This window comes from Pedobacter sp. BG31, from assembly GCF_042464845.1.
Taxonomy (GTDB): Bacteria; Bacteroidota; Bacteroidia; order Sphingobacteriales; family Sphingobacteriaceae; genus Pedobacter; species Pedobacter suwonensis.
The window spans coordinates 230686-288356 of sequence record NZ_JBHNZK010000005.1 but is presented as its reverse complement, the minus strand read 5'-3'; the positions used below and the strand labels follow the sequence as shown (position 1 = coordinate 288356).

Annotated in this window: 45 protein-coding genes and 1 tRNA gene; 25 read left to right on the top strand and 21 right to left on the bottom strand. The window is 38.5% G+C overall.

What is annotated here, in order from left to right:
* The first annotated feature begins 242 nt into the window (after window positions 1-242).
* Together ACFE6N_RS09240 and ACFE6N_RS09235 are read left to right on the top strand one after the other, a co-directional pair.
* Window positions 243-959, top strand: a complete 717-nt coding sequence (locus tag ACFE6N_RS09240; RefSeq protein ID WP_378935789.1) for a hypothetical protein — start codon at window positions 243-245, stop codon at window positions 957-959.
* A gap of 6 nt (window positions 960-965) precedes the next feature.
* Entirely contained in the window at window positions 966-1676 is a 711-nt protein-coding gene (locus tag ACFE6N_RS09235; protein ID WP_090984251.1) for a hypothetical protein, read from the top strand.
* Between the two features lie 536 nt (window positions 1677-2212).
* Here ACFE6N_RS09235 and rnc read toward each other — a convergent pair.
* From rnc to ACFE6N_RS09220, 3 genes are all read right to left on the bottom strand, one after another.
* Complete coding sequence (rnc, locus tag ACFE6N_RS09230) at window positions 2213-2941, bottom strand: ribonuclease III (protein WP_090984249.1); 729 nt, start codon at window positions 2939-2941, stop codon at window positions 2213-2215.
* Between the two features lie 94 nt (window positions 2942-3035).
* Complete coding sequence (gene fabF / locus ACFE6N_RS09225; RefSeq protein WP_378935786.1) at window positions 3036-4289, bottom strand: beta-ketoacyl-ACP synthase II; 1254 nt, start codon at window positions 4287-4289, stop codon at window positions 3036-3038.
* Window positions 4290-4310: 21 nt separating this feature from the next.
* Window positions 4311-4547, bottom strand: a complete 237-nt coding sequence (locus ACFE6N_RS09220) for an acyl carrier protein (RefSeq protein ID WP_008508386.1) — start codon at window positions 4545-4547, stop codon at window positions 4311-4313.
* Between the two features lie 158 nt (window positions 4548-4705).
* Here ACFE6N_RS09220 and ACFE6N_RS09215 point away from each other — a divergent pair, with 158 nt between their 5' ends.
* The 3 genes from ACFE6N_RS09215 (at window position 4706) to ACFE6N_RS09205 (ending at window position 7189) form a co-directional block, all read left to right on the top strand.
* On the top strand, window positions 4706-5125 hold the full coding sequence (locus ACFE6N_RS09215) for an IPExxxVDY family protein (RefSeq protein ID WP_090984244.1): 420 nt from the start codon (window positions 4706-4708) through the stop codon (window positions 5123-5125).
* A gap of 150 nt (window positions 5126-5275) precedes the next feature.
* Entirely contained in the window at window positions 5276-6706 is a 1431-nt protein-coding gene (pyk, locus tag ACFE6N_RS09210) for a pyruvate kinase (RefSeq protein WP_090984242.1), read from the top strand.
* A 396-nt stretch (window positions 6707-7102) separates the two neighbouring features.
* Window positions 7103-7189 (top strand) — tRNA-Ser (locus tag ACFE6N_RS09205).
* A 46-nt stretch (window positions 7190-7235) separates the two neighbouring features.
* Here ACFE6N_RS09205 and ACFE6N_RS09200 read toward each other — a convergent pair.
* On the bottom strand, window positions 7236-8369 hold the full coding sequence (locus ACFE6N_RS09200; protein ID WP_378935783.1) for an FAD-dependent oxidoreductase: 1134 nt from the start codon (window positions 8367-8369) through the stop codon (window positions 7236-7238).
* Between the two features lie 84 nt (window positions 8370-8453).
* Between ACFE6N_RS09200 and ACFE6N_RS09195 the strand changes: the two genes are divergently transcribed.
* Window positions 8454-9416, top strand: a complete 963-nt coding sequence (locus ACFE6N_RS09195; RefSeq protein WP_378935781.1) for a helix-turn-helix transcriptional regulator — start codon at window positions 8454-8456, stop codon at window positions 9414-9416.
* Between the two features lie 80 nt (window positions 9417-9496).
* Here ACFE6N_RS09195 and ACFE6N_RS09190 read toward each other — a convergent pair whose 3' ends face one another.
* Together ACFE6N_RS09190 and ACFE6N_RS09185 are read right to left on the bottom strand one after the other, a co-directional pair.
* Window positions 9497-10384 (bottom strand): helix-turn-helix domain-containing protein, encoded by an 888-nt coding sequence (locus tag ACFE6N_RS09190; RefSeq protein ID WP_378935779.1) that lies wholly within the window; start codon window positions 10382-10384, stop codon window positions 9497-9499.
* 8 nt (window positions 10385-10392) lie between these two features.
* The gene (locus ACFE6N_RS09185) at window positions 10393-11397 is read right to left on the bottom strand and encodes an aldo/keto reductase (protein ID WP_378935777.1); all 1005 of its coding nucleotides are present in this window, start codon (window positions 11395-11397) and stop codon (window positions 10393-10395) included.
* A gap of 221 nt (window positions 11398-11618) precedes the next feature.
* Between ACFE6N_RS09185 and ACFE6N_RS09180 the strand changes: the two genes are divergently transcribed.
* Window positions 11619-13754, top strand: coding sequence for a DPP IV N-terminal domain-containing protein (locus ACFE6N_RS09180; RefSeq protein ID WP_378935775.1), 2136 nt, complete (start codon window positions 11619-11621; stop codon window positions 13752-13754).
* Between the two features lie 55 nt (window positions 13755-13809).
* Here ACFE6N_RS09180 and ACFE6N_RS09175 read toward each other — a convergent pair whose 3' ends face one another.
* Window positions 13810-14799: a LacI family DNA-binding transcriptional regulator gene (locus tag ACFE6N_RS09175; RefSeq protein ID WP_378935773.1), complete on the bottom strand. Its 990-nt coding sequence runs from the start codon at window positions 14797-14799 to the stop codon at window positions 13810-13812.
* A 263-nt stretch (window positions 14800-15062) separates the two neighbouring features.
* Here ACFE6N_RS09175 and ACFE6N_RS09170 point away from each other — a divergent pair, with 263 nt between their 5' ends.
* The 6 genes from ACFE6N_RS09170 (at window position 15063) to ACFE6N_RS09145 (ending at window position 24927) form a co-directional block, all read left to right on the top strand.
* The gene (locus ACFE6N_RS09170) at window positions 15063-16826 is read left to right on the top strand and encodes an alpha-glucosidase (RefSeq protein ID WP_378935771.1); all 1764 of its coding nucleotides are present in this window, start codon (window positions 15063-15065) and stop codon (window positions 16824-16826) included.
* Between the two features lies 1 nt (window position 16827).
* The gene (locus ACFE6N_RS09165) at window positions 16828-18183 is read left to right on the top strand and encodes an MFS transporter (RefSeq protein ID WP_378935769.1); all 1356 of its coding nucleotides are present in this window, start codon (window positions 16828-16830) and stop codon (window positions 18181-18183) included.
* Complete coding sequence (locus ACFE6N_RS09160) at window positions 18176-19375, top strand: glycoside hydrolase 100 family protein (protein ID WP_378935767.1); 1200 nt, start codon at window positions 18176-18178, stop codon at window positions 19373-19375. The genes ACFE6N_RS09165 and ACFE6N_RS09160 overlap by 8 nt, the downstream gene beginning before the upstream one ends.
* Window positions 19372-20265, top strand: coding sequence for a carbohydrate kinase family protein (locus ACFE6N_RS09155; protein WP_378935765.1), 894 nt, complete (start codon window positions 19372-19374; stop codon window positions 20263-20265). The genes ACFE6N_RS09160 and ACFE6N_RS09155 overlap by 4 nt, the downstream gene beginning before the upstream one ends.
* Window positions 20266-20370: 105 nt before the next feature.
* Window positions 20371-23403, top strand: coding sequence for a SusC/RagA family TonB-linked outer membrane protein (locus ACFE6N_RS09150; RefSeq protein ID WP_378935763.1), 3033 nt, complete (start codon window positions 20371-20373; stop codon window positions 23401-23403).
* Between the two features lie 15 nt (window positions 23404-23418).
* Entirely contained in the window at window positions 23419-24927 is a 1509-nt protein-coding gene (locus ACFE6N_RS09145; RefSeq protein WP_378935761.1) for a RagB/SusD family nutrient uptake outer membrane protein, read from the top strand.
* A gap of 110 nt (window positions 24928-25037) precedes the next feature.
* Here ACFE6N_RS09145 and treF read toward each other — a convergent pair whose 3' ends face one another.
* Window positions 25038-26612, bottom strand: a complete 1575-nt coding sequence (gene treF / locus ACFE6N_RS09140; RefSeq protein ID WP_378935759.1) for an alpha,alpha-trehalase TreF — start codon at window positions 26610-26612, stop codon at window positions 25038-25040.
* 115 nt (window positions 26613-26727) lie between these two features.
* Between treF and ACFE6N_RS09135 the strand changes: the two genes are divergently transcribed.
* Window positions 26728-27399: an epimerase gene (locus tag ACFE6N_RS09135; RefSeq protein ID WP_378935757.1), complete on the top strand. Its 672-nt coding sequence runs from the start codon at window positions 26728-26730 to the stop codon at window positions 27397-27399.
* A 79-nt stretch (window positions 27400-27478) separates the two neighbouring features.
* Here the strand turns inward: ACFE6N_RS09135 and ACFE6N_RS09130 are convergent, their stop codons facing one another.
* From ACFE6N_RS09130 to ACFE6N_RS09120, 3 genes are all read right to left on the bottom strand, one after another.
* A complete protein-coding gene (locus tag ACFE6N_RS09130) occupies window positions 27479-28240 on the bottom strand; it encodes a M57 family metalloprotease (protein WP_378935755.1) in 762 nt (253 codons plus the stop codon).
* 735 nt (window positions 28241-28975) lie between these two features.
* The gene (locus ACFE6N_RS09125; protein ID WP_090498180.1) at window positions 28976-29155 is read right to left on the bottom strand and encodes a hypothetical protein; all 180 of its coding nucleotides are present in this window, start codon (window positions 29153-29155) and stop codon (window positions 28976-28978) included.
* A 201-nt stretch (window positions 29156-29356) separates the two neighbouring features.
* Window positions 29357-30058 carry an SAM-dependent methyltransferase gene (locus ACFE6N_RS09120; RefSeq protein WP_378935815.1) on the bottom strand — a complete coding sequence of 234 codons (702 nt, stop codon included), beginning with the start codon at window positions 30056-30058 and terminating at the stop codon, window positions 29357-29359.
* A 278-nt stretch (window positions 30059-30336) separates the two neighbouring features.
* On the opposite strand from ACFE6N_RS09120, the gene ACFE6N_RS09115 reads away from it, so the two are divergent.
* Window positions 30337-31932 carry a DUF6600 domain-containing protein gene (locus ACFE6N_RS09115; RefSeq protein WP_378935753.1) on the top strand — a complete coding sequence of 532 codons (1596 nt, stop codon included), beginning with the start codon at window positions 30337-30339 and terminating at the stop codon, window positions 31930-31932.
* Between the two features lie 258 nt (window positions 31933-32190).
* On the opposite strand, the gene ACFE6N_RS09110 is transcribed toward ACFE6N_RS09115, so the two are convergent.
* On the bottom strand, window positions 32191-32820 hold the full coding sequence (locus tag ACFE6N_RS09110; protein WP_378935751.1) for an HAD family hydrolase: 630 nt from the start codon (window positions 32818-32820) through the stop codon (window positions 32191-32193).
* A gap of 79 nt (window positions 32821-32899) precedes the next feature.
* On the opposite strand from ACFE6N_RS09110, the gene ACFE6N_RS09105 reads away from it, so the two are divergent.
* The 3 genes from ACFE6N_RS09105 (at window position 32900) to ACFE6N_RS09095 (ending at window position 35760) form a co-directional block, all read left to right on the top strand.
* Window positions 32900-33127 (top strand): YtxH domain-containing protein, encoded by a 228-nt coding sequence (locus ACFE6N_RS09105; RefSeq protein ID WP_090986335.1) that lies wholly within the window; start codon window positions 32900-32902, stop codon window positions 33125-33127.
* Between the two features lie 64 nt (window positions 33128-33191).
* Window positions 33192-34592, top strand: a complete 1401-nt coding sequence (locus tag ACFE6N_RS09100) for an MBL fold metallo-hydrolase RNA specificity domain-containing protein (protein ID WP_378935749.1) — start codon at window positions 33192-33194, stop codon at window positions 34590-34592.
* Between the two features lie 481 nt (window positions 34593-35073).
* A complete protein-coding gene (locus ACFE6N_RS09095) occupies window positions 35074-35760 on the top strand; it encodes a class I SAM-dependent methyltransferase (RefSeq protein ID WP_378935747.1) in 687 nt (228 codons plus the stop codon).
* A 94-nt stretch (window positions 35761-35854) separates the two neighbouring features.
* On the opposite strand, the gene ACFE6N_RS09090 is transcribed toward ACFE6N_RS09095, so the two are convergent.
* From ACFE6N_RS09090 to ACFE6N_RS09060, 7 genes are all read right to left on the bottom strand, one after another.
* The gene (locus ACFE6N_RS09090) at window positions 35855-38629 is read right to left on the bottom strand and encodes an outer membrane beta-barrel protein (RefSeq protein ID WP_378935745.1); all 2775 of its coding nucleotides are present in this window, start codon (window positions 38627-38629) and stop codon (window positions 35855-35857) included.
* Between the two features lie 275 nt (window positions 38630-38904).
* On the bottom strand, window positions 38905-39978 hold the full coding sequence (locus ACFE6N_RS09085) for a DUF5694 domain-containing protein (protein WP_378935743.1): 1074 nt from the start codon (window positions 39976-39978) through the stop codon (window positions 38905-38907).
* 174 nt (window positions 39979-40152) lie between these two features.
* Window positions 40153-41292 carry a M28 family metallopeptidase gene (locus ACFE6N_RS09080; protein ID WP_378935741.1) on the bottom strand — a complete coding sequence of 380 codons (1140 nt, stop codon included), beginning with the start codon at window positions 41290-41292 and terminating at the stop codon, window positions 40153-40155.
* A 212-nt stretch (window positions 41293-41504) separates the two neighbouring features.
* The gene (locus tag ACFE6N_RS09075) at window positions 41505-41678 is read right to left on the bottom strand and encodes a PepSY domain-containing protein (RefSeq protein ID WP_378935739.1); all 174 of its coding nucleotides are present in this window, start codon (window positions 41676-41678) and stop codon (window positions 41505-41507) included.
* Complete coding sequence (locus ACFE6N_RS09070; RefSeq protein ID WP_378935737.1) at window positions 41675-42721, bottom strand: PepSY-associated TM helix domain-containing protein; 1047 nt, start codon at window positions 42719-42721, stop codon at window positions 41675-41677. The genes ACFE6N_RS09075 and ACFE6N_RS09070 overlap by 4 nt, the downstream gene beginning before the upstream one ends.
* A 73-nt stretch (window positions 42722-42794) precedes the next feature.
* Window positions 42795-43505, bottom strand: a complete 711-nt coding sequence (locus ACFE6N_RS09065; protein WP_378935735.1) for a DUF4198 domain-containing protein — start codon at window positions 43503-43505, stop codon at window positions 42795-42797.
* A 60-nt stretch (window positions 43506-43565) separates the two neighbouring features.
* Window positions 43566-46007, bottom strand: coding sequence for a TonB-dependent receptor domain-containing protein (locus ACFE6N_RS09060; protein ID WP_378935733.1), 2442 nt, complete (start codon window positions 46005-46007; stop codon window positions 43566-43568).
* 344 nt (window positions 46008-46351) lie between these two features.
* Here ACFE6N_RS09060 and ACFE6N_RS09055 point away from each other — a divergent pair, with 344 nt between their 5' ends.
* The 3 genes from ACFE6N_RS09055 (at window position 46352) to ACFE6N_RS09045 (ending at window position 49045) form a co-directional block, all read left to right on the top strand.
* On the top strand, window positions 46352-46819 hold the full coding sequence (locus tag ACFE6N_RS09055) for a hypothetical protein (RefSeq protein WP_378935731.1): 468 nt from the start codon (window positions 46352-46354) through the stop codon (window positions 46817-46819).
* A 536-nt stretch (window positions 46820-47355) separates the two neighbouring features.
* Complete coding sequence (locus tag ACFE6N_RS09050; protein ID WP_378935729.1) at window positions 47356-48588, top strand: DUF4221 family protein; 1233 nt, start codon at window positions 47356-47358, stop codon at window positions 48586-48588.
* Entirely contained in the window at window positions 48575-49045 is a 471-nt protein-coding gene (locus ACFE6N_RS09045; protein WP_378935727.1) for a hypothetical protein, read from the top strand. Before ACFE6N_RS09050 ends, ACFE6N_RS09045 begins: the two co-directional genes overlap by 14 nt.
* A 279-nt stretch (window positions 49046-49324) precedes the next feature.
* Here the strand turns inward: ACFE6N_RS09045 and ACFE6N_RS09040 are convergent, their stop codons facing one another.
* Window positions 49325-49627 (bottom strand): carboxypeptidase-like regulatory domain-containing protein, encoded by a 303-nt coding sequence (locus tag ACFE6N_RS09040; RefSeq protein ID WP_378935725.1) that lies wholly within the window; start codon window positions 49625-49627, stop codon window positions 49325-49327.
* Window positions 49628-50087: 460 nt separating this feature from the next.
* Between ACFE6N_RS09040 and ACFE6N_RS09035 the strand changes: the two genes are divergently transcribed.
* The 4 genes from ACFE6N_RS09035 to ACFE6N_RS09020 are packed head-to-tail and all read left to right on the top strand — an operon-like array spanning window position 50088 to window position 56510.
* Window positions 50088-53267: a SusC/RagA family TonB-linked outer membrane protein gene (locus ACFE6N_RS09035; protein ID WP_378935723.1), complete on the top strand. Its 3180-nt coding sequence runs from the start codon at window positions 50088-50090 to the stop codon at window positions 53265-53267.
* Window positions 53268-53279: 12 nt separating this feature from the next.
* Window positions 53280-54797, top strand: a complete 1518-nt coding sequence (locus ACFE6N_RS09030) for a RagB/SusD family nutrient uptake outer membrane protein (RefSeq protein WP_378935721.1) — start codon at window positions 53280-53282, stop codon at window positions 54795-54797.
* Between the two features lie 25 nt (window positions 54798-54822).
* Window positions 54823-55509, top strand: coding sequence for a hypothetical protein (locus ACFE6N_RS09025; RefSeq protein ID WP_090986369.1), 687 nt, complete (start codon window positions 54823-54825; stop codon window positions 55507-55509).
* Between the two features lie 17 nt (window positions 55510-55526).
* On the top strand, window positions 55527-56510 hold the full coding sequence (locus ACFE6N_RS09020) for a DUF5007 domain-containing protein (protein WP_378935719.1): 984 nt from the start codon (window positions 55527-55529) through the stop codon (window positions 56508-56510).
* Between the two features lie 170 nt (window positions 56511-56680).
* Here ACFE6N_RS09020 and ACFE6N_RS09015 read toward each other — a convergent pair whose 3' ends face one another.
* Complete coding sequence (locus tag ACFE6N_RS09015; RefSeq protein ID WP_378935717.1) at window positions 56681-57382, bottom strand: DUF4397 domain-containing protein; 702 nt, start codon at window positions 57380-57382, stop codon at window positions 56681-56683.
* Window positions 57383-57671: the final 289 nt, after the last annotated feature.

Genomic DNA, 57671 nt, shown 5'->3' with positions numbered 1-57671 from the left:
TTTCATTTCATAAAAATGCCATTAGTTTTTTCATAGGATTAACGTTTATTTAACAGTTTGCATGCTTAACAAATCTTATTTTTACAACTTGTTGTAAATAGGATGGCTTTCAAACTTTTTTTATAAAGCTTATGATTTTCTGACCAAGGTGTAGAATGATGCGTAAAAAAACAAAAGCTAATCACTGTTGATATAGAACCTAAGCCACGCTATCTGATCATTTAATTTGCCAGTTTTAAACAATGAAGCATTTGAAGATTATTCTTTTATTCATCATTTTAATAAAAGGTATAAAACTCAACGCCCAGGATTTTTTGCTAAAAGGAGTGGTGATTGAAAAAGGTTCTAATGTGCGTGTTGCTTTAGCAGCGATAACCAATATCCGAAGTAAAATGGGTGCAAGCAGCAACGATATCGGCATGTTCCAGTTAAATGCCAGAGTCGGTGATACGCTTTTTATCCGGAAAAAAAACTTAAACGATCAAAAAGTAGTTGTTAAAACAGCTGATGACCTGGTTGTTTTTTTGGTAAGGGGCAGCACTATGCTGGCAGAAGTGACGGTTAAAGGGCAGACCAAAAAGCAGGAAATGGAAGAAATTAAGCGGGATTTGAAACATAACGGCTCTTTCTTTGCTGGTAAACCACCATTAATTTTATTAAATCCGCTTGGTGGCAGCCCGATAACATTTTTTTATGAGCTTTTTGGGAAAACACCGGCAAGAGCACGTAAATTTAACCGTTATTATAAAAAGGAGTTAAGTTTGATCGAAGTAGACAAGTTTTTTAATAAAAACCTGGTTGCGGACAATACAACATTAACAGGGAAAGACCTCGACAAATTTCTGCTCGATTATTACCCAACACGCAGCATGACCATTAATTGGAGCAATTATGATGCGGTTAAATACATTAAAGAGTCGGCTAAGAAATACACCGATACTTTAAAGCACACAAATTAGCATAACATGAGAAACGTTAAATCTGCCTTTATAATCTTTGTTTTTACCTTAATCGGCTTTGTGGCAAAAGCGCAAGACTTTATTGTGAGAGGTGTGGTCATCGAAAAAGGCTCAAATGTTAGAATTGCATTATCGGAGATTACGAATTTGCGTACCGGTATCGGTGTTGGCAGTAATGATATTGGGATGTTTCAGCTGAAAGCCAGAATTGGTGATACACTTTTGGTAACTAAAAGGGACTTAATTGATCAGCGTGTAGCGGTAAGCAGTGAAAAGGATCTGGTCGTTTATCTGGTTAGAGGAAGTACCACATTGGCCGATGTAACCATTCGGGGCAATACAAAACAGCAAGACCTGAATGAGATTAAGCAGGAGTTTAAGAATAAGGGTGTATACAATGGCGGTAAAACTACGTTCCTGTCGGCTATATTTAGTCCTTTAAATGCACTTTATAACCTCTTTGGAACTGACCCTAAAAATGCCCGGAGATTTAGCCGGTATGCGGATAATGAGATTAAACAATCGCAGATTGATGTATACTTTAATCAAAGCATCATTAAAAATAATACTGAATTAAGAGGCGATACCTTAGAAAGATACATGCTCAATTGTCGTCCTGAATTTAATAAAGCGCAGTACTGGAACAGTTACGATTACATCAAGTATATTAAAGAATCTTCGAAAAAATTTACAGATACGCTTGGGAAGGGGAAGTAGTTTAGTCCTTAGTCAGGAGTCCGTTAAGCAGTTTGCAGTTAGCGGTTTGCAGTTACTCATGATCTAATCTGAGGTTTGGATTCAGTTAACAAAGTTTCAACAATTAAACCGATTAAGCAGTTTGCGGTTTGCAGTTACTCATGATCTGATCTGAGGTTTGGACTTCAGTTAACCAGTTTCAACAATTAACCGATTAAGCAGTTTCCAGTTAGCAGTTTGCAGTTACTCATGATCTGATCTGAGGTTTGGATTCACTTAACCAGTTTCAACAATTAACCGATTAAGCAGTATTCAGTTTCCAGTTAGCGGTTTGCAGTTACTCATGATCTGATCTGAGGTTTGGATTTCAGTTAACCAGTTTCAACAACTAACCAATTAAACAGTATGCAGTTTGAAGTTAGCGGTTTGCAGCTAGTCATAAACTAGTCTGAGGTTTGGATTTCAGTTAACCAGTTTCAACAATTAACCGATTAAACAGTATACAGTTAGCGGTTTGCCTTTACTAATGAACAAATGACCAGTGAACGAATGAACCATTAAATACTAAGCATCTCGCAAGCTTTTTCTGCAGCAAGTTTTTCCGCATTTTTTTTGTTATAATCTCTGCCGGTACCTACTTTTTCGCCTTCTACCACTGCACTGATGGTAAATAATTTAGTGCTTTCGCCTTCACCGTTTTCAGCCAGTTCGAACAATACATCCTTACCATGGCGCTGGCACCACTCAATTAACTTACTTTTAAAATTGGTTTCCGTGAGTTCAAGGGTGTGGATATCGATATGGGGTTTTACAATTCTCCGCAATAAAAACTCTTTGGTAAAATTGTAGCCTTTATCCATATAAATGGCGCCAACAATAGCTTCAAAAGCGTCGCCCAACATTGAGTTGTGTTTTGTCTGTATACTAACGGAACGCTGATCAAACTGGATAAGCTTATCAAAACCAATTTTTTTTGCCAGTTGGTTTAAATTAGCCCGGTTTACGATTTTTGAACGCATCTCGGTTAAAAAACCTTCTTCTTTGTAGGGATAGTGTTTGAAAAGCAGCTCTGCAATTACTGAACCTAAAACAGCATCGCCTAGAAATTCTAAGCGTTCATTGCTGCTCCTGCTTCCATTTTTTAGGATTTTTGCTGCAGAACGATGTCTGAACGCCATTTTATAAAGCGTAACATTACCCGGAACAAAGCCTAAAATATTTTTCAGCTTTTTTACAAACTCCTTTTCAGGAGAAAGATAGAGTTTATATAATTTTAATATCGGCATTAAATAAATAACACAATTAACGGCTAATTAGCATATTTAACTAAGTTATCTATTTTTAATTAGCATACAAAATTATATACCAGCGCAGTTTTAATTAATCTTCGTATTTTTTGAAAATTACAGAAGCATTGTGGCCACCAAAGCCGAATGTATTACTTAAAGCAGCTCTAACAGTACGTTTCTGTGCTTTGTTGAAAGTAAAATTCAGTTTAGGATCAAATGCAGGATCATCTGTAAAATGATTGATTGTTGGAGGAACAACATCATTTTTAACAGCAAGGATTGCCGCTATGGCCTCAACAGCTCCGGCTGCACCCAAAAGGTGGCCAGTCATCGATTTGGTTGAGCTGATATTTAAACGGTAAGCATCTTCACCAAACAATGTACCAATAGCTTTGGTTTCGCTAATGTCACCCAGTGGTGTAGAAGTACCGTGTACATTGATATAATCTATATCAGCAGTTGTTAAACCAGCGTCTTTCAGTGCATTGCTCATTACCATTCTTGCGCCTAAACCTTCGGGATGTGGCGCTGTGATGTGATTGGCATCTGCACTCATTCCACCGCCCACAAGTTCTGCATAAATTTTTGCACCTCTTGCTTTAGCGTGTTCTAGCTCTTCTAAGATAATGGTTCCTGCACCTTCACCCGCTACGAAGCCATCACGGTCTTTATCAAAAGGGCGTGATGCTGTTGAAGGATCTTCATTACGTGTTGATAATGCATGCATGGCATTAAAGCCACCCATGCCCGCTTCATTGATGATTGCTTCTGAACCACCACTGATAATGACATCAGCCATACCCAAACGGATATAGTTAAATGCATCAATCATGGCATTTGTTGAAGAAGCACATGCTGAAACAGTTGCAAAATTTGGCCCACGCAGGCCATATTTTATCGAAATATGGCCTGGAGCAATATCTACGATCATTTTAGGGATAAAGAATGGATTGTACCTTGGGGTACCATCTCCCTTGGCGAAATTTGAAATTTCATCCAGGAAAGTTTTCAATCCACCTATGCCTGCACCCCAGATTACGCCGATCCGGTTGGTATCTAATTTTTCAAAATCAAAACCACCATCTTTTACAGCCTCATCTGTTGCTACAAGAGCATATTGTACAAACGGATCTAGCTTGCGGGCTTCTTTTTTCTCCAAAAAGTCTTCAGGATTAAAATTTTTAACCTCGCATGCGAATTTGGTTTTGAATTTTTCAGTATCAAAACCTTTAATAGGAGCAGCGCCACTCACCCCGTTAGTCAACCCTTCCCAAAAATCGGGAACATTATTGCCTATAGGAGTGAGCGCACCCAACCCTGTTACTACTACTCTTTTTAATTCCATTTATACTGAAAAAGCGTAATTCTATTTAACGTTTTTTTCCAAATAAGCAATTGCCTGGCCAACTGTACCGATGGTTTCAGCCTGATCATCAGGAATAGCTACATTGAATTCTTTTTCAAATTCCATAATCAATTCTACGGTATCTAAAGAATCTGCACCTAAATCGTTGGTGAATGAAGCCTCTGGCGTAACTTCGCTTTCGTCAACACCTAGTTTTTCTACGATAATAGCCTTAACTCTTGAAGCAATATCAGACATAATTTTATAATTTAATGGTTAAATAATTCTGTGCAAAGAAAAATAAATTCTTACAATTTTCAAATGTTTTTATTTCGATACGTAATTTTGGTACCTCAATAACACAGCGAATATAGAATTAGTTTTTTAATTTCGTTCTGTAAATAATTTATTTCGCTTTGAATAAGACTTACCTAAAACTTACCTTAGACCTTGATTTTACACTAATTGCGATCACAGCACCCCTAAAAGACTATGTGCTTTGCCACAAAATTAATACCCGGTTAAATACCCAGTTTGAAAAAATAGAAGACCACGAAATATTTTTTAATATCGATGAACCCGCCTGGTCTTTTTCTAAGTATTACTTTTTTGTAGAGCAGGGTGAAGTAGAATACTATTTAATCTGCAATAAAAGCAGCGATGGCTTTCTGATTCCGGAGATGAGCAAGGTAGATTTTTTTATCATTATTAAAGAATTTATTGATAAGGAAGATTTGGATTATTTAATTAATGGATTGAATAAACTTCCTGATATACAGGTAGCTGCAAAGATAGATCCGACGAAATTAAAGAGTCGTGAAAATTTGGTAATATAAAAATTATACACATGGTGTATTAAATACACTATATTTGGCAGTTACAAACAAAGAACTAAAAAACAAAATATATAAAATTTAATGCAGTTTGATTATTTTAGATAATAATTAGTGCTTTCTTTAAACTGCATTCCTAAAATCAATTAATAAATGAAACCTTTTCATTCGAGAACTAAAATTGTTGCCACGCTTGGGCCTGCATCAGCAAAACCAGATGTATTATATAGTATGTTTAACGCGGGTTTAGATGTTTGCCGTCTAAATTTTTCACACGGATCACAGGCAGATCACCAGGCGGTTTTGGATACCATCCGCGATTTGAATAAAAAATACGAATATAATGTAGGTATTCTTGCTGATTTACAGGGGCCTAAAATCCGTATTGGTTTAGTAAAAGAAGGCGGAATTAACCTGATCAATGGAACTACTACCGTAATTACAACGAACGAGTGCATCGGTAACGAAGAACGCATTTACATTACCTACCAAAACTTCCCTCAGGATGTTCAGGCTGGCGAAATTATACTTCTGGATGATGGAAAGCTTCAGATGAAAGTGATTTCTACCAATTTAAAAGATGAAGTAGTTTGTGAAGTTGTTCATGGTGGAATTTTAACTTCCAGAAAAGGTGTTAACCTGCCAAATACTAAAGTTTCTATTCCTTCTTTAACTCCTGAAGACCGTGAAAACTTAGAATTTGTTCTAGAAAACGATGTAGAATGGATCGGTTTATCTTTCGTGCGTAAGGCAGAAGACATTATCGAACTTAAAAAGATTATTGCTGAGCGTGGTAAAACTGCCCGCGTAATTGCTAAAATAGAAAAACCAGAGGCTATTGCCAATATTGATGAAATCATTGCGGTAACTGATGGTATTATGGTTGCCCGTGGCGATTTGGGTGTTGAATGCCCAATGGAAGAAGTTCCGTTGTTACAGAAAATGATTGTTGCGAAATGTAGGGCAGCTTCTAAACCGGTAATTGTAGCTACCCAGATGCTGGAAAGTATGATCACAACCCCACGTCCAACACGTGCAGAGGTAAATGACGTAGCTAACTCTGTTTTGGATGGTGCTGATGCGGTAATGTTAAGTGGTGAAACTTCAGTTGGAGAATTTCCGCTGATTGTGATCGAAACCATGCAAAAAATTATCCAGAACATTGAAGAGAACAATTATCCTTTCCATCCTGATAAGTTTTTAAAACCAAAATCACCTTCTTTCTTAAGCGACGCGATTTGTGATTCGGCTTGTTTCTTAGCGAAACAGACCAATGCAGTAGGTATTGTATCGATGACTTTAAGTGGTTATACTGCTTTCGAAATTTCAAGCCACCGTCCGGAAGCCCTAACTTTTATTTTTACCAGCAACAGGGCATTATTAAATGCGGTAAGTTTGCTTTGGGGGGTAAGAGGTTTCTATTATGATAATTGGGAAAGTACTGATAATACCATTATTGAAGTAAACGAATTCTTGAAAAGTAAAAAATTGGTTAAACAAGGTGATATCATCATCAATACCGCCGCTATTCCAATTGAAGCAAAAGGCAAAACCAATATGTTAAAAATTACCGTTATAGATTAATTCTATATAATTTGTTACAAGGCGCTTCATTTTAAGTGAGGCGCTTTTTTTATGCCTGACCTTTTAAACATCAGGCTAATTGCTTTTGCTTATCTAAAGATATAATACGGATTTAAATTAAATTTTGGTCGGGTAAGATTGTCATAAGTCCGACGAAACCCCGGCTTAAGTCCGGTAAAAGTCCGTTTAAGGACACTAGTTGTCTTCTTTGCGAACCGTCGTTTCGACCGCAGTGGAGAAAATATTTGTAATGTGTTTTATACGACTTCAGCTTAAAAAAAAACAAGCGGTTAAGCGGGATATAACTTAACAAAAGAATAAATTGATCAGACCGAATTTCTTGTCATTAATTTTTATGGAGATATGAATAAAAAAATTACTTTTGCAGTCCAATACGGAGAGGTGTCTGAGTGGTCGAAAGAGCAAGCCTGGAAAGTTTGTATACTGGCAACGGTATCGAGGGTTCGAATCCCTCTCTCTCCGCTGAAAGGGGTGATTTTTTAAATCCCCCCTTTTTACCTTAATCACCTTAACGGATAAACTTTTCGAAAGTGAAATCTGGCTGATGCATTTCTATTTCGTTCCTTACTGATGCAAGTTGTGCTTCGTTGGCATAAATAAACATTTGTTTTTCATAATCATTAATAGCATCTGCTAAGTTTTTAAATTTTCCTTCAGTTAAGTTATCCGCTAAAATTAATGCATCCATTAGCCCGGTATTTACACCTTCGCCTGCAAAAGGCGGCATTAAATGCGCAGCATCTCCGATAAGCGTAATCGGCAAAGGGCGGTCTTTTTTCCAGGGTTTATCCAATGATAATATTCTTGTCGGCAAGCCCCAGAAAGAGGAGGTTGAGCGGAATAATTGTTTGTAATGTTCATTCCAGTCCATAAACCTCTCTAAAAGAAATGTTCGGATACTATCCTGATCCTGAAAGTTTAAACCATTATAATCATCACTCCAATTTTCAGGCTTTTTAAAAATCACACCATAGGTTAACGCACTCTTATTATCGGGGTTTGTTACCAATAAATTTCCTTTGTAGGCAGCCATTAACCGGTTACCATTACAGAGTCGGAAAAATTCAGGACAATTTATTTCAGGTTGAGCTACATCGCCTTGTATGATAAAAGTTCCGGTGTTTTCAGCGACTGTATCCGTAACATATTTCCTTATCTTAGACATTCCGCCATTGGCCACGATAACAAAATCAGCAATTGCTAATGTTTCGTTTTCAAATCGCAAATGCCATTTCTCCTCACATACCTCGAGTTTCTTGCATCTGCTGTCCCAGATCACCGTACCCTCTTTCAACGTGTTTAGCAGTACTTTTCTAAGGTCATTTCTGTTTATTTCAGGATTATCGTATTGATTTTCCGTTGTAACTTGTTTGGCCAATAATATTTTTCCTTTTTGGTCTGTGATCGTCATCCCCATAGGCTTTGCTATGGCGTAATAACTTTCCAGTAAACCAGCTTTGTTCATCACTTTCTGCCCTGAATCTTTGTGTAAATCGAGCGTACCGCCCCAGATTCTGGCTTGTGGATCTTTATCCCTTTCGTAAACGCTTACATCTATGCCTTTTTGCTGTAATAATATCGCCATGGTCAGGCCAACCGGCCCTGCACCGATAATAGCCACTTTTTTTTCTTTTAGTATCATTGCCTTTAATTGATACACAAAATTATTAGTCGATTTAAGTATAAAATAGCTATATTAGACCTAAAAACAGTCGTAAAAGACTTTATGGAAATTGAAGATCAGACGGTTCCGCATGTGCTAAAAAGATTAGCCCGCCTATTGGAAACAAAATTAAAAAATACGAGATTAGAGATTCCACCGCAGTTTGGAAGTGGATACTGTATCGGATTTGTTTTTAATGAACACATCCGTATGCTTATTAGTAACTATGAGCTCAATAAAGATGTAATTGTTCAAAATCCTGATATCAATCTTGCCAAGAAGACGATATTTTTCAAGTTTCAAAATATATTCTCCAGAGCAGAAACGTCACCGCCCCTCAGGCATACAATACCTTCGGTATTAATAGGAACCAGTCGGATCAATACAGATGATGTGATTGCGATCCATTCCAATACTGCTACCATTACTATAGAAGTTGATGTTGATTATCTGAACAGTTTGTTTACTGCCTCACAAGAATCATCGGTTTTGAAAGGCCTTTTGCAGAATGAACGTCCTCTTCTGTTTGAACAGATTATGTGGCCTTCTTTACAAAAAAATGTTGATGAAATCTTGTCTGAACCGGCAAATGAAATCTTTAAATTTTTCTTTTTAAGGGTAAAGGCCGAAGAACTGATTTGCAGGTTATTGATGGAACTGGAAAATCGAGGTGAAAAACAATTACTTGCCTTAAACATTCATGATTTACAAGCCATTTACCGCGTAAAACAGCAGATGCTTGAACATTTAGAAACGCCGCCAATGATTAAAGACCTCGCATTTGTTGCTCATATGAGTCCAACTAAACTGAAACGTTTATTCAGGCAGATTTTTGGCGACAGCATTTTCAATTATTATCAGAGATTTAGAATGCAGGAAGCCGCCTTTTTGCTAAGAATGGAGAAGCTATCTGTTTCAGCTGCTGGTTACCGGATGGGTTTCACAAACCTCAGCCATTTTTCAAGAATATTTAAAGCGCACATCGGCATGAACCCGAAACACTACGCATTAAAGGGTTCAAACTAAATGCATGCAACATATCATCTTCCGTTATGCTAATAAAATCTAACAGTCAGACAGGATAAAATTCTGTTTTTCGCCTCTGGTCAGTTAAAAGCCTGACGAAATTCCAGCGGAGACAGATTTGTCTTTCTTTTGAAAAGTGTGCTGAAGGATTGTGCATGCTCAAAGCCGAGGGCGTAAGCGATTTCGCTGACTGAAAGATTAGTGGTAGAAAGTTGTTCTTTCGCTTTCGCAATCAGTTTTTCGTGAATGTGTTGCTGTGTGTTCTGTCCGGTATGAATCCGAAGCAGATCGCTCAGGTAGTTCGGCGACAGGTTCATCTGTGTTGCAATATGGTGTACCTTGAGTAAAGTGTTTATATCGCTGTTAAAATAGTCGTCTATCAACTGCTCAAACCTGGTTAGAAGTGCAAAGTTATTGTTTTTGCGGGTCAAAAACTGCCGCTCATAAAAACGGTTGGAATATTTTAAGAGGCTTTCAACCTGTGTCAGGATGATCTCCTGGGTATGTTTATCGATATGCCGGCACTCCTTATCAATTTTATGGAGAATTGTGATCAGGTCATCTTCTTCCTCTGCCGATAAATGTAGTGCCTCGTTAACCGCGTAATCGAAAAAACCATATTGATGAATGCTATTCGCAAGAGGATGCTGTAACAGAAAGTCCGGATGGAAGATCAGGAGGTAACCACACCCACATTCCATACTTTGCAGGTCTAGTTGTTGCACCTGGTTGGGCGCGGTAAAACTCAATACGCCTTTATCATAATCATAATGCTGTTGCCCGTACCTGATTTTATCCTTAGCTTCGCGTTTAAGCGCTACGCAATAAAAGCGGTTAACGAAACCTTTCCAGATTTCATCTTCCAAAAAAACGCTATGTGCCAGGTTAATTACGCTCACCAGCGGATGGTGGGGTTCTGGCAACGACAGTAAGCGGTGAAATTCTGATATGGAGTTAATAGCATTCATAACCAAAATTAATCAATTAAGCCCATACTAAACTCATCATATGGCGCACCGGTATCAGTACCTAATGGTACGATGCTTTCCAGTTGTGAAAGATCCGATTCGGTCAACTCAATGTTGGTTGCTGCTAGGTTTTGTTCCAAATACTTTCTGCGTTTCGTTCCAGGAATAGGTAAAATTCCCTTGCTCATAATCCAGGCTAAAGCCAGCTGCGAAGATGTGACGTTTTTTGTTTCAGCCATAGCTTCGATTGCTTCAACCAATTCGATATTCTTGTTGAACATTTCGCCCTGGAAACGTGGAATCGCTCTTCTAAAATCGTTTTCCGGCAGGTCGCTGATGCTTTTGATCTGGCCGGATAAAAAACCACGGCCCAGTGGTGAGTAAGCGACGAAGCCTATACCCAGTTCATTTAACGTGGTTAAAACCCCGCGCTCTTCTACTGTTCGTTCAAATAAAGAATATTCGCTTTGCACGGCGGTAACCGGATGTACGGCATGCGCCCGCTTAACGGTTTCAGACGATACTTCTGACAAGCCGATATAGCCTATCTTACCTTCCTTAACCAGTTCGGCCATGGCTTCAACTGTTTCCTCGATCGGCGTATTTTTATCCAGGCGGTGCAGGTAATACAGATCGATGTAATCGGTATCAAGGTTTTTTAACGAACGCTCCAAAGATTTCTTTACATAATCCTTTTTGCCATTAATGGCCCAGGTTACTTTATTGTTATCGTCAATTTCCCAGCCAAACTTGGTGGCCAGAACATATTGATCTCGTTTCCCGCTGATGGCCTTGGCGATAAGCTGTTCGTTTTTCAGCGGGCCGTACAGATCGGCGGTGTCCAAAAAATTACCGCCCAATTCGCGTGAACGGTGAATCGTTGCAATGGCTTCATGCTCGTCCGCAGGGCCATACATGTGTCCTGCTTCAAAGCCTGTCATACCCATACAGCCAAGCCCAATCATTGGTACAACCAAACCCTGGTTGCCCAACGCCATTTGTTTTATTTCCATAATTCAAAGATCAGCAAGCCAAATTGAGCTGATGTATGCAAATCCCCGAAGTTTGTAAGCAAATCAAGGAATGATCTCTTTATCAAATAAAAGCTTGTTTGGTTTTTAAGGATGGCGCTTGCCCTTCTTGATACCATGCCGGAAGTAAAGCTTATTTTGTATCATGATTAATACCAATCGTTTGCCAAAACAGTCTTATTTTTATCGCAAGATTAACTAACATGATGAATAAATATTGGTTTACTGTAACAGCTTGTACACTGGCTTTTACAGCAAATGCCCAACAGAAAGCTTTAACCGTTAAAGATTACGAAAGGGCTGAAAGTTTGATGAGTTACAATACCGCAAAATACATCGATCATGCCACTGTGCAACCAAACTGGCTTGAGGGAGATAAATTTTGGTACAGCACTAAAGTAAATGGTAATGAACAGGCTTTTTTAGTAGATCCGGTAAAGAAAACAAAAACTTTAACTACCGATTATAAAGGTAGTGCAATGCCATCACGTCGAGGGCTTAGCTGGAGCGAGGTATTATCTCCTGACGGGAAAAAGGCAATATCGATTAAAGATTATAACCTTTTTGTTAAAGATATAGCCACCGGAAAATTAACCCAGTTAACTACTGACGGCATTAAGGATTACGGATATGCTACAGATAATGCAGGTTGGAAGCATAGTGATGCGCCAATTCTGCGCTGGTCACCTGATTCGAAAAAAATTGCCACTTTTCAGCAAGATCAGCGGAATTCGAAAGATATGTACCTGGTAACAACCAATGTTGGAGCACCAACATTAAAAGCCTGGAAATATCCTTTGCCTGGCGATAAACAAATTGCAACGATCAGGAGGGTGATCATTGATGTAGAAAATCCAAAAGTAGTTTCACTTAATATTCCTGCCGATCCACATCGGGCCACCTTAAGCGATGATATTTCGAGCAGTGGCACTTTTGATGATATTGATTGGAAAGCGGATGGTACGGAAGTGGCATTTGTATCTACTTCGCGCGATCATAAAAATGAAAAATTCCGCATTGCCAACACCGCAACCGGCGCCGTTCGCGAAGTTTTCGAAGAAACTGTTAAAACGCAATACGAATCCGGGCAGGGTACCATTAACTGGCGTTATCTTCCTGCATCAAAAGAAATTATCTGGTATTCGGAAAGAGATAACTGGGGACACCTTTATTTATATGATTCTGGTAATGGAAAATTAAAGAATCAGATTACCAAAGGCGATTTCGTGGTTACACGTTTAGTTAAGGTTGATGAAAAGACGCGTACACTTTATTTCTTTGCCAATGGTCGCGAAAAAGTTAATCCTTATTTCAGTTACCTGTATAAAATTGGTTTCGATGGTAAAAATTTGACGCTTTTGACGCCAGAAGTTGGCAATCACCAGGTTGTATTTTCGCCATCTTTCGCATATTTTGTTGATAGCTACTCGCAACCTGATGTTCCTGCAGTTACTGTTTTAAGAAATATCAGTGGTAAACTGATCAGTACTTTAGAAAAAACAGATGTTTCCAGGTTAACTGCTACAGGCTGGAAAGCACCGGCTCCGGTTTCGGTGAAAGCCAAAGATGGCAAAACTGATATTTATGGTCTGGTTTTTACACCAACAAAAATGGATGCGAATCAAAAATACCCGGTTATCGATTATATTTATCCGGGGCCTCAGGGCGGTAGCGTAGGCAGTTGGGCCTTCGTTGCTTCGCGTGGGGATCACCAGGCTTTGGCCGAGCTGGGCTTTATTGTGGTGGTTATGGAAGGAACCAGTAATCCTGGCCGTTCTAAAAGTTTCCATGATATGAGTTATGGCAATATGGCCGAGAATACCTTGCCAGATCAGATTGCAGCCATCAGGCAACTATCTGTAAAATATCCCATCGATACCAACAGGGTAGGCATCTGGGGGCATTCAGGCGGAGGTTTTGCAACTGCTGCTGCGATGTTCCGTTACCCTGATTTTTTCAAGGTAGGCATTTCCGAATCAGGTAATCATGATAATAGAAACTACGAGGACGATTGGGGCGAGCGCTATAATGGTTTGGTAGAAAATTCGGATTATGAAGCACAGGCCAACCAGAATTATGCTAAAAACCTAAAAGGAAAATTAATGTTAGTGCATGGTATGATGGATGATAATGTGCCGCCTTATAATACACTTTTAGTTGTTGAGGCATTGGAAAAGGCCAATAAATCTTTCGACCTGGTTATTTTTCCAAACAGTGCGCATGGTTACGGTGCCTACTCGCCGTATATGATGCGCCGCCGCTGGGATTATTTTGTTCAACATCTTCTAGGAGCAGAGCCGCCGAAAGATTACCAAATGAAAGGCCCTTCGGCAAGATAATTTTTTTAGCGGCTGTGTTGTTTTATTAAGGAACACAGCCGCTGATTTTATGGGGTTATATAGATCCGCCTTCGATTAATATAGATTCATCAATAATGGTTTGTGCAAAAGAACTTCCGGCAATACATCTCATCATTCTGCCAAAGGCCAGTTTGCCCAGTTTAAAACCGCTGGTTTCGGCATAGGTAATTTCAGGATAAAAAAGTGAGGGGATCATTCCATCACTGATGCTGATTACCCCAAGGTCGGCCGGCACTTTTAGGCCCATCCGCTGGATGGCTTTCATTGCTCCCACCAAAATCTCATCGCTCATACAAAAAACAGCAAAACGTTTTTTTTTAAACCCAGGAATCATTGATAGGGCAATTTGCTCTGCTTCTTCCGAATTGTTGGCGTGTACAGCCTTAAATTCTGCGTAACCTGAAACAATTTCGGTAAATTTTTGCAGCCTTACCTGCGTAATCGACATATTTTCATCACCAAAAATAGCCAGGACATTTGTAATCCCCTTTTTTAAAATTTCATTCGCCGCAATGGTTGCCGCATGTGCATCTCCAACGCAGATTTTGTTACAGGATTCGTATTTTGGTACCTTGTCAAAAAAAACAACCGGAATCCCCTGCAAATCCAATTTAAGGAAAGGTTCTATTTCTTTTGTTCCGGAAGTTATGGCAATAAATATTCCCGAAACCCTTTTGTGTCTGCAGCTTTTTAAGATCTCCTGTTCAATCACCGGGTCGTTAGCCGAACGGTAGATAATTACGGTATAACCATCAATGCGTGCATCTTCTTCAATTGCACTGATAAACGAATGGTAAAAAAAGTTTGATAAACTTGGTACAACCACGGCAAACTCCCTGCTGCTATGTGTACGCAGGTTAACCGCATAGGGATTGGGATCGTACTCCAGCAATGCGGCTAACTCATTTATCTTCTTTTTGGTTTCCTCTGAAATGTCTGGATGGTTTTTCAGTGCCCTCGAAACTGTTGATATACTTACGTTTAGCCTTTCTGCAATTTTTTTTAAAGTTGCGTTCGGTTTCATGGTTTAATATTTGGTTACCCAAATATAAGTTTTCCACAACAAACATTTTCGCAAATGTTTCCGCAAACGTTTGCGGCCATAATTTGCTGGTTTGTATGGTTTTAAATCTTTTATAAACCTATCTTCATATCATTAAACAGATGAAGCATGTAGGACTAGATGTTCGGCATTGCCAATTCGCAATTACATTAACCAAATACTAAACTAAAGCACAACATATAGTAGCCCGCTCATTTGGGACTGGCATGTTGTTATCGAAAAATATGAGATCCCTGAAACCATTTATCATTTTAAGTCTGCTTTTCTATTTCAGTACCGGCCACACGCAGCCTGTTTCTAATCATAATGTATACAGCGAAACAAACAGGCCGGCCTGGTGGAAGGAGGCCGTAGTGTATCAGATTTATCCACGTAGTTTTAAAGATAGCGACGGAGATGGTGTAGGCGATTTACGTGGGATTATTTCAAAACTGGATTATTTAAAAAGCCTCGGGATTGATGTGGTATGGCTTAACCCGATATTTGCTTCGCCAAATGATGATAATGGCTATGATATTAGTGATTACCGTAGTATCATGAAAGAATTTGGCACTATGCAGGATTTTGATGAACTGCTTAGTGGCCTTCATAAAAGAAAGATCAGGCTGGTGCTTGATATGGTGTTAAACCATAGTAGTGATGAACATGAATGGTTTAAACAGGCCAGGTCGTCGCGTAATAGTCCTTACCGTAATTATTATCACTGGTGGCCCGCAGAAAAAGGAAAACCCACACCCCGTTACAGCTTTTTTGATGTAAACAATGATGCCTGGAAATACGAGCCTTTAACCAAATCTTATTATCTCCACTATTTTTCGCAAAAACAGCCCGATTTAAATTGGGAAAATGAAAAACTGCGCCGCGAAGTATATGGTATAATGAAGTTTTGGCTTGATAAAGGGATTGATGGCTTAAGGATGGATGCTTTCCAATATGTTTCGAAAGATACCACCTGGAAAAAATATCCTGAAGGCTACGAAAGAAACATCATCAAATATTATGGAATGGGTCCACACCTCCATCAATATTTAAAGGAAATGAACCGCACCGTTTTAAGTAAGTACAACATTATGACGGTTGCAGAAGGTGCAGGGAGTACTTTAGCCGATGCACATTCGCTGGTTGACGCAGACCGGCAGGAGTTAAATATGGCCTACCATTTTGAGATCATGGATATCGGGAACGATCCCAAAGGTTATAAACTGCCGGATCTGAAAAAGGCATTTACCAAATGGGACCATTCGTTTGCGAATAAAGGCTGGCTCGCCATATTTCTGGGCAACCACGATGTTCCCCGCATGGTGAGCAAATACGGGAATGACAGCAAAGCATTTAAAACGGCATCTTCTAAACTATTAACCACACTGATTATGACCATGCGTGGAACGCCCTATTATTTTAATGGAGATGAATTGGGGATGACCAACATCAGGTTTGACAAGATTGAAGATTACCGCGATATCGCAACCATAAACGCTTACAAAAATGCAAAGGCCAAAAATGAGGATCTGCAGGCTTTTATGGATAAACAGAAATTCATTTCGAGGGATAATACACGCACCCCGTTTCAATGGGATAGAACAATAAATGCAGGTTTTACCACCGGAACACCATGGATTAAAGTAAACCAAAATTATAACGAAGCAAATGTAGCTGATGAGGAAAAAAATCCGGCAAGTGAGCTCGCTTATTTTAAAAAGATCCTGGCCTTGCGTAAAGCATCCCCGGTATTGGTTTATGGCAGTTACCAGGTTTCCGATCTCGAAAATCCCAGTATCTACTGTTATACACGCAGCTTGGCTAAGGAAAAAGTTTTGGTTGTGTTAAATTTTTCTAACCACGAAGTTACTTACCAGCTGGATAAAGGTATCAATGCACTTTCTGCAAAACAGCTCATCAACAACTACAGCGGAACAGTGGGCATTGCAAACAATAAATTAAATCTGAAGCCTTGGCAGGCTATTGTTTATCAACTTAAAAGGGCCTGATATGATAATTGCACAAGCAGAAGAACACAAGGGTATTTCATCGGCAGTGAAACTGAATTTCAGTTCAATCATTGCCATGAACCTGGGTTTTTTCGGTATACAGTATAGTTTTGGTCTGCAACAAACCAACATGACTCCAATTTATTCCTATCTGGGAGCAAATGCAGATCAGATTCCATTGCTAAACCTCGCAGGGCCAATGACCGGACTGATTATCCAGCCGATAGTAGGTGCCATGAGCGATAAAACGACCAGTAAATTTGGACGGCGAAGACCATATTTTTTAATCGGGGCCATTATATGCAGCATTTGTTTATTTGCCATGCCCTACAGCAGTTCGATTTGGATGGCTGCAGGAATTTTATGGATACTGGATGCAGGCAACAACATTACCATGGAGCCCTACCGCGCCTTTGTTAGCGATAAACTCCCGTCAGAGCAGCACGCCCTCGGTTTTTTAACACAAAGTTTTTTTACCGGTCTGGGTATTACACTTGCCAATCTTACTCCGGGTATTTTAATTGCTGCAGGTTTAATCGGCATACACGCTCGCAGTGGCAACAATATTCCGTATACCACTTACGCGGCATTTTTTATCGGTGGGCTGGTATCCGTCGGCTCTATCATGTACAGCTGTTTTACCACAAAGGAAACCCCGTTAAGCCCTGAAGAAATTAAAAAGGTTAAAGCAATGCCGGGGGGTGTTATCAATATTTTTAAAGATATTATCGAGGCCTTTAAGGTAATGCCTGCAACAATGAAAAAACTTGGTCTGGTTTACCTTTTTAACTGGTACGGCATGTTTGTTTACTGGCAGTTTGTGACCCTTTGTTTGGCAAAAACCATTTACAATACCAGTAATGCAGCAGCTGATGGTTTTGCTTCGGCGCAGCTTTTAACCGGGACCGTAAATGGCGGCTATAATGTGGTTACCTTCATCGTGGCTTTTCCACTTGCTTATTTCGCCAGGAAAATAACAGCAAAGAAAGTTCACCTCATCAGTTTATTAACAGGAGGTGTTTGTTTGGCTTGTTTGCCGCTAATCCACACTAAAGCTTTGTTGTTTATACCCATTATTGGTTTGGGCATTGCCTGGGCGAGCATGATGGGTACTCCTTATGCCATGCTTGCCGGTAGTATACCGAAAGCGAAAACCGGTATTTTTATGGGTATCCTCAACATGTTTATTGTGCTGCCCATGCTTTTAGAAACCATCACTTTTAAATATGTATACCGGTATTTTTTAGGGCATAAGCCCGAAAACGCTATCGTGTTTGCCGGCGGATTGCTTGTAGTAGCAGGCATAATGGTTTCACTGATCAGCAAGCGTGATATAGGAGGTAAGACCAATGGTTAATCAAAAAGGATATGAGCTAGCACTGAAACTGATGGCCCGGGCGTCAACACCTTCTGGTTTTGTGGCTGCAGTAGAGGAACATGACAATTATAAACGGGTGTGGACAAGGGATGGAGTAATTACAAGCATAGCGGCCTTGCTAAGTGGTAAAGAAGCACTTATAGGTACTGCCAAAGCAACTATTGAAACCATTTTTAACCACCAGCACGAAAGCGGTTTTATGCCCTCCAACGTTTCGCCCACCGATGGATCGGTAAGTTTTGGAGGCACCTCAGGCCGGGCCGATAACCCATCTTGGGCAGTAATTGGTTTATCGGCCTATACTGTTTTAACAGGCGACAATTCGCTCTGGGAAAAATATGTATATCAAATCGGGCGATGCTTTAGCGTAATGGATGCCTGGGAGTTTAACGGTAAACATTTAATTTATGTTCCGCAGAGCGGAGATTGGGCAGATGAATATATTCAGCATGGATATGTTCTTTTCGATCAGCTTTTGCGGCTTTGGGCATTAAGACTGGCATCAACCTTATCAGAGAATAAGGATTGGAGCGAAAAAGCGCTGAACATCAGCCATGCGATACAATTAAATTATTGGAAATGTGAATCGCAAAAGCAGCTTTATTCGCCTCATCTTATCCATCAGTTAGCGGCAGTTTCTCCGCATTTTTGGTTAATGGGCTTTAATCCGGCCAGGGTTTATCATTATTTTGATCTACAGGCCAATACGTTTTGTCTACTGCTCGGTGTAGGCAACAGAGAACAAACCAGCAATACCATAGCCTACGTAAAAACGCTGTACAACAATAACCAGGATTTAATTCCTTCTTTTCATCCAACAATTGAATATAGTGACGCAGATATGCAGGAGCTGAAACATAACTATGCCTACTCGTTCCGCAACAAACCCGGTTATTTTCATAACGGCGGCCTATGGCCAGTTTGGAACGGCTGGCTTGCTGCTTCATTAAACCATCACCAGGAGTATGAAATGGCACTTAAAATTACTGCTGATATCCATCGGGCCAACAGCAGCGGCGATTTATTTAACGAGTGCCTTAACGGTACCAATCAATCGCCCTGTGGCATTCCTAATTGTACATGGAGTGCTGCGGGAGCTGTAATTGCCGAGCAAGCGATTAAAAATGATGCATTTACCAAACTCTTTTCATTTAAATTTTCAGGCCTGTGAAAAATATAGCAAATGTTTTAGTAGTAGGAGAGCTCCTTGCTGATATCATATCAGAGGGCAATATAGAATCTCTTGCATCGCCATCACGTTTTTTGGTCAGCCAGGGCGGAAGCTCAGCCAACCTATGTGCCAATTTAAAATGGCTGGGTGTTGATGCTGAACTTATTGCTACGGTAGGTAACGATAATCTGGGTACTTATCTTATTCGTGAATTAAAATCTGTTGGGATAGCCGATACCTATATAAGCCGCACCTCTGATGAAAAAACCAGTATTGTATTGGTGGGTAAAAACCCTGGAACGCCCGATTTTATCGCTTACCGAAGCGCCGATATGATCATTAAAAGGATGGATGAAAACATCATTGCGGCCTGCGGCATCCTGCATACTACTGCTTTCGCATTGAGCAAAGAACCGGCACGGAGCAATATTCTGCATGCTTTCGAAAAGGCCTATCAACTAGGTAAATATTTATCGGTTGACTGGAATTATGCACCATCCATATGGAATGGAGATGATGGACAAGATATATTCAGCATGCTAAGCAAGCTGAATATACTGCTAAAAATAAGTACCGATGATCTGGAACGTTTTACTGGTCGGCAACTGGATATGGAACAGTCCATGCAATGGTTAAATCATTTCAATGCAAAAGTGATATGTCTTACCTGCGGTAAAGATGGTGTTTGGTTTAAGGCACAAAACCATCAATGGCAATATAAACCGGCACTCCGGGTTGAATCGGTAATTGGCGTAACCGGTGCCGGAGATGCCTTTTGGGCTGGTTTCCTTACTTATTTTATACAGGGTAAATCCATTGAGGAAAGTATGGACAATGCATTATTAATTGCCAGGCAAAAAATAGAAAAACCCCATCCGCTTTATAAATAATCAACTAAACCAAATTAAAACAGAAATGATAAAATATATACCACCCTGATCTTAAAAGTTTACCCATTAAATGCACCTATTTTCTAACCAATTATTAAATCCATTATGAACATGACTTTACCAGGCAATTGGTCTGTTTTATCCCTAAAACAGAAATTGTATTCATTAAAGAAATTTATAGGCTTAAATCTCCTGATGCTCATGTTAAGCACAGCAGCTTTTGCCCAGATTACAGTAAAAGGTATAATATATGATAGTGATAAAACGCCGTTAGCGGGCGCAACTATACAGGTAACCGGGACTAATACCAGAACTCAAAGCGATGTGGAGGGAAAATATCAGATCACCGCTCCCACCGGAACATCCCGGTTAACCGTAAGTTTTGTTGGCTATGAATCACAAACGGTAAATATCAATAATCAAACCCTGCTCAACATCACCTTAAGTTCGCTGAATAATTTAGAGGCAGTTGTGGTTGTTGGCTATGCATCAGTAAGAAAAAACGATTTAACAGGAGCCGCAACAACAGTATCTGCAAAAGATTTTAACAAAGGCCCGTTAAATGCACCCGATCAGCTGATACAGGGTAAGGTTGCTGGCGTGCAGATGATCAACAATAGCGGACAGCCTGGTGGTGCATCTACCGTGCGCATCAGGGGTAACTCTGCCATTACCGGAACCGGACAGCCCCTTTATGTGGTAGATGGGGTAGCACTTGATGGACGTTCGGCACGACCATCAACCAGTGCCGGTATCGGAACTGCGCCCGATGGTAACCCTTTAAATTTTATCAACCCGGCTGATATCGAATCGATGGAAATATTAAAAGATGCATCGGCTACCGCAATTTATGGCTCGCGTGCTGCTTATGGTGTGGTTTTAATTACCACAAAAAGAGGGAAATCCGGAGAAACTAAAATTGATGTCAGTGCCTCGGCAGGGATCAGTAATATTGCCAGAAAAGTTGATGTATTAACGGGTGATGAGTATCGTGCGGCATTATCGAAATACAACCTCAGTACCGGTAATTTTGGCACCAGTGTTGATGCATTGGACGCCATTACCCGGACTGCCTATAACCAAAATTATTCAGTTGGCATCAGCGGTGGAACCAATGGCAACACCTTCCGTGCGTCTCTGGGTTATCAGGATCAACAGGGGATTATCAAAACAACCGATTTTAAAAAATACAGTGCCGGATTTAATGGTAATTTTAAGTTCCTGGAGAGCAAAAAGCTGGGTCTGGATGTGAACATGATCAGCAATCAATACCTTGAAAGTGTAGCGCCGATTACTACCGATGCAGGTTTTACAGGGAGTTTAATTTCGCAGGCATTGTCCTGGAACCCTACCCAATCTTTTTACAACCCTGATGGAAGTTTATTTATAGATTATGGTTCTACCACGATTAATCCTCTGGCTGCATTAGCCGCAAATAGCGATAAATCGAAAGTTTCTACCATTTTGGGAAGTGTATCTCCATACTATAAAATCACACCCTGGTTGGAATACCGGATGCTGGCCAGTGTAAATTACAGTACGGGTATAAGAAGAGCGTCTACCAGGAGCACTTTAAACCTGCAGGGTATACAGCCATCAGGAACTTTCCTTGGCGGTTATGCAAGCTACTCCAACAATGAGTTGATTACACAGCAATTCACCAATACCTTAAACTTTAATAAGGAAATTGTCAGCAAGCTAAATGTAAATGTAGTACTGGGATATGAATACTCAAATTTTATCAATAAAAGCGCGGTTAATACGGCAACTGGATTTGGTGATCTTCCTCTTGACTATACTGATGCATTTGAAGCTACCTTAAAGTCGAACAGAACATTTGTAACGAGCTACGATCCAACAACAGAATTGCAATCATATTTCGCCAGAGGTATTTTTAACTATGATAATAAATACATATTAACAGCAACAATTAGATCTGATGGTTCGACAAAGTTTGGTGCAAATAATAAATATGGGTATTTTCCTTCATTTGCAATAGCCTGGAACATTAAAGAGGAAAGTTTTTTTACGGATGTGAAATGGGTGGATTTATTAAAAATCAGAGTGGGTTATGGTAAAACCGGTAATCAGGATTTTCCTTCAGGCGCTTCCCAACAGCGTTTTGCGTATAGAACACCTAGTAAGGCGGGCGATCCCATACCCCAGGTAGGTATCAATAATCAAAACGATAATCTAAAATGGCAGGAAGATAAACAAACTAACGTTGGTGTGGATTTTGGACTATTTGGAAATAAAATAACGGGAAATATCGATTATTTCAATAAAACAACAAAGGATCTGCTATATCCACAAACAGCGTTTGCTCCTGCAGAGCAGGGAAATGTAATTACTTGGAAAAATTTGAATGGTGAAATTGTCAACAAAGGTCTGGAGTTGAATCTGAATGCCAATATTATCGAAAAGGATAATGTTTCATGGTCCTTGGGTGGTAATGTAACTTATATCAAAAACATAGTTAAAAATTTAAATGATTTAATAAAAACTGGTTCATTAAGCGGGCAGGGGTTAAGCGATGTAACTACTGAAGTTATTCAAAATGGCTTACCGTTGTTTGCTATGGTAACCAGACAATACAACGGCTTAAGTGCTAATGGCTTCTCTCTATATGCAGATGATGGATTTACAAAATATTATGTTGGTAACCCGAATCCAAAATTTATTATGGGTCTAAGTACAAACATTAGGTATAAAAAAATATCTTTTACTGCAAATTTTAATGGTGCATTCGGGCAAAGTATTTATAATAATACCGCAAATTCTGTATTAGCAATTTCAAACTTGGGAAATAGAAATGTCTCATCAGGGTTATTAAATTCAGAAATTCAGGAATCACTAGCTAATCCAATTGCAGCATCATCAAGGTATATAGAAAAAGGCGACTACCTAAAATTGGCTAATGCTACAATTAATTATAATATCGGCAACATTGGTAAAGCAATCAAATCGCTAAACGTTTATATTAACGGGCAAAATCTCTTCGTCATTACCAAATACACAGGCTTTGATCCAGAAGTCAATGTAAATAAAAGCGTTAATGGTGTTCCTTCAGCGGGTATAGATTACACAGCTTATCCAACAGCAAGGACGTTCAATTTTGGTGTTAATTTTTCTCTATAACTTAATTTTTTCAATATGAAAAATAAATGTATTTTATGCTTGGGAGTAATAGCGATTACTTTTTCAGCCTGTACTAAACTTGATGAAGATCTGCACGGTCAAATAAATTCGGGAACACTTTCTCAGGGAAATGTACCAGGGTTAATTTCTGCGGCTTATATTGCTATGCGAGGTCCATATCAAGCGCCATGGAATTGGTCTGCATTACAGGAAGTCACTTCAGATGAGGCAATTGTACCTACCAGAGCTGGTGATTGGGATGATAATGGAGCATGGAGAGCGCTTCATTTACACAAATGGGCTGCAGACGATGGAAGAATATCCGGTGTTTTTAGGGATTTAAATAGTATCAGTTATGCGGCTACAACTGTTTTAAGATTTAGTCCTACTGCAGCACAAGCTGCGGAAGCCCGTTTCCTTAGGGCTTTTGCCCAATTCTCTATTTTAGATGGCTGGGGACAAGTTCCTTACCGTGATACAGGAGAAGGTGTAACGCTTCCTTCGAAGGTTAGAAATGCGGCTGATGAGATTACTTATTTAATTACCGAATTAAATGCTATTATTCCTGATTTACCAAATGGGCCTGCAACTGTTGCTAATAAAGACGCCGCTAAAACACTTTTAATGAAACTTTACCTTAATAAAGGTGCTTTCGTAAATCGTGCTACGCCAACTTTCGATGCTGCAGATATGGCTAAGGTAATCGCTTTAGCTGATGAGATTTCAGCCAGTGGATACGTATTATCAGCAAACTATTTCGATAACTTTGCACCGACGAATAATGTTTTGTCTAAAGAAAATATTTTTACTGCTGAAAATACTGCAGGAAATGATGGTAGCGATATAGATGGCCAATGGAAATGTACTTTACATTATAACCAAAATCCTAATGGCTATAATGGCTTCTCGTCACTATCCAATTTCTATAATAAGTTTGAGGCAGGCGATAAAAGAAGGGGTGGTAGTTACGCCGGACAGACAAATATTTCTGGCATAAGGGTCGGTTTTCTTATCGGTCAGCAGTTTGATCAAAATGGAGCTGCTTTGAAAGATAGAAAAGGTAATCCTTTAGCTTTTACACCGGAAGTATCAATTATTGAACGTGATCCAAACCATCTAGAAGTTGCAGGCATTAGGGTAATTAAATACCCGATTGACTATGCCAACGCTGGATCCAGAAAACCTGATAACGACTGGGTTTATTTCCGTTACGCTGATGTACTGTTGATGAAAGCCGAAGCCCAGTTAAGAACGTCGCAACCAGCCGCTGCTTTAACCATTGTAAATTCGATCAGGACGGTAAGGGGGGCTTCAATTTTACCAAGCCTCACATTGGATATCCTGCTGGATGAACGCGGTCGTGAGCTATACTGGGAAAGTTTTAGAAGACAAGATTTAATCCGTTTCGGGAAATTTCTCACAGCGTGGCAGGAAAAACCTGCAAGCGAAGCTAAATATCTGCTTTTTCCTATTCCAGATAACCAATTGGGTAACCCCAATCTGATACAAAATCCTGGTTATTAAAATTTGATATTCGCGAACAGAGGCTGCAACCAAAACATATTTACCTAATATGTTTCGGGTTCGGCCTCTGTTTTTTGTTTTAGGACTACAAGGAAAATATATAGTATAAATTATTTTTTCATCAGCTTTAAGAGTACACCGTTCGTCCAGCCAAACCCATCCTGGAGAGGATATTCCCCGCCACCACCTTTGCTGTTCGGATGTACCACATTATATTTCTCCATCAATTTCCCGCTTTCCTTAAATACCGAAATATTAAGGTTGATCCATCTGTTACTAATCGTATCGGCCAGTTTATTGTACCCATAATTGCGCAATCCCACAATGCTGATATATTGAAGTGGCGCCCAGGCATTTGGCGCGTCCCATTGCTCTTTTGTAGTGGCTAATGTTGTAATTAACCCTCCTGTTTTAAGAAAGTTTCTTTCCAGTTTTTCTTTCACGGCTTTGGCCTGTACCGGTGTAGCCAGTTTAAAATATAGGGGAAATGCTCCGGCAAGTGTAATTTGGCTGGAAAATGACCGGTTTTTCCAGTTATAATCAGTAAAAAATCCTTGTTTTTTATTCCAGAAATATTTTAGGATAGCTTTTTTCCGCAGCGCAGCTTTTTGGAGAAATGCAATAGCTTTTGTTTTGTTGCCTGCTTCGTTGTTGGCGGTAGCGATGGCCATTTCGAGATTATATAATAAAGTATTTAAATCTACCGGGAGTAAATCGGTAGTGATAATCTGGTTATAACTTTTACCATCGGCAAACCACCTGCTGCTAAAATCCCAACCCGATTCTGCGGCAGCCCGTACATTTCTGAGAAAAGTGGAAGGAGCCTGTTTCGTTAATTTAGCGGCTTCAAAATCTTCTCGGTATGATTCTTCCCGTGGCTGATCGCCTGCATCATAATATCGGTTTAAAACTGAACCGTCAGGAAGCTTTACCACATGGTTTGCGGCTTTGCCATTACTTAACTGACTGGCTCCTTTCATCCAAAACTGATATTCTTTTTCCAGCGCATCTTTATAATCTGCCAGTTTAATATCCTTATTGTGCGCTGCAAGCAATTGAACCATAGCTGCAAAAAATGGTGGCTGCGAACGTGTGAGGTAATAAGTACGGTTTCCGTTAGGGATAAAGCCATATTTCTCAATGAGATAAGCGAAATTATCAACCATCTCTTTTATGATTTTTGTTTTACCTGCCTTTTGTAATCCAAGTATGGTAAAGTAGGAATCCCAATAATAAATTTCCCTGAACCTACCCCCAGGAACGATGTAGGGTTTTGGTAATGGCAGAAGTGACGTCTGGTAAGTGGAAGCGGTATCAGGCGCTCTTTTTAAAACCGTCCACAAAGTATCCAGATGCTTTTCTATACCCGCACTGATATCAGATTGGTAAGCCGCATGCTGACTTTCCGGAATATTAAAATATTCATTTACAAAAGCTTTCAGGTCAAAACTTTGCTTGTTTTTTAAAGCGTTATAGGCCTTCATGATTTCTGAAGGACTCTTCTTTGGAATGGCGTCTGCAAAAGATTTACTATCGGGATAAATTCTCGCCATTTGAACTCTCTCAAATAAATCAGGATAGGTTTGCCTTGGACTTAATTCGTTTTGTGCAAATAACCAGCTGGAAATAAATAATAAGCAGGCTGACAACATCATTTTAATGATTGGCAAATTTTGACTCCTCATATTAGGGTAATTAATTATCATTTTTCTATATTAATAAAGCAAAAACAAAGCTAACAGCTTCATTTGGCAAACAAAGATTCGCTGATCTTCGTTTTGATTATTAAATAACTTTTCAATGGGAAAAACAAGAAATGAGCATAATGTTATCATTACCGGCGCCACCGGAATGGTTGGGGAAGGTGTATTGATGCAATGCTTAAGCAGTGCTGAAATTGATCATATCCTGGTAATTAACCGTAAGCCTTGTGGTTACGTACATCCAAAATTGAAGGAGATTATTCATGCTGATTTTTTTGGCTTCTCAGCGATCGAACATCAGTTGTCTGGCTATAACGCCTGTTTCTTCTGTTTAGGCATTTCATCGGTAGGTGTTGACGGGGAAACCTATTATAAAATGACCTACACGCTTACCATGCATGTAGCACAAACATTGAGTAGGCTTAACAGTGGTATGACTTTTTGTTACGTTTCTGGTGGAGGCACCAATGAGAATGGCCGTTTAAGGTGGGCTCAGGTAAAAGGCAAAACAGAAAGTGATTTAACAAAATTACCTTTCGAACAGGTTTTTAATTTTCGTCCGGGTTTTATCAAGCCTTTAGCAGGGCAAAAGTATGCACATCAATTCTATAAATACATCAACTGGTTGTTTCCAATTGGCAGGACCATTTATCCAAGTGGTTTTTGCACGATGGCTGAGCTTGGCCAGGCGATGATTAATACCTTGAGCCATCATGACCAGAGACGGATTTTAGAAGGTAAGGATATTATTGCTTTAGCTAAAGAATAAGCTCAGGTACTGCTTAGGTACCCGAGCTCATCTTCAACTGGTTAAGGATTTAGTTTAGGTTAATTGATTGTTTTGGGTTTTAATATAATACTGCAGTTGCGTCTTTATCTTTTTGAGATAATACGGTTGCACCCGAACCACATTGGCCACCATTCATTAGCGATAAGGCGTCTGTTCCGGTTACGCCAGGTACATTCGTTGCACTTGATTCACCGATCGCAGCCCAGTTGGTGTGTCTGAATGAGATGCAGTGACCAAACTCATGGCAAATTGTTCTGGCACGTTGTGCAAAAGAATTACCTGCAATATAATTTTTATTGATTTTAACCAAAGCGCCTGCACTTCCGCCCGAAGGGAACTGTCCCTGGCCGCAAACGCCATTTCCCAAATTTTCATCCTTGATCAGGATGTCGTAAGGGGCGGTGGTTACAATACTGAAGCGTAAAGTAGAATTTGGAACAGCATTCCATTGGGCAATGGCGCTGTTGATCTCACTGCTCATTGATGTCATGGATGCATCTACAAAAATCCGGATGTTTAGTTTTTTCGTTGCGTTTACAATACTTCCGGTGTAGTACTGTTCTGTTTTTGGTGCCGAATTATTAACCGGGATTTCCATATTTTTAGGAAATATAATATCTTCCTCAACGATATATTCATTGCCATTATCAACAATGCTCGACTCGGGAAAGCCCAGATTTTTAATGTGCTGTAAAACCTTATCGGCATTTTTTACCGTTTCCTGTGGTTCTGGGCTTACTGTTTCCTGGTTTTTTTTACATGCAGCAATGGTTACTGCAACTATCGCTAATAAAGCGATTTTTTTTAGGTTTTTTTTCATTGGATAAGAGGTTAGTTGGTCCTTAATAGCTGATGAAACAAATGTAACAGAACATGTTACATGAATTTTGGCGTTGGGCGGAATTTTACACGAAAACTTAATTAGTATTGTTTGTAATATTTATAACTCATTGTTATGTATAAAAAAATTACACAAAAGCCATATTTACTAGTAATTTTTCATTAAGGATGGATTGTTCAGAACTTCTATAGTTCATGTATCAAGAGGATTTCCAGATAAATTGGGAATGACGGATGTATCAAAATATAATTTGCTTAGTGAGCTGGCATAAATCTCCGAATACAGCCGCTATTACACCTGTAAAACAGAATGGCTAATCAATAAATGCTCAGCTTTCTGCTTTGCTCCAGTTGCCATGCGGAACCGATCTTGGGGGTATAAGCAAGTAATTCATTAGGTAATAATTGGGTTCAGGTTGTCTGGTTAACATTTGACCGCATGACACAGCAAAAAAATGGATGTTGGATGGGGTTTAAGGCAGATCCGAATTTCGGAAATGCAGAAGCTTGAATATGTTTTGAAGCCCTGTTGAAATGGCTGGAAAACTTAGCCGATCACATTACTACGGTCACTGATCATTTTGCCTTGCCTGAACTTCCGTCAGTAAAAGAGCAATATGTTATTGATACAAATGGCTATTATTCTGTACATCCCCCGATTAGGGATTTGTGGTAATGAAAAAGGTGATGATCCGGAAGAATCAACACCTTTTTATTATTTTTTGTTATCGTACTTCCGCTGGTTATCTTTGTTCGATGTCTGATCGGAACGTTGGCCACCTCCGTTGGTAATGCCTTGTATCTTTTTATCCGTTTTAACATCGTGGTTAGCGCGGTCAGCTATTGAATTGCCTTGAACTGTTGGATTATTTTTCGGTGTGCTTGTATTTTTCATAACTCTGAGATTTAGTGAATAATATTGCAAAGCGTTACCTTAACAACCAATGTTAGGCTCGATATGTTTTGATTTTTTGAAATCGCCCGGCATTTCGAGCAAAGTTCAAGTAGCAAATAGCCCAAAGGCTTACGGGAGCTAAATCTACTCTAAAAAGATCTCTCCGTTTCGCTGCGCTACAGTCGAGATGACGATTTTATCTTAGTATAACAAAAATATAGTCGGCTTTTTATGTAAATCTATTTCCTCTTTGCGCCAGTTGTAAACACTTTGTGTTTTAATAAATTCATCGGCCGCGGTAAGGTTGCTGGCGACACAAATCTGAGTATTGGGTTTGCAGCTTTTCAATACTTCTTCAAAAAGCTGGTTATTGCGGAAAGGTGTTTCAATAAATATCTGGGTTTGTTTATAACGGCTGGCCGATAAATCCAGATCTTTAATGCGCTTCGTACGTTGTTCTTTATCAATAGGCAGATAGCCCCAAAAGACGAAACTTTGGCCGTTAAAGCCAGAGGCCATTAAAGCCAGTAAAATGGAGCTTGGCCCTACCAGTGGCACTACTTTAATCCCGCGTTTGTGTGCTTCGGCAACAATATCAGCCCCAGGATCGGCAATACCCGGGCAACCCGCTTCGCTCATTAAACCAACGTCTTTGCCGGCGGTAAGCTCCCCAAAAAACTGTCCCAGATCTGTCCGGTTATGTTTGCCATAATCGTGTACGATTAAATCTTTCTGTGGTATTTTTAAACCTGCCTCTTTTAAAAAACTGCGTGCTGTTTTGCTATTCTCTACGATATAGGTATCAATCTGATTAATCGTATCGACCAAATAAGGAGTAAAAGTTTTATGTGCTACCTCCTCGGCCAGTGGTACGGGAATAAGGTATAAAGTGCCTTTTTGCATATCACAAAAATACATACAATAAATAGGATTTAAGTTCTAAAACTTATGGAAATGGCAGTATAATCTCTTTCATGTACAGAGGTGTAGCAAATTTTATTTTTAACTGACTTCTTTTCTACACAATTAAACTTGGTGTAAAACGTTAAATATTAGTTAAATATGCCTTGTAATGCAATATTAAAAGGAAAATGTAAAAACTATGCTTGCATATTAAACCTTCAGCATTTTTGGTTCTCTAATTGATACACACACATTAGGTTATTAAAATAAACACACAAATGAAAACACTGAAATCTACGGCACTTGTGCTGGGGCTATTTTCGCTCCTTGCCGGAACCACAACCCTTGTCAGGGCACAAGACTACCAAAATGATTACCAGTCTGATGGTTACAGTACCGGCAACATTTCTTTACAGACTTTTTACGATGAACTTTCGCCTTACGGCACCTGGATTCAGGATCCACAATACGGTTATGTTTGGCGACCAGATGTAGATCAAAGTGAATTCCGCCCATATTATACCAATGGACGTTGGGCCATGACTGAATATGGTAATACCTGGGTTTCCAATTACGATTGGGGCTGGGCACCTTTCCACTACGGCCGTTGGGTAATTAACAGTTACCGGCAATGGATTTGGTTGCCTGACACTAATTGGGGACCAGCCTGGGTAGATTGGAGAAGCGGAGATGGCTATTACGGATGGGCACCCATGGCGCCAAGCATCAGTATTAATTTAAGTTTTGGCCGCCGTTATGTAGTGCCTTCTTTCTGCTGGAACTTCATTCCTCAACGTAATATTTATATCAATTCTTTTCCAAGATATGATTATGGACGTAATAACGTATATATCCGTAATACTACCATTATCAATAATACTTATGTGTATAACAGAAGAACTTATTATGGAGGTCCAAGGGTTGAAGATATCAGGCGCGCAACCAACAGGGATGTAACGGTATATCGTTATGCTGAAAGTTCGAGACCAGGTGCGAGCCGCATTGGCGGTAGGGAGGTGGCAATTTACCGGCCAAGACCTGAACGTAATGCAGTGGTAGACAACCGTAATGCCGCGCCACGTAGATTTGAGCAAGGCAATGCTGGCATTAGCCGAGGCGGAAGAAATGAAGGATACACTAACCGCGATCAAAGAGGTAATACTCCAGGCGCTGGCGATAACCGCTTTGGATCGAGAGATAGCCGAAATGTAGGCCGGGATAACAATAATCAGCCAAATAACAGGGGAGAAGTTTATAACCGGGATGCAAACGGACGTATTAGTCGCGGTGGTGCCAATGGGATTGATAATGGCAACAGACAGGATAATGCAAATCGTATTCAGGATCAGCAACGTGGGGATCAGATCAGGCAACAACGTAATCAAGACCGAATGGGCATAGATCAACAACGTGGTCAACGTGACATGCAGCCACAGCGAGGTCAGGATGATCAACGTGCTCAGATGGATCAACAAAGGGTGCAACGTAATGAGCAAATGCAACAGCAACGTGCGCAACAAGCTCAGCAACAGCAGCAAGAAAGGGCGCAACGCGATGCACAGGTGCAACAACAGCGTAATGAGCAAATGCAACAGCAACGTGCACAACAAGCACAGCAACAGCAGCAAGAAAGGGCACAACGCGATGCGCAGATGCAACAACAGCGTAATGAGCAGATGCAACAGCAACGTGCGCAACAAGCCCAGCAACAGCAACAGGAAAGGGCCCAGCGTGATGCGCAAATGCAGCAACAGCGTAATCAGCAAATGCAACAAAGACAGGAACAAAGAAGGATGGAAGCCCCACAACAGCGCGGTGGCGGAGGTGAAAGAAGTGGCGAAGGTGGAAGACCGTCAAGAGGTGGCAGAGGATAAAATGAAGAGTCCCGATGAAAATCGGGACTTTTTATTTATAAAGGTCTATTGCCATAATGGCAATGTGGTCGCACTGCTTTGAATATTCAGTGTCGGAAACGCAGGTGCAGTACTGCTCTGGAAACAGCAGTCCCGTTATCCGCTATAGCTCCGATGAATTCCGAATGTAAATCGGGACGGAGGCTGCTGCTACTACCGGGTGTAGAAACAAAGAGTATGCAGATAAACATACAGCCCAAAATTGCATCATCCAATAAGTTAGTCAGACTGCCCTGCTACCGCATGAAGACTACTCAAATCAGTTCCTTTGAAAGTGCTTTCAGCATTAGGGTGCAGGTTTTCAGGATCTAGCAAAAAAGTAGTTATCCCCAGTTCCAGGCCAAATTTAATTTCCGATTCTGCATCATCGCCAATAATCAGAATATCGTCTTTGTTAAGTTGATGCTGATCGATTAACATTTCAAATCTTTCTTTCTTATTGGTGCTAGAAACATCCACCACATGTACTTCTTCAAAATCATTGGCAATGCCCAGCATTTTTACCTTTGACAGTTGTTGTTTTGGAAAACCTGCTGTTACAATAAATTTTCGGCCGGTTAAGCTTTTGATATAATGGTAATCATCGCTGGGTTTCAGCGGCTGGGTTACAGATCTGTTTTCAAGATAGGAAATCACTTCAGGCATCACCTTTTCGTTAAAACGATACTTTTTAGCTACTTTTAGAAAAGGCGTCCTCAACATTTCCTGTTTGGCTAACTGAAAATCAGCCTGGCTAATGCCTAAATCTAAATTTTCCAGGAAACGGTATAACTCCCCCATCAGTTGTTCTTCGTTCTGCCTGGTAAAATAAATGGTATTGTCTAAGTCTATAAAGAATATTCGTTTCATTATGGATTGGTTTTTGTAAGATGAAAAAAATAAAAACACCTGTGGGTTAATTATGTTTAATAAGTAAATCACTAAGACCATGAAAAAAGAAACAAAAATCATAGTAGGCGTATTAGCCGGAGCAGCATTAGGTGCAACTATCGCATTGGCATTATCATCCGATTCGACCAGCGATCTTAAAAATAAAGTATCGGATTTTTTTGCTGATCTTTTGGATGCTTCGAAAGATAAACTGGCAGGTTTGGCCGATAAAGCCACAGATGTTGCCGATAAGGTTAAAGATAAAGTAGCCGAAATAAACGCGTAACGAATTGAAAGTGCCGGAAATATTCCGGCATTTTTTAGCTATATATGCGCTAACCAATATATTGATGAACATTGCTTTTCATGGTGCCGCCCGTACGGTTACGGGAAGTAAGCACCTTATTACCTTAAAAAACGGCACCCAGATTTTGTTAGATTGTGGCTTGTTCCAGGGGATGGGCCATGTTACCGATAGACTAAACGATTATTTTGGTTTTGATCCAAAAAAAATCACTTACCTCATTTTATCTCATGCACATATAGATCATTGCGGCCTGTTGCCCAAATTAGTTGCTGAAGGATTTGAAGGGCAGATTTTCTGTACTTCGCCTACAATGGACCTGGCCCGCATTTTAATGATGGATTCTGCCAAGATCCAGATGCAGGATGCTGAATATGCCAACCGTAATCTGAGGGAAGGCGAAGAGATGGAAGAAGCACTTTACACGGAAGAAGATGTGACCAAAGCGGTTGGCCAGATGAAAATTGTGGAGTACGAAGAGGATTTTAAAATCGAAGAGGGTATTCTGTTAAAATTTACTGACGCAGGCCACATTTTGGGCAGCGCTGCTGTTCATCTTAGTATTATAGAAGATGGAAAAACCACGCGCATTACCTTTTCTGGCGACGTTGGCCGTTATGGCGACTTGTTATTAAAAAGTCCGCAAAAATTTGACCAGGCTGATTATATCCTGATGGAATCAACTTATGGCGATTCGCTACATAAAAATCTCGATCCGATCGAAGATATGCTTTTGGAGGTCATCAATAATACCTGTAAAATTAAAAAAGGAAAGGTAATTATTCCTGCTTTCGCAGTTGGCCGTACGCAGGAACTCCTTTATGCTTTAAATGGCCTAGAGTTGAAAGGTAAACTGCCTGATGTTCCTTTTTACGTAGACAGTCCTTTATCATCAAAAGCCACTCAAATTCTTAAAAACCATCCCGAGGTATACAATAATGGGGTTAAGGAAATTTTAAAGGTAGATCATGATATTTTTGGGTTTAAAGGCCTGCGTTTCGTCGAAAGTGTAGAAGAATCAAAAGCCTTAAATGCTGATCCAAGACCTTGTGTAATTATTTCTGCATCAGGTATGGCTGAGGCCGGCAGGGTAAAACATCACATCAGGAACAATATCAGCAACCAGAAAAACACCATTTTAATGGTAGGTTATTGCGAACCGAATTCGCTTGGTGGAAAACTGATTGCCGGAGATAAGGTGGTTGAAATTTTTCGCGATGAATATGAGGTTAAAGCTGAAGTGCAATCCATAAAATCGATGAGTGCGCATGGCGATTACGAAGATTTATTGCATTTTTTATCTGGTCAGGATCCTGCTCAGGTAAAACAGTTGTTTCTGGTACACGGAGAGTACGAAATACAGCAAAGTTTCGCTACTAAATTAAAGGATAAAGGGTTTAAACATGTAGCTATACCAGAATACCATCAGGTATATGAGTTAGCATAAAATGTTTTAAAATTGTTGGTCTGGGTTTTATAATCCAGACTTTTTTGCTCTATTACAATAAGGATTAAAAATCCAGGGCGCTTAGGACGGGATTGTAAATCCCGACCAACTTTGTTCATGGAGTATGAGTAGAACAACATTTTGCTACTAGACTAAAAGACTTTGGTTTTAAACATGTAGCCATACTAGAACACCATCAGGTATTTGATTTGGAATCGTTGGTCTGGATTTGTAATCCAGACCTTTTTGCATCTATTACAACAAGGATTAAAAATCCAGGGCACTTAGGACGGGATTGTAAATCCCGACCAACTTCAGAAGCAATATTAAAATGATAATTAATGGGGGACAATAAATTAAGATCTCTGCCATAATATTTTGTAATCATTTTTCGGCTCTTTCAGCGGCCTATTACCTCAGTATAAAATTTCCATCTCTCATCTTCCCTCATACATCTTTCCATTTTCCCTATCTTTGCCCCATGGATGTTTTTGGTAAAGCGCTAACAGATATTTACAGAGCGGGCGAGGCGGATACCCTTTGGTTACACAATTCTTACGGAGAACCGGAAGAAATGCCACTGGAATTCTTCTTCCGTGATGATGAAGATATGCCCGTTTTAGAGCTTCAGGCTTTGCATATGTGTAATGGAAAGGTGCTGGATATCGGCGCCGGTGTGGGGAGTCATGCTTTACTGCTACAGGCATTTAATATCGATGTTACCGCTATAGATATTTCGGAAGCTGCGGTAAACATTATGAAAGACCGCGGAGTAAAAAAAGCATTTGTACAGGATATTTTTACTTATCAAGAGAAATTCGACACCATCATCATGCTCATGAACGGTATCGGTTTAACAGGAACTTTGCCAGGTTTTAAAGCTTTTCTAATCAAATTAAAAGACCTGATCAATCCCGGCGGACAGGTCATTTTTGATTCATCTGACATCGCTTATTTATATGAAGATCTGCCTAAACCAGAAAACCAGTACTACGGTGAGGTATCTTACCAGTATGAATATAAAGGCGAAAAAGGCAATTGGTTCAACTGGATTTATATAGATGAAGAAACCATTAAACAGATTGCTGCAGAAACGGGATGGAATGCTGAATTGATTTTTGATGATGGTGAAGATCAGTATCTGGTTAAACTAACGTTAACGCAATAAGCTAATCTGTCATGCTGAACGCAGTGAAGAATCTTCTGATGACAGCAAACAAAATCTGCGCAAAGAACTCTTCACTACGTTCGGAATAAGGTAGTTAAAAACTGAAGAACGTTTGTCTTCCGCCAACTTTTTGACCGAAGTTTTGGATGTTATAAGTAAGTGTAAGCATGCCGTACCTGCCCAGGTTATTGCTTTGTGCATCAATAACACTGTTACCTATAATCTGTATATTCCTTCTTACGTTGCTCTGCAGAATATCGTTTACCGAAAATTTTAATTGGGCCCGATCATTTTTCATAAACAGGTAAGTAAGGCCGGCATTCCAGATTTTAATGTTATTATTAAAGCCTGCAATTTTTTGTTCGTTAATGGTTAAAGCATAACTCGTTTCGAAAACCACTTTTTTAGGATAACGGATAATCAGCTCAGATGTACTTTGATGAGTATTGTAGCTAATGTTGGTATAAAAACTATCATCGTATTTGCTACGGTTTAAATTGATGTAGTATGATTGATTGATTTCTACTTTATCGTTCAGGTTCAATCTGATGCTACCATTTGGTCCAACATAGAAAACATTGGCATTGCTTTGAATATTGTTAACAATAACAGGCGTATGATCGAAATTAGCCCAAAAACCCATCGCAACCTTCAAGCTTGTTTTATCTTTCCTGAAATCTTTTGAAACATTCGCCCCGCCCTGAAAATTATAAATACCGCTCATATTAATGGGATTAACCGTTTGAACGCCATTATTAATGGTAACGGTGTTAATTATGCCGTTTTTGGTGAAATTGCCATAGCCATATAAATTATAATTAATAAGGTTTTTAGGATCATATTTGTACATATACATGCTTAAACTCTGCCTACGGGCTGGCAATAAATTAGGGTTTCCATTTCTGATATAAAGCGCATTTGTATTGTCGGCCACTGGCTGGAGATAACTCACGTTAGGCTCTGTAAAACTGGCGGTATAATTAAAGCGGAATATTTTATAAGTTAACTGAAATGTCGGCCAAATAAAATGATAACGTTGATCAACAGCTGCTCCATTTGTGAAACGGTTGTTCAATGAAATATAATTATGTACCAATCCGGGTTGAAGGTAGAAATCTTTAGTTACTTTATATCCGAGGCTGATGTTTGTATTGGTTTTGAATCCATTCTGTTTAACTGTTTGCGATAAGTTTGGTACTACAATATCATACAGCTGGTTAGCCGGATTACGGTAAAATGTACTTAATGCATTTTCGCTATTGATGATATTTCCATTGATATCGGCTTTGAATTTTAGTTTTTTGCTGATCGGCTCAGCATAGTTGCCATAGAGGTAAGACCTGAAGTTATCTATACTATTTTGTCTTAATTGGTCAATTTCTGAAGTTGATGGTGTGAGGTAAAAAATGCTGGTGCTTTTGTTATAATTATTAACAGGGTTTGGACCCGCAGAAATATCGGCACCAAGGTTTAAAGATCTTCCGGGCTTTTTAAAATCTTTATTAAAATCGGCCCTTAGCTGATATTTATTGCTGGAGCTGTTTCTATCATTCAAATTTTCGAGTGCATTGATTAACTGGTTATTGACGTTGCTATTGTTAGATGACACTTTGCTTATCGAATTATTGGAATTTAATACAATTGAGGGTTCGATGGTAAGCTGTGTTAAAGAATCGATCTGCCAGTCTAGTTTTCCACCAATATTATGCTTTAGAATAATAGAAGTAGTATTTTCATTGGCATTGGTAATTAAGCGATCTGTGCCAAGGGTCTGGTTGGTGTTGGAAAGCTTTTCTAAAAGATTATTCGATTTTCCGAAGAAATACTGCGTATTAAATTTGATCCCTTTTTTATTGATGGTGTTAAAATTAAACCCCCCGCCTGATGAAGTTTGAACACCGTCATTACTTCCGCCAAAATTGATGCCGTTAAACTCGAAATAACCGCCCGAACTCATCATCATCGAGTTAACCCCACTTCTGTTAAATCCACCTATCCGCTGAACATCACTGGGGTTAAAACCAGGCTGATTGATGTTGTTGCCGTAAGCCAAAACACTTACCTGCGTAGTGTCCCTGAAGAAGTTCATTAATCCACCAGCCTGATACAGGTCTTTTAAACCTCCTCCCGCATATAGTTTACCGAAAGCACCTTTTTTTATGGCTTTCTTGAGCTTTAAATTAATAACCTGCGGAATTTCTGCTTCTGTTAAATCAGGAGCCCGTCGTTTGGCCTGCTTATCATCCACTACCTGTACTTTATCTATGATATTTGCCGGCAGATTTTTGGTTGCAATTTGCTGGTCGCCACCAAAAAACTCTTTTCCATCTACCAAAATTTTACTAACTGATTTGCCGTTAACCTGTATAGAACCATCGGCTGCAATGGCAACACCAGGAAGCTTTTTCAGCAGATCTTCTACTACTGCAGATGGCAGGGTTTTAAAAGATTCGGCATTAAACTCAATGGTATCTTTACGCACAATTACGGGCGGGCGCTCAGCAGATATGACTACTTCATTTAAGTCATTTGCTTTGGTGGAAAGGTAAAGTGTGCCAAGGTTTAAACTCGGATTGGCTGTGCTGAGTTTTACTTCTTTTCTAAAAGTTCCATATTGCCAGGCGGTTACTACTAATCGGTATTTTACATCCGTGGCCAGACCATTGATTTTAAAAACGCCTTTATCATCAGACAGCTTATAAGTAGCTAATGCATTATCACCAACTTTATAAACCGAAATAGTAGCATAATTTAATGTGGTTTTATGGTTTGCACTATCAGCTAATATTCCGGTGATGCTTCCGTTTTTTTGTGCAAACAGGCTAAAGATAATTAGGCTGAAAGTGAGAGAAAGTAAGAGTTTTTTCATGTTTGGTTTAAATATGGAACCTAAAATTATCGGCTATTTTTTTATAAATTCAATAAATGTGATGAACGGGACTAAAAATGTGATGGACCATGGGTTTGTTTAAAAGGCAGACACACAATTCATTCAGATGTTGCATAAAGGGCATACAACTAATTTGTTAGTTTAAAAGTAGTCCGTTTATGTTGCATTTGCAAACAGCAGTGGAAAAAATTTGCGAACTTTAAAAAAAAAAGCCCCCATGCACGGCAAGGAGGCTCTGGAGCGCATGTAAAATTTTAGTGTATATCGTTATAGTTAATAATTTTTACATCTGGGTTTTTTGCTAAAATTTCTTCCATCCACTTCCGGTGCGATGCACCAACTCCTACTACAACCCTTTTTGCTTTTTTAGCTTTCGACTGTTCGATGATATTTTTACACATCCCTTCATTTCTCAGGGTCCACTGCGCTATCATTTCCTTTACCGTTTCAGTCGGAAATCCCGCATATCCATAAAAGTGCGATCCGCCATAAAAGTTCCAGGCTTCATCTAAAACACCATATTTTACTGTATTCATACCTGCATAAGGGTCAGCATTAAATACACTTGCTTCATCTTTACTGTAAGACCAGTATTTTTCTATAGCTTTAACAGTAGCAGCTTCCTGCGAGCTGCTGTCGGCTTTTGCTTTGCCGATTAAAATCTTATATAACGAATCTGTTTTATTCCAGGCTTCGCCCCAGGGTTTATCATAGGTCTGGCAATCCATATTATAAATCCGATCTTGTTTCAATTGATAAATAAGGGGGAAATAGATTTTGCTGTATTCACTTCCCGGTCTGTAAAGACCCATCTTTTTTAACGAATCTACACTGCCAAACATCTTTTTATAGGTGGCAAGTTCTTCTTTGCCAAAACTCTGTTTCATATAGTTCTCTAGCACAAAGATTTGATACTCAGTATTTCCTCTATCCCAGTTTTTAGCATAATTAACCGCTAAATTCATCCTCGTTTGATGATAGTAAGCAAATTTTGCAAGTGCTTTTAGGTCTTTTTTAATCTGTGCATCTATGCTTTTAGGAGACTCAGGATTTAATTTTTGCAGGTAGTCACGCTCCTTTTTAAACAATTCTTTTGCCCAGTTACTTTCTTCCAGTTTAGCATAATTGTCCTGTGGCAGGTATTCACCAAACACCATATCAGGCTTGAAATTTTTAAGTTTATCAATTATGGCCTGAAAATTTATGGTTGATTTAGCGTTATCATGTGCGGAACCTACGATAACAATTTCGATTTGATTTTGTGCACTCAGTTTAAACGTAAATGCCACCAGTAGTAATACCAGATTAAGTTTTTGTATAGTTCTCATAATTCGTTTCGTTTTTGTTGATTCAAAGATGAGTATACAAGCCTTACTACTCAATTTAATTATCCCAAAGGCTGATAATATTATCCCAATCGGAAAAACGGGGATTTAGGGGTTGAGTATGGATAACGGGGTGTTTGAATAGCGGTTTATCGTTTTGGTCCTAAAAAAATGCAACTATTTCATTAATTTCTGATTAAAACCGACAATTAGTTTAAACAGATCTTTGTATTTGGTAAGGGGTAACGTTTCAGGTTTATCGAATATATCATGATAGGCAGAGGGACCTCCCTGGGTATAAATAAAAAATGCGGGAACACCTTTTTCAGTGAAGAAATAATGATCACTATTGGCTGCTTTACCTCTCTGATTGATTTTCGGGATGTAATGGTGTTCATTATTGATGGCATTTAGCTGTGCAAAGGCTTTGGGGTAAACTGAAGCATTAACCACCGTCATGCCTGACTCGCCTGTGCCTACCAAATCGAGGTTGATGAGGAATTTTATATTACCTAATGGAACCAAAGGGTTTTCTACAAAATATCCTGATCCTACTAATCCGGCTTCTTCGGCTGCAAAACAGATAAAACCGATAGAGTAGGGCTGAGGATTAGCGGCGTAATATTTGGCCAGACTCAATAAAGTGGCCACACCAGCTGCATTATCATTTGCACCGGGGAAATAGGTAGTTGCACCCATTCCGCCCAGGTGGTCGTAATGTGCGGTTATGATCAATAAGGAATCAGGATACTGAGTGCCTTTAACCAAACCACAAATATTGGCGGCCTGAAAATCGGGGATAAATTTGTTTTCAATGTCGACGCTTATTTCTTTCGGTAGGGTGTTAAGGCTCTTTTTATTGAGTTGTATGGTCGTAATATCCCCAACTTCGGTAGCTACAGACCAGGTTAGTTTATCTTTTAGTAAAACTTGTATCGAAGGTTTAGCCTGGAAGTGGAGGCTGTCAACCGGTGTTAGTTCGGCTATTTGTTTAATGCCCGGACTTTCATTATTTACGATGAAATCTTTTCCTGGTATGAGTTTTTCGCCATTAATGGTTACCATCATTTTTCCCGGGAACGTATTTACAGGGAAACTAAAGGTCTGTTTATAGGCTGTACCCATTGGCCGTAAGCCGATTTTTTGATAGGCATCTGCAATATAATCGCCCGCTTTTTTCATCCCGTCTTTGGTATAACCTCTGCCCCAGAAAGCTTTTGACGTAAGGGTATTGATGATCCCTCTGGTATAAGTAGAGTCCTGTGCAAAACTGTTGATTGCACAAAACAGCAAAAGGGAGAATCCGAATGTTTTCATGCCGGAATTTAATAAAATAAAATAATTGTTAGTCTGGATGTGTAATCAGGATATATAGTAATTCTTTAGCTGGATTACAAATCTACAATTCATTGATACGAGATGGCAAATCTTGAGTAAAGGTGGGAGCAACTGGCACCCTGATCCGATAGTTACTTATCGGATTTATTTCAGTATCTTACCAGATGGAAGGGGTTCAATTTTCACAGTGATTAATGGTATTGTGGCAAATTTTTCGTGGCTGAGTGATTTTTGTTCTTTTTCTTTTTGCCCCACCAAATGATAAATCCGGTTATAGGTAAACTGGCAGCAATTAAACTTGCGAAAAATGCCATTACTTTCCCTGGAAGTCCTAAGATAGCGCCAACATGGATATCGTAGTTCATGCCGATAAGTGCCTCACCTGCATTTTTATCACTTTGATTTTTACGGGCCAGCAATTTACCTGTATACTGGTCGAACAGCAAAACATCGAAATTCCAATAGGTTTCTTTCCCGCTGTAACCAGTTGCGTAAATGGTTGCCGTCCCCCCTCGGCAGGCGACATTCCAATGCGTTCGGCATTTTTAAATAACTTTTGTGCGGTTTCAAAAGCTACATCAAACGGAATCGCTTTAACAGATTTAGTTGAATCTGATTGGGCCATAATTTGTTCCGGAGGCGAAATACTGCCCGATGCTACTACATATACAGTGTTCTGGAACCATTGGAAAGCCCACACCAGGCCGGTTAGTGCCAGCATCAGGCAAATAATCATCACATAAAAACCAAGTACATTATGCAGATCATAATTGATACGTTTAAATTTGGCTTTCCATTTAATTTTGAAACTTTTATCGAAGTTCGATTTTTTAAGATTTTTAGGCCACCACATGATCATGCCAGAGATCAAAAGAAAAACAAATATGAAGGTACACCAGCCTATAATCTGCTGTCCGATGGGATGGTTGATGAGAAAACTCCAGTGCAGCATTTTAATGATACTGAAGAATTCGTATTTATAATCAGAAACCAATGTGACCTTACCTGTATAGGGGTTGATCAACACAATGTCGTAATAATCTATCGAATCAAAATACCAGAATGCTTTAGGATTACCAGGCTTGTAAGCACCAAACTCCCATGCTCGATCAGCTTGTCTATAACTCGAGATGAAGGTAACCGTTTTCTTGCCGCCCAAGGTTTTTTCGGCTGTTGCTTTTAATATGCTTAAAGGAATAGTTTTTTTATTTGCCGGTACCTCAACAAAAAACTCTTTTCTATGGATAAATTCGGTAATTTCTTTCTGAAAGGCAAAAATGCAGCCGGTAATGCCCAAATGAAAGACCACAAGATCAGATGTTATACCTAGCCACAAGTGCAGCCAGTCACTGATTTTTCTTATCCGCGATTTCTTTGTTTTTTTATGTATGGCTTTGGTTGGCGACATTGGGCTTTATTAAATAGAAGAACCAATTGACGATTTTACACGCCAATTGGTTAACAACTTTGAATTAATCTGTTTATTGAACTTGGGTGGTATAGGTTACCAAATGCCAGGTTTTCTCGTAATCCTTTCCGTTCAGTTTGCCTGGTGTTTTATCTTCGGTAAAAGCTTCAAAAAAGTAGTTTCCTTTTTGTGCTGGTTTGAAAGTGAATTTTCCTTCTGTATCGGTTTCAGTAGGTTGTGCTTTTCTTTCAGCATTTACAACCGTTAACTTTTGTTTTGCAAAAGGAGCTTTGTTGTAGATAACCTGATGAACTGAAGTTTCACCCACTTTTAAGGCATGTTTATCCGGTCTGATGGTTAATGCTGCAGTTGCAGGGAAAGCCGTGTTTATTTTTGCATTTCCTATGGCCACATCTGCAAAGGCGTAATATTCAATTTTAGCTTTTTCATAAATGTCAGCAACCTCATGAACTACAGAAAGTTTATAAGTGCCATCCTGATCTGGAGTGAAGCTCGCTTTAAAGAAACGTACGGCCGGAGCGGTGGTTAAAACCCTGGTTGTTCCGTTTGGAGCGGTTAACACCAGGCTGAATTCTTTTAAATTGCTAAACCATTTTGCGGCTGAGTCAGGCTCGTTACTCTCATATTCTCCGAAGAAAACTTTCACTTCCTGTGCTTGTCCTTTTTTGCCTGTTGAAGCTGTTTCTATCCATAAAGCATGTGCAAATGCACTCGAAATGCCAAAGGCTAGAAAGAAAAATAGTAATGAGATTTTAGTTTTCATGTTTTCTGGGTTTTGACAAGAGGGGCAACTGATCTGATCAAGGTGCTCCTGTTTGTTTTATTAAAATTTATAAGTTACACTACCGGTAAAAGTTCTCAGGTCCTGAGGATTCATCGTGCTATAACCAGTCCAGTATTTTTGATTGGTAAAATTGTCTACTTTGGCACCGATTCTGAACCTTGGATGATCATAAAATACAGAAGCATTAAAAACTTCGTAAGCAGGCAGGATAAATACGCCCTGGCTTACACTGTTTACAATTTTGTTATCACTGGCATAATTACCACCCGCACCTAAACCAAAGCCTTTTAAAGCACCCGCCGCCAACTTATAACTAATCCATAAGTTTGCCGAATAAGGAGCAGCTGAATAAGCATCACGTCTTCCTTCAACATCCGGAGAAGCATTTTGCAAACGGTTATCGTTATAGGCAAAACCTGCAATAATGTTTAACCCATTTAAAGGGTTGGCTACAATTTCTGCTTCTACACCTTTGCTGATTTTGTTGCCATCCTGGATCTGTGCATTCGGATTAGACGGATCGCCATTGTAACCCCTTACAATATCTTTCACTTTGATGTAATAATAAGATACCGATCCGGTTAATTTGCCGCCAAACAGGTTACTTTTTACACCGCCTTCTATCTGGTTAGCTTGCTCGGGCTTAAATGCTTCACCTTTATAATCTATGCCGTTAAGATTGTTAAATCCATTTTGATAATTGGCAAACAATGATAACTGATCTTTTATAGGCTGAAATACCAGGCCAAATTTAGGAGAGAAAACCGTTTGTTTATAAGCCCCTTTTGGTGCCGAACCTGCTCGGTCAGAATTACCTTTGTTGTCAAAACGGTCTACTCTAATGGCAGCTAAAGCAATTAACCTGTCGGTTAGGTTAATCACATCAGAGGCATAGGCACTGTAAGTATTGGTTTTAAAATGATAAGGATATTTAGGAACGATAGGCATTGCTGCATAAAAGGCGGCTAAATTGGTTTCTGTGAAGTTGTAATAGTTAGCACCTGTTCCGTTTTTATTTGTTAGATCGAAACTGTCTGTTCCATAAAACAATTGATCGGAGTTTTGACGTAAATAATCGAGACCCAGAACCATTCTGTTTTTTATTGAACCCAGGTTAAAAGTCCCGTTGAAATTTTGTTGGATTTCGTAGTTGTAAAGTTTGCTGTTATCTGTTGATTGATCTGCCCTTGAAATGAGATCGGCGCCCGGAGCAGCATTTGGGTTGCCTAGTGGAGGATAGTTGTTGGGAACTAAGAACAGGTAGGTTCCCCGGCCATTAGAAAAACTATAGCTGGATGAAAAGCTGGTATGTGATGACCAGTTCTCATTAAATTTATAATTGGCCTGGCCAAAGAAAGTAGTGCTGTTGTATTTCTGCTTCATTACATCACCTGTAAACGATTTGTCGTAAGGTATGCCTGACTGATCTGCCCGATCAAAACCAAGGTCTTTCACCGGGAAATAGAAGAAAACAAAGGGTTTTAAAGTGTTTTTACCATTGGCGATTTCAGCATCAAAAGTAAAATCCAGCTTATCGTTTACTTTATAGGCTAGGCTTGGTGCAACAAAGAAACCTCTGTCGAATACATTTTGCTGGAAAGAGCCTTTATAATTATAAGATGCATTGATACGGGCGTAAATGTGGTTGGCTTTATCAATAGGGAAATTAAAATCGGTACTTACCCGGTTTAAATCATAGCTACCTGCCGAATAGGTTACCTCACCGCCTAAGCCCTCGAATGGTTTTTTGGTAATGCGGTTGATTAAACCTCCATAAGAAGTTAAAGTGCTGCCAAATAAAGTAGCCGACGGGCCTTTAATTACTTCCACACTTTCGATGTTGGCTGCATCATTACGACTGGTTATATTACCTGCAATTCCATTTCTCAATTTCGACTGTACAATAAAACCCCGCGACGCATAATAGGCGCCACCATCTCCGCCGCGTCCGGTTGATTCCCACATTTTCTGAATACCAACGGCATTACGTGTAGCATCATCAACCGAAAATATCAGTTGGTCATTAAATGTCTCTTTGGTAATCGTGGTATAAACCTGAGGGTTCTCCAGGTTACTAATAGGCATTTTAGCTACATAATCGCTTTTTTGGGCGCCATATTTATTGGCTTTAACTTTATTGATATTAACCTCATTGAGCTGGTTTGAATTCTGGCTGATTAAGAAATCAAGCGTTTTATTTTCACCTGCATTGATTATAATTGATTTTTCTACGCTTTGGATGCCAACACCCGATACGCGTAAGATATAAGAACCTGGTTTAACCCTTGGTATCTCAAAGGTACCTTTATCATTGGTGATGTTTCCTAAGCCTTTCCCCTTCAAACCTACTGAAAGATAGGCTGCTGGTTTTCCATCAGATGTGGTAACTGTACCAGTAATGGTTGAAAATTGTTGCGCAAAGGAGAGCAGGCTGGTAAAAGTGAACAGGAAAGTGAAACTAAAAAGTTTGATTTTAAGCATTGTAATATTTATTTGGATTAATTCTAAACGATTGCAAAATAACGTCAGAAATCGGTATAATCCAAATTATTTTAAATTATTCTAAATTAGAAAATCTTTTAGATAACATCTCATACAAATGATTAGCAATCTGTTAACAATAATGATGCATGTTAATAATTAAAAAAACATCCTAATGTATAATTTAAAAGGTAAGTGATGTATAAATATATTAATATCTAAGTAGTATGAGTTAAATTCGAAGTGAAATATATGTCGAAAAAAGCTTTAATTTGATGGAGGCATTGTAAACCTCAGTGTACAATCCTATTATAAATATTTAACATTGTTTAAACACAATCTTTATGAAATTAACATCTATTATCTCGTTCTCCTTAATTTGTATTTTATTCTTTTCCTGTAAAAAAGAAGAAGATGTAAATTATAAGGTTACAGAGGCTGTTTCCTTGTTTGAAAACACCAAATCACTTAACACTTTAGCGAGTAGTACAACAGGAAATTATGTGAAAGTCTGCCCAAATGGGTATACGGGCTGCGGAGCTACATCAGGAATTGTTTGTGAATCATCACAACAACCATGTGTGATACCGGTAGTTATACTACGGAAATATCCTTGTCCTGGCTCGAATTTATACGGATGTAAGTCTGGTCTTCAAACAGGCGCTATATGTGAAACTGCACAGGCATGCGCTGGAGAAAATCATCCATCACCTTGTAATTATGGAGGTATTGCCTTTGGTTGTTTTGCAGGCGCTCCCATTAGCGGACCAAGTTGCGGTACATTAGTAAATTGCGAAACACCACCAGACTGATACTATCAATCTTTTAGAAAAAAAATTGTTATACACTTGTGTCAAAATGTAAAGATATGTCCTGGAGAAAATCATCCTATTCATGAACTATGGGAGTATCAACTTTGGATGTTATCAAAGCGCCGATTGGTGGTGAGCCAAGCTGCGGTGCTCTAATTAATTGCCAAAGGCCACCCAACTAACTTCACGGAACTATTTTATCTAAATGGGATTATTTTACCAATAACTTTTACGTTGTAGTTCTTTTTTTTTAAAATGGATACACTGTTGCTTTTGTGTAGCCGGTATCTTTCATATCTGTTTGCAAAAGTGATCCTTAACTTCCGTTAAATAAGCCGTAGATTCTCTCAAGGTAATCTTAAATTTTAGATGCTTGTTGTTAAATATCTGAAATTAGGCAAAGCTTTATGTGATGTTTGCACAAAGCCACGCTATACTATAGTGGCAAAATTATTACGCCTTAGCGAATAATCTATCCATCGAAGATCTACTGGTATATTAATAAATTTTTGAAATGCCACTAAGCAATGTAACCTATGTTTAAATTTTTCAGCACTTTCTTTTTTTTGTATTTAAGCTTCTTTTGTTTTGTTTCTTGTAAAAATAAAAATCAAGATTACTACATCATAAAATCAAAATTAGCTAAAGACGCCTCGGAATATCAGATAAAGATAGACTCTATCAAAATACCTCTAAAACAAGGATATGCAAATACGTATTTTACCTATACCCAATATAGTGAACACAATATAGATTATCTTTTAGGGTATAATCCCAACACGTTGAGTATTGATATCTTTGACTTAACAAATCGAATCTTATGTAGGCAATTAAGCTTAGTTGGAAAAAAGTTGTCTTTAAAGAATCTGGATAGGAAGGACTTAGATAAAAATAGGAGTATTGCAGACATTGGTATAGTAAATTTTGATTCAATTTTATTAAACTATAGCAATGATCGGTTGATTGTGATTGATACAAACTTGAATAAGAAAAAGGATATTTCCATGGATAGTATATCAAATAGGAATAATTTCTTTGGAAAATTACTCTCATATAGCCATGAATTTAAAATGCTTTTTTTTGATGGAAAGCTTATTTTTAATCCAATATATTCTAATTTTAATTGGGACAAAAAAATGCCTGCTTTTGCTTCTTTTGATGTAAATGGCGGACGACTTGAATTCCTTCCGATATCTTATTCTGATTATCTTTATAAGATTAAAGGTAATGCAGGATTTCTAACCTCTATTGTAACGAGTGAACACCAGAAACCAGGAATTTTAACTTATGGCTACTTGTATGAATCGAATATTTATCAATACGACCCAAAACGCGCAACCATCACTTGTTATGGAGCTGCTCCTTTAAAAGGAAAAAGTTTAGCTGATTCTGTTTCTTATACTAAAGGAGATGACCCAAAAAAATGGGTAACCCATCACATTGAGAATACCCAGTTCTTTAATGTGATGTATGATAAGTATAGAAATATTTATTATAGATTTAGTTTGCGAAATATAAATCAAAAAGATGGTAAATATTTTAATTCTATTTTAGATAAACCTTTGGTTTTAATGATTTTTAATGAAAAATTTGAGGTAATAAAAGAAATAGATTTACCTAAGTACAGATATTCACCAAATACTTGGTTTATTACTAAAGAGGGTTTATTCATTTCTCCTAACCATAGAAAAAATAGGTTCATAGATCCACTACATTTGAGATTTGACATTATTAAAGTTAACAAAGTAAATTCCAATGAAAAAATATAGCATTATTTTTATCTTCTTATTAACTATCATAGCATGTAATAAGCGTAAATTATCCGAAGATGAAGAACACCTTAACATGTATTTCAATGAAAAGCAGCACACTGATTTATCAAAACTGAATAATTACTTTATTGTTGTGATATCTGGTAATTGTGGCTCTTGTACTGAAAAAACCATCAAATTTCTAAAGCAATTAGGCGACAGAAAGAATTATAAATTTAGTGACTACAAAAAGATAGTTATCATTCCCAGGAATAATGCTGAAGTTTTAGACTCAATGAAAAATACAAATATTGAGTTTATTGTGGATGAGGGTTTTGAATTAGAAAAATATGGAGTTAATTTTCAAAGAAATGCTTTCTTTGAATTTAAGAAGTCGCAACTTTTCTATAAAGATTGGTTATATCTAGATAATGTTGATGCAATATCAAAAAAATATGGTTTTACTTTGAAATGATAATCCTCATGTAATGCAATTATAATGTATTCAAACTTAAGAGATGCGTTATGGAAGATATTATTGCTTCACGTGATTGCAAATATATGCGTTAATTTAAAAATAAATTTCATTGGTAAAGTGTCTTAGGCTTATTTGTAATTTTCATCAATATTTTTATATATAGCTTTTATTTTACGTATAAATAATTTCAGGTGGATAATATTTTTTTGCCTTTTTATTCGTTCAGGTTTTTCTTAAAAGCGCTTAACTCACTAAGCTAGTCTGAATTTTGGCTGATCACAAATCGACCGTTCTATTTTCACCTGCATTAATTATAACCGATTTTTCTACGCTTTGGATGCCAACACCTGATACGCGTAAGATATAAGAACCTGGTTTAACCCTTGGTATCTCAAAGATACCTTTATCATTGGTGACGTTTCCTAGGCCTATCCCCTTCAAACCTACTGAAAGATAGGGTGCTGGTTTTCCATCAGATGTGGTAACTGTACCAGTAATGGTTGCAAACTGTTGGGCAAGGCATAATAAACTGGCAAAAGTGAACAGGAAAGTAAAACTAAAAAGTTTGATTTTAAACATTACAGTATTTATTTGGATTAATTCTAAACAGACGCAAAATAACGTCAGAAATTTTTATAATCCAAATTATTTTGAACTATTCTAAATTAGAGGGTTTTCGAAAATTTAGCCTGTTTGTTCGACCTATAAAATGCTGATATACTAAAACATTAGTTTATCGTTTTAGATGGCGCTACAGAGAGATTTTTTCTCGCATTACCCGTTAAAATCTGATTGCTAATTAATTAGCAATATGTATTCTGAAAAATAAAGAAAATAAGACTTAATTTAATTGATATAGGCCATAGAAATAACGCAAAGGCATATTTTGAATAAATAGCGGATATACTTTAGAAACTAAATGTTAATTAAAGTTAAATTTTTAAGTTAAAATATGGTTTTAGTTAGCTAAAAATTAGTTAACCCTCGGGTAAAAATGTTGATACTTTTAAATATTATCAAACTAACTAACTAAACATCAATGGAAAAAATTTCTACAAGACATTGCTATGTAAAATTTTTAACGGCAACCTTATTTTATCTACTGATCCCTTGGCTGGCCTTCGCGCAGAAAACAATTAAAGGGACAGTTGTAGATCAAACCAACACACCAATACCCGGCGTTTCGATTATTGAAAAGGGTACCAAAAATGGTACGGCTACCAATGCTGAGGGAAAATTCTCCTTAACTGTTCAAAAAGAGGGTGCAATTGTTACCGCCAGAATTGTAGGCTATCGCTCGGTAGAGAAAACGGTTTCGGCAAGTGGTACAGTAAACTTTTCTTTGGAAGAGGATAATAATACACTAAGTGAAGTGGTTACTATTGGTTATCAGAAGATAACCAGAAAGAAAACTACTGCGGCAATTTCCAGTATTTCTGGTAAAGAACTGGCCAACTTACCTGCTGCAAGTTTTGATCAGTTATTGCAAGGACGTTTATCTGGTGTAAACGTTCAAAACTTCACTGGCCAGCCAGGTGTGGCACCTACTGTATCGGTAAGGGGTAACTCAACAGGTAGCACAGGTTATGATCAATTTAATGTAATCAGATCGCCACTTTATGTAGTAGATGGTGTTCCTCAATCATCTGATGATCTTGTGCCACCAGGAACAGGTACAGGAACCAACTACATGGCCGGCCTTAATCCGAGTGATATCGAATCTATTGATGTATTAAAAGATGCTTCAGCAGCGGCCATTTATGGTTCAAGAGCTGCTAACGGGGTGATTTTAATTACAACCAAAAAAGGTGTAGGTGGCGATACTCGGGTGACGTTTAACTCTTATTATGGGATGGTGCAACGCCCTAATTTAAGACAGGCTACCATGGGTACCACAGAGCGTAGGCAAAAAATGGAAGTGCTTCAAAGGCAGCTGAGTTACGATCAGCGCGTGCAACTGCCTTACATCCTTACCGACAGCTTAAATCCGGCATTCAATGGCCATACCGATTGGCAGGATTTATTTTATCAGACAGGTAAAATCAATGATAATAACCTCAGTATAAGTGGTGGTACTGATAATGGAACAGTTTATCGTTTTAGCGGAGGTTATTATGATGAAGATGGTATCGTAAAAGGAACAGGCTTTAAACGTTATACCACACGCTTAAACCTTACCTCAAGGGCGATGAATAAAAAATTAATGATCAACCCAATATTTTATTATTCAAGTGCCAGCAGAGGTAGAGGGAACGAAGATCCAAACGATCCATCTAAGCCTACAAAAGTTGGTTCAGGGAATTTGCCCTCCTCGTTATTTAATATATCTCCCGAAAAATTGGATTATTTTGTAAGTAAAGATGGCGAAAATTTAAATCGAAATGTGTCGAACCAGTTTGGAGCTAACCTCAACTTGGCTTATGAATTTAATAAACATTTTACCTTAAATTCTCAATCTTCCTATACTAATGATAATACGCGCAGGGATGTGAGCATGAGCAATTTGTTAAACAATGGTTTTGGCAACAGCTCTTCCAGTTTCTCTTCTAGCGCTATAGGCTTAAGAACATCAAACTATCTGGCTTATAATGGTTCCATTAAAAAACATTCTTTTAGTGCAGTAGCGGGTCAGGATATCGAGTATAGTTTGTTTCAATCTACCCAGGCATCGGGTTATGGTGGAGCATCAGATAATATCCAGACGGTTACGGGCTTTAAGCAACAAAATATTTTTGCTTATTCAAATTACATCGCGCATGGCCTAATCGCATATTACGGCCGCTTCAATTATGACTATGATAGCAAGTACCTTTTATCGGGAACGATCAGAACGGACGGTTCATCTGGTTTTGGTGAAAATAACAAATATGGCGTATTCCCTTCCATTTCAGCAGGATGGCTTCTTTCAGAAGAGAACTTTATGAAAAACCTATCTAATAATCCTTTTACACTCATAAAAATAAGAGGAAGTTATGGCGTGACAGGAAATGAGGATAAAAGAAATGCTTATGTGCAATATAATACCTATCAGGTTAACAATGGTTATTTTAGTGGGAATTCTGGAGCAACCTCATATAATGGTGTAACCGCAATTACACCTAACTTCAGAAATGGTGTGGCACAAAAAGACTTAAGCTGGGAGAAATCGATCCAATGGAATATTGGTACCGATCTTGAAATTGATAATGGTAGGTATGCCATTTCATTCGATGTGTATAACAAAGAAGTAAGAGAAAAACTTTTTAATGTTGATTTGCCGGTTACATCAGGCTATGACAATGCCTTTACCAATGCATTTGCCGTTCGTAATTCAGGTTTGGAGTTGGTTCTAACTGCTAATCCAATCCGTAAGGAATTTAAGTGGAATAGCTCTTTTAATATCTCTTACAATAAAAATCAGGTCATGAGTCTGCCGAATGGTGGCCGTGATATTATTTTGAGCGGAGATCGTTTTGATAAAAACCACGTGCTTTCTGTAGGTAGTCCACTAAATGCTTTTTATTTATATCGTACAAAAGGCGTATTTTCTACTTCAGCAGATATTCCCCAGAATCCTTATACCGGAGAAAGATATCGAAACAGTAATGGAACATTTAGTGCAGGTGATTTTTATCTGGCAGATTTGGATGGAGATTATTTTATAGATATTTTTAATGATGGTATCAATCCGGATAAGGCTCCAATTGGTGATCCTAACCCACGTTTTACCGGTGGCTGGACCAATAACTTTTCTTACAAAAACTTTAGCTTAAGTGTTTTTGTAAACTTTACACTTAAACGTGATGTACTCAACCTATTTGATTCAGATCGTTTTACGAACTCAACTGATGCTAATGCCGTATATAATTTTGCCAGTGTTTCTTCACCGGATCTAAGTCGCCTGAACATCTGGAGAAACCCTGGAGATCAAGCCGAATATGCAAAACTCGATTTGGGATCCTATCGATATTATTATACAGCTGCACAATCTTTTTTCCTAGAAAAAGGTGGTTATGCAAGGATTAGAAGTATCAATTTTAGTTATGATTTTAGTCCTAAAGCCGTAAGAAAATTAGGCTTAAGTCAGCTGAAATTATACGCCGTTGTTGATAACGTATATATGTTCCAGCAATCAAAAAAATTACCAGATGCAGAAGCTGTTAACGGATATGGAGAATATAATGGAACCGGATATCCTATTCCAAGAAAATATACTCTAGGTGTACAAGTTCAATTTTAATATCGTCAATAAATGAAAAATATAATCACAAAAATCGGTGTTCTTATCGCTTTGGGCATAGCAGTTACCGTAAGTTCCTGTAAAAAATTGTTATATGAAGAACCTAAAGACGCACCTTATGAGCAAACCTTCTGGCAATCGTCCAGGGATGTAAGAAGTGCCATCGCCGGTAATTATGCCATGATGCGTAGTGCGATTACCAACAAAAACAATCGTTATTTTATGTATGGTGATGCGATTGCCAAAAACTATTTTACCATCCAATATTCCGGAGACGGTTTAGAAGGAATTCAGGGTGGAGATTTTACCTTTCAATACAATCTGAATACGCTGGCAAATTATACTTTATATTATAAAAGCATTGCCATGTCTAATCTGATTTTGAAGAAAGTTAATGCGATGAGCGATACACAATTGTCTGGCGAAGACGATCCTACACAATTCCGGAATTCAGTAATTGGCCAGGCCTATTTTCTTCGCGCATTAAGTTACTTTATGATGGTAAGGGTATGGGGCGATGTACCGTTGGTTACAGAAGCTTACGACGATCCAATCAATGCACCTCAATTGCCAAGAAGTTCAAAATCGGAGGTGATGAAATTGATTGAAAATGATTGTAAAAAAGCCATTAATCTATTAAGCTGGAATTATACCAATACCGGCGACGCCAAAGTTACTGCAAATAAAGGCTCAGTATATGCCCTTTTAGCACATTTGTATCTTTGGAGAGCAACGATGTTGGATGTTTCAGTGGATGCACCAAATTTGACTGACGTGAACAGTGCTGATACGACCATAAATACCCTAATTGCCAAAGGAGGATATGCTTTAACCGATACTGCCAATTATAAAAATACCTTCATTGGTCGTTCTTCTGAGGGAATATTTGAAATCAACATTAGCGAGAATACATTGGAAGGTTCCAATAGTTCTATAGGTTCTTATTTTTTAAATGAGAATTATATCAAAGGTTACGGAAACAACCCACGTTTTTATACCACGCTTTTATATCTTAATAATCATTTCGAAACAACTACTGATATCCGTTATAAAAAGGGCTTTGACCTTGCCAACCCAGATAAACCAATGAGTGTAAAGTACAGTAATGTAACGTACAGAAATCCTGGGCAAAAATTAGACCCTTATCTGAGCAACAACATTATCATTTTCAGACTGGGTGATATGAAACTTCTTAAGGCGGAGATTGCACTTTACAAAAAGGATGCTGCTACAGCCATCGGTATTATCAATGATTTCAGAAAAAGAAATGACCCAGATCCGGTTTTAATTCCAGCGGGAAGTTCCGTAGATCAGGTAATGGATGAATATGCGTATGAGCGTGGCAAAGAAATGTACCTGGAAGGACATTTGTTTTATGATTTGCTCAGAACTAGAAGATACGGTCTTATCGTAGATTGGCTTACGGAAAGCAGGTTTAGAAGAGAAGGGTTTTATTGGCCTGTAGACCCTGCGTTGTTTAGAAACAATCCGTTATTGAAACAAACACCATATTGGTTGGGTAAAGTATAAGTTGTTTTTATTAAGAGATTAAAATATGAAAAATAATATATTAGTATATCTTTCATTACTATTACTGGCACTAACTGCTTGTAAAAAAAATGATTATAAAAGGGATGGCGGCCCAAGTGATCCCAATGTGAATTTAAGTACTTACGATTACTTAAAGTCTAACCGCAATTTCGATTCCTTAGTGAAAGTGATAGACCGGGCTGGTTTAAAGGATGTAGTAAATGGTAATGTAACCCTTTTTGCAACTACAAATTATGGCATAGCGGAATATGTAAAGGCAAAGAAATATCAGAAATCTCTCCAACTTGGGAAGGAAAATTTTGATTTTGGGATCAAAGATATTCCATCACAGGAGCTGAACGATTCATTAAAAACTTATTTATTTGCGGGCAAGATCAACAGAGACCAGATGACCGTTAGCGGTAAGCTTTATAACAGTTTATTGGGGGCTATTCCAAATGTTCAGTACCTGATCAAATTGAGACGTTCTTATGAATATACACAGTATCTTAATTATGTGGATTATGTAACGTATACCAAAGTAATCGGAACCCGTGATGATCAGGAGACGGATCAAAGTACTATTCCCGATTCACAAAAAGATAAGGCTGTGGATTGTCAAACATCTGGAATCGTCACAACCAATGGTATCGTTCATGTGCTTAGTGGATACCACAGGTTATTTTTTAATGCACAGTCTTTGGGCAATTAATTTAATCGCAATTAATTATGAAAATTAAATACATTTTAGGATTATTACTCTTGTTAAGTGTAGTGGCCTGTAAAAAAATACAGAATGGTTTTCTAAGTGATGCCATTCGCTATAAAGACAATAATATTTATGCAAAAAGAGGCTTGACTCTTTTTCAGTCAGATAGAATCAATGCAGATGGTTCTACACCACCTTTTACCTACAAATTACTTAATTTAAGAAAAGAAGATGGTTCTCCTGCACCTGCAGAATTCTCAAAAGAATATGAAATTACTGTTTTTAAAACCGGTGCTAATTTTGATCCTGAAACAGATGTAACCCTCGATCTTTTAAATAAGAAAAGAGAGGTGGTCAAAAAGAAACCAATGGAGTTTAATGAATTAAGCGGACAGCTTACCTTTAACAAAGCATCTGGCTTCTTACCCTTAGGAAGATATGTATATGATGTAGAAATGACTAATGGTACTGGTACCAAGTTATTTCCTAAATTAGCAACAATTAATGTGGTAGATCCCACTATAGATGACCTGTTTGAGATTACTGATAATGTAGCTAACGGCTTTAATGATGTTACCGGTGCGGTAACGCCGATGAAAAACCCAATCATTACCTGTACAAAAATCTCATCTTTAGGTGCAAGGGCTATACTGAAAATGGTAGACAAAAATGGAAATGTCTTTAATCCTAAAGCAAAGGAAATTATAGCAAGGGGAGATCGGCCAATTTTTGAAAACTATGCTAAATTCAACCCGGTTATTCAAACGGACACCGCTATGATCTGCGATTTTGAGGTAGCACCATTTCCTTTAACAAAATATGTTACGCCAACTACCGATTGGGGTTTCTTAATGTATTATAGAATACCGAGTACCTATATAAAATCAATAGATGGCTTTCCATCATCACCAGGTTTCTCAGTAAACCCAAGGTGGTCTTGGAGACTCAAATTAGAAGGTACATATGTCATCCAGGTGAAATTTACTGATGTAATTAGAAAATAAAGAAAAATAGGAGCTGTGGAATAAATTTAGAAGTGTCATCCTGAGCCTGTTGAAGGATCTATCATATACCTTCTTAATCATGATACAGTTATAATTTCTACTAAAACCAAAAAGGCAATTTTCACATCGAAAATTGCCTTTTTTATGAAAGTTGAAAACTAAAATCTTTCTTATTTGATCATTATAACCTGTAAACTCAATGGTCTTTCGGTATCATTTGCCGGTGTTACCAAACCACCGCAAATAATATCATAATGATAACCTGCTGTAAAGCTGGTGCTCTCGGAAGTCGCTTTAACTGCTCCGGATGACGTTTCTTTAGCATCCAATGTATAAGTCCCCGCATCTACAGCAATGAAACTGCTTGCTGTTTTGAAGGCTTTATTGGTAACCAATGAGGTGGTTGCACTGGTTTTGGCCAAGTCTAAAGCAGGGGCATCGGGCGATAGGTTGATAAAGCGGATATAGGCTTTATCTGTTGATGGAATAGAAAGATCGTCGCCAATAGTATAAATATCTAGTGCACCGGGTTTATTGATTAAATAAGATGAGTAATAGGTGCTTGCGTTTAAAGTGATATTTTTGGTCAACAAACTTTCTGCACTGCTGGCGGTGGTAAATTTTAAACTGTAAGTGCCAGCGGGAGATGAAAGATAACTAATGGCGCCTCCGAATGGCAAAGCTGCTGAATTAACCATATTGCCATTGAAGTATGCATTATAAGTTGCCAAAGATGGTGACGCATTAATTACCCTTAAATACGATATCGTAGGATCGACAGTGTCGGTTTTTTTACATGAAGTTAACGCTGTTAAAGCAATTAGGAAAAATAAAGTGATCGGTTTGAAATGAAATGACGTAAAATTCTTCATACGGTTAAAATTTGATTTAATAATTAAGGAGTACCCATAAAACGATCATTCAATCGTATTCGCTACAGGTATGTAAATATTGCATTTAAACACTATCTGAAGATGTTAAATGATGTTAAGCAGATGTTAAAAATTAGTGCCTTTTTTAACAAAAGTTGAATTGACAATTAGAATAATAAACCTCAATGTTAAGTGATCGCTTATTTTTAAATTACATAAGCGCTTGCTTCAGTCAGAATAATCCAATAAAACAGAAAACTTAAAATAAAAAAAATACAATATTATTGCG

Excerpts from the sequence above, each read along its gene's own strand:
- ACFE6N_RS09195 (WP_378935781.1), top strand. The coding sequence starts at position 8,454 with ATGGAAATTGAAGATCAGACGGTTCCGCATGTGCTAAAAAGATTAGCC.
- ACFE6N_RS09200 (WP_378935783.1), bottom strand. The coding sequence starts at position 8,369 with ATGATACTAAAAGAAAAAAAAGTGGCTATTATCGGTGCAGGGCCGGTT.
- ACFE6N_RS09120 (WP_378935815.1), bottom strand. The coding sequence starts at position 30,058 with ATGCAAAAAGGCACTTTATACCTTATTCCCGTACCACTGGCCGAGGAG.
- ACFE6N_RS09125 (WP_090498180.1), bottom strand. The coding sequence starts at position 29,155 with ATGAAAAATACAAGCACACCGAAAAATAATCCAACAGTTCAAGGCAAT.
- ACFE6N_RS09150 (WP_378935763.1), top strand. The coding sequence starts at position 20,371 with ATGAACATGACTTTACCAGGCAATTGGTCTGTTTTATCCCTAAAACAG.
- ACFE6N_RS09040 (WP_378935725.1), bottom strand. The coding sequence starts at position 49,627 with ATGTTTAAAATCAAACTTTTTAGTTTTACTTTCCTGTTCACTTTTGCC.
- ACFE6N_RS09015 (WP_378935717.1), bottom strand. The coding sequence starts at position 57,382 with ATGAAGAATTTTACGTCATTTCATTTCAAACCGATCACTTTATTTTTC.
- ACFE6N_RS09045 (WP_378935727.1), top strand. The coding sequence starts at position 48,575 with ATGAAAAAATATAGCATTATTTTTATCTTCTTATTAACTATCATAGCA.
- ACFE6N_RS09130 (WP_378935755.1), bottom strand. The coding sequence starts at position 28,240 with ATGAAAAAAAACCTAAAAAAAATCGCTTTATTAGCGATAGTTGCAGTA.
- ACFE6N_RS09175 (WP_378935773.1), bottom strand. The coding sequence starts at position 14,799 with ATGAAACCGAACGCAACTTTAAAAAAAATTGCAGAAAGGCTAAACGTA.
- ACFE6N_RS09080 (WP_378935741.1), bottom strand. The coding sequence starts at position 41,292 with ATGAAAACATTCGGATTCTCCCTTTTGCTGTTTTGTGCAATCAACAGT.
- ACFE6N_RS09035 (WP_378935723.1), top strand. The coding sequence starts at position 50,088 with ATGGAAAAAATTTCTACAAGACATTGCTATGTAAAATTTTTAACGGCA.
- fabF (WP_378935786.1), bottom strand. The coding sequence starts at position 4,289 with ATGGAATTAAAAAGAGTAGTAGTAACAGGGTTGGGTGCGCTCACTCCT.
- ACFE6N_RS09165 (WP_378935769.1), top strand. The coding sequence starts at position 16,828 with ATGATAATTGCACAAGCAGAAGAACACAAGGGTATTTCATCGGCAGTG.
- ACFE6N_RS09220 (WP_008508386.1), bottom strand. The coding sequence starts at position 4,547 with ATGTCTGATATTGCTTCAAGAGTTAAGGCTATTATCGTAGAAAAACTA.
- ACFE6N_RS09050 (WP_378935729.1), top strand. The coding sequence starts at position 47,356 with ATGTTTAAATTTTTCAGCACTTTCTTTTTTTTGTATTTAAGCTTCTTT.
- ACFE6N_RS09190 (WP_378935779.1), bottom strand. The coding sequence starts at position 10,384 with ATGAATGCTATTAACTCCATATCAGAATTTCACCGCTTACTGTCGTTG.
- rnc (WP_090984249.1), bottom strand. The coding sequence starts at position 2,941 with ATGCCGATATTAAAATTATATAAACTCTATCTTTCTCCTGAAAAGGAG.
- ACFE6N_RS09135 (WP_378935757.1), top strand. The coding sequence starts at position 26,728 with ATGGGAAAAACAAGAAATGAGCATAATGTTATCATTACCGGCGCCACC.
- ACFE6N_RS09020 (WP_378935719.1), top strand. The coding sequence starts at position 55,527 with ATGAAAATTAAATACATTTTAGGATTATTACTCTTGTTAAGTGTAGTG.
- ACFE6N_RS09145 (WP_378935761.1), top strand. The coding sequence starts at position 23,419 with ATGAAAAATAAATGTATTTTATGCTTGGGAGTAATAGCGATTACTTTT.
- pyk (WP_090984242.1), top strand. The coding sequence starts at position 5,276 with ATGAAACCTTTTCATTCGAGAACTAAAATTGTTGCCACGCTTGGGCCT.
- ACFE6N_RS09110 (WP_378935751.1), bottom strand. The coding sequence starts at position 32,820 with ATGAAACGAATATTCTTTATAGACTTAGACAATACCATTTATTTTACC.
- ACFE6N_RS09060 (WP_378935733.1), bottom strand. The coding sequence starts at position 46,007 with ATGCTTAAAATCAAACTTTTTAGTTTCACTTTCCTGTTCACTTTTACC.
- ACFE6N_RS09085 (WP_378935743.1), bottom strand. The coding sequence starts at position 39,978 with ATGAGAACTATACAAAAACTTAATCTGGTATTACTACTGGTGGCATTT.
- ACFE6N_RS09105 (WP_090986335.1), top strand. The coding sequence starts at position 32,900 with ATGAAAAAAGAAACAAAAATCATAGTAGGCGTATTAGCCGGAGCAGCA.
- ACFE6N_RS09030 (WP_378935721.1), top strand. The coding sequence starts at position 53,280 with ATGAAAAATATAATCACAAAAATCGGTGTTCTTATCGCTTTGGGCATA.
- ACFE6N_RS09065 (WP_378935735.1), bottom strand. The coding sequence starts at position 43,505 with ATGAAAACTAAAATCTCATTACTATTTTTCTTTCTAGCCTTTGGCATT.
- treF (WP_378935759.1), bottom strand. The coding sequence starts at position 26,612 with ATGAGGAGTCAAAATTTGCCAATCATTAAAATGATGTTGTCAGCCTGC.
- ACFE6N_RS09180 (WP_378935775.1), top strand. The coding sequence starts at position 11,619 with ATGATGAATAAATATTGGTTTACTGTAACAGCTTGTACACTGGCTTTT.
- ACFE6N_RS09185 (WP_378935777.1), bottom strand. The coding sequence starts at position 11,397 with ATGGAAATAAAACAAATGGCGTTGGGCAACCAGGGTTTGGTTGTACCA.
- ACFE6N_RS09075 (WP_378935739.1), bottom strand. The coding sequence starts at position 41,678 with ATGAACTACGATATCCATGTTGGCGCTATCTTAGGACTTCCAGGGAAA.
- ACFE6N_RS09170 (WP_378935771.1), top strand. The coding sequence starts at position 15,063 with ATGAGATCCCTGAAACCATTTATCATTTTAAGTCTGCTTTTCTATTTC.
- ACFE6N_RS09070 (WP_378935737.1), bottom strand. The coding sequence starts at position 42,721 with ATGTCGCCAACCAAAGCCATACATAAAAAAACAAAGAAATCGCGGATA.
- ACFE6N_RS09025 (WP_090986369.1), top strand. The coding sequence starts at position 54,823 with ATGAAAAATAATATATTAGTATATCTTTCATTACTATTACTGGCACTA.
- ACFE6N_RS09115 (WP_378935753.1), top strand. The coding sequence starts at position 30,337 with ATGAAAACACTGAAATCTACGGCACTTGTGCTGGGGCTATTTTCGCTC.
- ACFE6N_RS09090 (WP_378935745.1), bottom strand. The coding sequence starts at position 38,629 with ATGAAAAAACTCTTACTTTCTCTCACTTTCAGCCTAATTATCTTTAGC.
- ACFE6N_RS09235 (WP_090984251.1), top strand. The coding sequence starts at position 966 with ATGAGAAACGTTAAATCTGCCTTTATAATCTTTGTTTTTACCTTAATC.
- ACFE6N_RS09240 (WP_378935789.1), top strand. The coding sequence starts at position 243 with ATGAAGCATTTGAAGATTATTCTTTTATTCATCATTTTAATAAAAGGT.
- ACFE6N_RS09160 (WP_378935767.1), top strand. The coding sequence starts at position 18,176 with ATGGTTAATCAAAAAGGATATGAGCTAGCACTGAAACTGATGGCCCGG.
- ACFE6N_RS09100 (WP_378935749.1), top strand. The coding sequence starts at position 33,192 with ATGAACATTGCTTTTCATGGTGCCGCCCGTACGGTTACGGGAAGTAAG.
- ACFE6N_RS09055 (WP_378935731.1), top strand. The coding sequence starts at position 46,352 with ATGAAATTAACATCTATTATCTCGTTCTCCTTAATTTGTATTTTATTC.
- ACFE6N_RS09095 (WP_378935747.1), top strand. The coding sequence starts at position 35,074 with ATGGATGTTTTTGGTAAAGCGCTAACAGATATTTACAGAGCGGGCGAG.